Source organism: Legionella pneumophila subsp. fraseri, from assembly GCF_000586315.1.
Lineage (GTDB): Bacteria > Pseudomonadota > Gammaproteobacteria > Legionellales > Legionellaceae > Legionella > Legionella pneumophila_B.
In genome coordinates this window covers 1-57,671 of sequence record NZ_JFIM01000001.1, presented here as the reverse complement: position 1 = coordinate 57,671, position 57,671 = coordinate 1, and the positions used below count along the sequence as shown (strand labels likewise).

The window sequence follows — 57,671 nt, the reverse complement described above, 5'->3', positions numbered from 1 at the left end:
TTTACCGTCATTGTAATAAGTATATTCAGGAATTACTCGTTTTTGGAAATTACAAGCTATTTGATGAATATCATCTCTTGTTAACTCAACCTTTTGGGTCGGATCCAGATTAACGATCGCAATATCAGTATCAGAACTTAAGCCTAGGCCATTCTTACGTACTACAGCAAGTAATCCTGGTTTTGACTGGATTGGGATGACTTCACTCCAAAACCCCATATTGGAACTTGGCAATGAGCTTAATATGCTATTGATTTCAAACATAAATTTTCTCATATCATGCTGACCATTCCAACCATTTTGAGGTGTTCTGGGAGCGGGATTAAAATTTTCGTCTGAAAACCCAATCGTTATATTTTTTTGGGCTAGCCTTTCTTGAAATGCTTTACAAACAACTTCATCACCACAATTAATTTGATTTTGCAAAGTCTCCAGATAAGGAACTAATAATCGCCCTTGCGATTGTTTATCATGCTGTAAATTGTTATAGATGCTACCAGCTTTTTCTTTTTGGATATTCTCTATAGCCATCTCAGTTAATACTTCCATAGCCACCTTGTTGTCGGGATGTATTTTATCAAAGATTGTATGAGTACGTTGTGCATAATAGGTTTGCTCCAGAGCATGAACCCTTCTGAATACTGGTTTTGCCAGTAAATCACCCGTTTCATCGCCTGACAAGGCATACCACCCACCGCTTGATGTTAGAGCACAGAAAGCTATTTTTTCACGCATTTTTGTTTCTACTTCTTTGATTGTCGCTTCATTACCGCTTAGAATCTCGTTTTGAATGTCTTTCACAAAAGAATAGCGAAGGACTGACTCTAGGGCCTCGTCATAATCATAGCTTCTTTCATGTTTAAATTTTTCTTGCGCACCGTGCAAAGTATGATGTTTTGCCAAACGGTGTTCTGCCATTTCTTCCAATATCGTCATGGCTAGGGAGTTGTGATCGTGATTACCCGAGAAAGCAATACATCCTCCTTTGGCATTAGGATGTAATTTCTTTTGTTTATCCAGAAATACAACTTGAGCCTTAACTCCCTCCTCCTCCTTACACCATCCGGGCAAACCACCATAACCATCTCTTTGCGCATAATAAGTACCGCGAGTAATATGGGTTGGCCCTTTTTCTGGAAGCAACAAACCATCAACCACATCGGTAAGCTTCTGACTCCCACTGAAAAGAAGTTCATCCAATATAACGGGTTTAGGTTTATTAAACTGCTCCGCAAGATCATAAATATAAGCATAAATTTGTTTGCGTAATTCTGGATTTAAATAGCCTACAGCATCAATGCGAACACCCTCAAAGCCATAATCAATCATGTACTTATAAATATAAGGCTTCCAAAATTGTTCAATAATTTCATCTCGGATTTGAGGGTCACTGTAGTCAAACGCGATAGCATCCTTAAAATCAGGATGGACATCCTTTTGAAACCATTCAGGATGCTCTTTTCTGTGCCGTGAATCGGCGGCAACGTGATTTAAAACCAAATCAAACATTGGTACCAAACCATGATTGCGGGCTTCTGATGTGAACCTCTGCATTGCTTCCATGTCGAGCTGCTTTTTCAACTTAGGATCAACATTGGGAGGGAGCGGGTTAAAATAAGGACTTATCAGATCACAATCTGTCATAGCATATAGACTTCTTGTCACCTCATTATAAGCTCTGACACCAATTGTCTTATCACGCTTAAATAAACCCTGAACATCCCCTGCTGTTTGTATCGGGTTTATCCATACTGCATTAAATCCCATGGCCTGTAATTGAGGAAGATAGGCAATCATTTCCTCTATGCTTCCAAATTGAGTAGGAAACATGTTATAACAACGTAAAATCCCATTACCATCCAGGATTACACTTTCTTCACGTTCTGTTTTATTGACTATCTCTAATTTTGATTCTGCCATAATAATATGCCCATATAATTATCTTTTAGATAAAATATAGTACATATCTCAGGATTATGCCTCTTGAACTTAAAAAGCAAGCAAACATAGCTGTTGTATAATCAATAGGGAAATTTATCTTGTAATTTTTCTCATCTTTGAATGTTATTGAGCGGCTAAATTGATATTGACAGTTTTTAAATAAATCAAATTGTGTTAAAATATTACCGTATTTATAGCACCAATTATTAACAAATATTGGTGTCAAGACTTAGACTTTATTCTCTAACATGTCTTGAACTTAAAAATTTTGTGGAGGATTTATGGGTAGCTCCTATAATGATTGGCTGAAATCGTCATATAGCGAATTAAAGAAAATAAACATCATCGAAAATCTGATAAAGGAAAACAACCTTGCCAAAGCAAAAATGCTTTTAAATAATCTCGATCTCACTACCCTCATCAAATACACCGAATTAAGTAAAACAATTACAGATTTTTGCGAAGAACCAGAGCAAAATGATATTTGGCGGGCTCATCTGCAAAGTTTTAACGAAGATGATTTTTCATTTGAAGAATACCTACCTGTCACTTTATCCCAATTAGTTAAAGGCATCTATTTTTACGGACAAGCAGCTGAGTGCCGAGAAGTAGAAGGTAAAGCATTTGGAGATAATGAGCTGGAATTTCTTAGAAAGAGCGCTCATCACCATTGTTTTTATGCTTATAATTCTTTATCAACCTGGGCTTATGAAAAATACAAAATGGGTTTGAATGATTATTCCTTATTAACCTTGCACTATGCTCAAAAAGCCAGCCAATATCATTGGACTCCAGGATATTTATTATTTTATAAGACTTGTTTAAATTTAGCCATCTTATCACATTCCCCTTCTTTACCTTACCAGGAAGCATTAGAGGCGCTCTTGATTGCCCGCAAATTAGCTGAACATCCTTATTCTATAAGCGCTATCAATAATGCCTACTTTGGGAAAGGCCTGATTCATGGGAATAAGACACAATTTGAATCTTGGGATAAAGCAATATCAGAAACTATTGTCAAAGGCAAAATACCCTCTGCTCTAATTAATAAAATTTATGATAAAGCATCTGAAAAAGCCAAACAGATACTGGATGAATTCACACATGAAGTAAAAGATAAATCAGAAGAAGAGAAATTGGAAAATGAAGCAGCTCCTACTTTGTCTATTTGACGCTATAATAGCAAGCGATTCGACTGATAAAAGTGGAGTTATAACTGAACAATACTATTTTTTCTCAGTTTTGTAGTTTAATAATTTTCTATGGTGACAGATTTTATGGGATATCATTTTTTAATGGAAGGAAATGGCATTATTGCATGCTATGACATGTACCCGACTCAGTTCCACTCTATTAAGGATATGATTGATTATTTGCCTGTCTTAAAACAGATGGGGTTTAATGCCTTATGGATTAACCCCATGCAAATGCCTGGCGACATTAGCGGTTTTTTTAAAACGGATAAAAATAATGGTGTAAAAACAGGAAACGAGGTCACGAGAAGCTTGTATGCCATGAGTCATCCGCTGCTGTTCAATCCACTATTTAGTTTAGGATCCCCTGGCGACTCCATAGAGACAATCCAACGATTAAACGCAGAAGCTTTGCAGTTATTCACCCAAAACGCAAGGAACCTCGGAATAGTCCCGATGTTTGATCTGGTTTTAAATCATGTAGCCATTGACTCTCCCTTGTGTCAGGATAAGCCTCATTGGTTTAAAGGGGTTCATGAAGACTTTAAAGACGTACGTGGCTTCAATTACGATGATGAAAGCATAAGAAAAGAAATCATAACGGAATTTTGGCAACCTTATATCAAACGTTATATGCTCGAGTATGGTTTTGATGGGGTTCGTGTCGATGCTGTAGGTTATGTACACCCTGAGGTAAGGCGTGAAATATATGCCTATATCCACTCCCTTGCTGCAGAACACGGTAAACCAAAGCCGGTTATCCTTGATGAAGCTTTATTTAGTAAACGGCCGCTTGCAGATGAAGTAAACTATTTAAAACTTCCTGACATAGGCCCAACCCATATTACTACAGAAGCTTATAATGCTGAATTTGATCTTGCTAGTACTGGCTTGCCCTATGAAGTAACACTGGAAGAACAATTAAAAGCGAGTGTTGTCTTCCAACAAAAAGATGGCACAATGCGTGAAAACACGAAGGGAGGCTGCATTAATTTTTGTGGGAATCATGACTATCGCTCATTGGCTATGACTATTTTATTTCAAATGGCCAAAAAAAGACTGACATCTGATTCTGTCTATAATGACTTAATGTCTTCTTATCAAGAGTTGTACTTTAAATTTAATACCGAGCAAGAAAAAACACATGAACTCAAAGAGCCTTTGAAAACAACCTTGCTTTACTCTTATGTTGATCAAATCAAAAAGGATCTGGAAGATAATAAGGATGATACAGTACAAGAATTTAAAACCCTGGTATTGGAAAAACTGGCTTTATCCGCTCTTACAGGCAGTGGCGGATGGTTTTTATTATCTGGTGATGAAACATGCGATATCACGGCAAAAACAGTATTTCAGAGAAAAGGAGCTGTTGATAAATCTTATTATCCGCAACGTGAACATCGTATTTTTAGCGAGAAATCAGTTATTGCTCACAAAATATTAGAAAAAATGGCAGAAGATAATTTCTTCTTAGAAAACGCGGATAATAAGTGGATGTTGGAACTATACCGAAGTGCATCAAGTTTTCCTGAAATGCAAAAACGTCTTTTAGTATCTCACATTGATAATATTAAACACCAAATAAATGCCGGTATCGATCATGTGCAAGAAAAATTTGCCAGGCTGCTTGCCGTTGAAGAATTAAATATAAAGTTCACCCCTCAAGATTTTTTAGCGAAACCAAGAACCCATGAAAATGGATGGCATGGATTACAGAATAATTTTGTATTTATTAGGCAACTCAATGCGTTATTAAAAAACCTGCCCGCATCCCTTCCTGGATTTTCCAGTGAGTTGGTTCGACTCCCCGAGAAACCACATCTCATCATTGTAGTAAGAAAAAATGGTAATGAATTAAATGCACCAATTGATATAGTTGTTGTTAATATTAATCAGGATAAAAGAGAAACCTTAACCAAGGGAGATATTCAATTAATCGCCAAAAACTATTGTAGCCAATATTTTTCTAAAAATAATTCAGGTGTTTGCGATAATTTATGGGAAAAACTCTATTTATCTGTTTTAAAATCTGCTGCAAACAATAGAGTTCACACTGATACCAGCATTAAACTCGAAGGACCCCATTTGTTTGAGTTTAAAGAAACATCAATAAATACTTTTTTTACAATTGAAAAAGAAAAAACTCATCCACATAGAAATGATGAAAATACCGCTTTGAATAAAAACGTAATCTTGCGTTAGAGACCTTTCAAAGCAATCCGGTTAATTGCATCTACCAATGCTACTCCTTCCAACTGCTGAACCCTTGCTTTTAGCGTTTGAGGGGTATCTCCTTCTAAAATGGGACATTTTTTTTGCAAAATGATAGGACCAGCGTCTACTTCTTCTGTTACATAATGGATAGTGCATCCTGTTTCCATAAGACCGGAATCAAGAACAGCTTGATGTACGTCCATATCCATTTTTCCTGCAAACGCTGGCAATAAAGAGGGGTGAACATTGATCACACGATTATTCCATTTATTTACAAAATCAGCCGACAAAATTCTCATGTATCCAATCAAAACAACCAAATCTACCTGATGGCTGATTAGTATGTCACTTACTTTTTTATCAAAATCAATTCGGTTTAATCCCTCAGGATTAACAAATTGTGTATTCAAACCCAACAATTTGGCTCTTTCCAGAATAATAGCATCGGGTTTATTACTAATAACAACGTCTATCGTTGCCTTAAGAATTCCCTCATTAATTGCATCAACAAGTGCCAACATGTTTGTTCCACGAGTAGATCCTAATATTCCTAAACGAATCATAAAGCACGCAACCTACGCATTGCTTCAACGCGAGTATTAATTAAAGGTAATGTGCCAATATCTTTTCTGTGAAACAGAGGTCCTTTTATATTATTTATTTGTTGTTCAGCAATTTCCTCTGCCTCACTGATAGTATTCGCTATGCCGACATAGGCGGCTGTCCGCGAACCAGTAGCGTAGAGCTTGCTATCCTTAAGATCCACCGCAGCCAAATATAAAGTATCTTTAGGTTCGACTGCAGAAATATCGATTTCAACGTCGCGCAAAGGATTATCGGGATAACCATCAGGGACAGCGTATTTACAAACGGTGGCTTTATTCAAAAAACGAACGGATTCTTTTCGTAAATTGCCATTAGCCATCGCAACACATAAATTAACAAAATCAGATTCCAACAGGCTAAGCACATTAAGAGCTTCAGGATCTCCGAAGCGAGCATTAAACTCAATTACATACACCCCATGTGCAGTAGCCATAAATCCACCATACAGTATCCCTATGTATTTATCAGACATTTCCGTCATGAGTGCATTGATTACTGATTGATTAATTGCAAAAGCAGCACGAACATCTTGTGGAGACAAAAATGGTAAACTGTGATCTGCAGATGAATAACTCCCCATACCACCGGTATTAGGCCCCTCATCATGCTCATAAGCTCGTTTATGATCTTGCACAATAGGCATTGGAACTAATGAGATACCATCGGAAAAGCACATAAAAGAAAATTCTTGGCCTATTAATTTCTCTTCAATGACTAAAGACTGATGATGATCAAAAATTTCTCTACAATAGTCCAAAGCCTCTTCAAATGATAACAGATGTTCCCCACCAACCTTTACACCCTTGCCCGCCATTAATCCATTCGCCTTAACCACATAATTATTTTCACCTAATTCAGATAAAAATTCTCTTATACCTTCTAAACAGGTAAATACTTTGTACTTAGGCAAACCTGGAATTTGGTATTTTTCCATCAACTCTCTGGCGAATGATTTACTGGTTTCAATTTGCGCCAGGTTTTTCCTGGGTCCTATAACAGGAACTCCACAATCCCACAAAGAATCAGCAACAGCATGCTCCAAAGGAGCTTCTGGGCCAATAATAGCCAAATCAATTCCCCATTCCCTTGCTTTCTGGTTCACTTGTTCAGAGACAGTAATATCACCTACCCAATAATCTGAAGTGAGATTTTGGATACCAGGATTTCGTGTTGTTCCAAAACAATAAATCTTTGGCTTATTCTCTGATTTACTCAACGCTGTAGCTATTGCATGTTCACGCGCACCGGAACCAACAATAAGAATATTGATCAAGACATCTCTCCTATCTCTGTTTCTTGGTCATTTTCAGTTAATCTTTTTTTCTCCAATAATTTAATTTTGTCTTCAGTAATTTGTCCACAAATGTATTTGCCATCCATACAAGCCATACAAGGCTTACTCATATCATACTGTCCCCTGCGAGACACCGCCTCTATAAGGCTTTCTTGAGTTTGGTATAATAATTTATCCACCCCCAGAAATTGACGGATTTCTTCTTCTGTTTTATGAGCTGCAATCAATTTTTTACGTGATGGGATATCAATACCATAGAAACAAGGATTTTTAATCGGTGGGCAAGTTGATACAAAGTATATTTCTGATGCGCCATATTCTCGTATCATTCTGACTATTTCACGGGATGTAGTTCCTCTTACGATACTGTCATCAACAATCAATACCTTTTTTTTATTAATTTCAGTTTTTTGAGGAGTTAACTTATAACGAACCTGCCTTGCTCGCGACTCCTGGTTAGGCATGATAAACGTACGCCCAATAAAAGGGTTTTTATATAAACCTTCGGAGTATCGTATTCCCAGTTCATTTGCAAAAGCTAATGCTGCAGTATTGGCTGTTGAGGGAGCTGGGATCACCACATCAGGGAGGGTATCAGGAAACCTCTCTTTCCAACTTTTAGCCAAGTTTTGACCCATACGTAATCTGGCTCGATAAACGCTTACATCGTCTAATGTGGCATCTGGCCTGGCGAAGTACACGTATTCAAATATGCATGGAGTAAATTCTTTTGCTGAAAGCACTTTTCTGTACAATTGACCTTGACTATTCACATAAGCAACTTCACCTGGCAGCAAATCACCTTTAGGCTCAAAACCTAGAGCATAAAAAGGAGTGGTTTCTGAAGCAAAAATGTAATCTTTACTACCGTCTTCATGTATTCGCTCACCCCAAACTAAAGGGCGGATACCATGTGGATCCCTAAATGCCACCAAACCTTTACCAATGACTAAACTAACAACAGAATAGGAACCTTGAACTCGTTGATGTATTTCGTGAACTGCCGAACATAGCAACTGAAAGAATTGTTCTTCATCATGATCAGAATAAGACCCCTTGGCTAAATAGTCTGCCAGAAGTAATAAAAGAGCCTCAGAATCAAGAGTAGAGTTTAAATGCCTATGCTGTTTCCCGCATAAATCATCAACCAACTCTCCATAATTCACTAAATTTCCATTATGAGCCAGAGCTATCCCGCGAGGGCTTCCTATCCAAAGAGGCTGAACATCCGCTTCACTATAACCTCCTGCTGTGGGATAACGTACATGAGCAATACCGATATTTCCCTTCAGTTTAAGAATATCTTCAGAAAAAATAGACTCTCTGACCAATCCAAGTCCATGTTTGAAGTAAAAGCGATCATCTCCTGTTAAAATACCGGAGGCATCTTGTCCTCGATGTTGTAAATGAATCAAGCTATCATAAAGCTCAGCAGCGACGGGTTCATGACTGTAAATTCCTACAATACCACACATAAGTCTTTCCCCCGGCTAAAATTTATCCTAACCAACGTTGTATATTATGCAAAATCCTGTCATTGACTGGCCCAGGCTTACTGTCATACACAAACGATTCACCTGTAATCATTTCATATAACTGAATATATCTTGATGCTAAAGTAACAATTAACTCCTGTGGTGCTTGAGGTAATACTTTATCCTTATAAGGATCACAGTGATCAACAAACCACAAACGTAAAAATTCTTTATCTATATTCTCAGGTTCCTTACCCGCCTCAAATCGCTCTTGATAACTGTTAAATAACCAATAACGACTGGAATCTGGAGTATGAATTTCATCTACTAAAATAATTCTTCCTTCCGCATCACGGCCAAATTCATATTTGGTATCCACCAAAATCAAACCATGCCGCTGTGCTACTTCCATTCCATGCTGAAATAACTTTAAAGCATAACTGCTGGCTTCATCCCAGTCTTCCCGGGTCATCCAGCCTTCTGCAACGATTTCATGTGGACTAATCGGCCTGTCATGGACAGTCTCTTTAGTAGTAGGGGTTATCACTGGGCTCTCAAGTTTTTGATTTTTTCTTAATCCATCAGGAAACGTTATACCACAGTAATCACGAATTCCTTTTTGGTATTGCGTCCATAAAGAAGTGCTTGTACTCCCCGAGATATATCCACGAACAACAAATTCAATAGGAAATATTTTGCATTTTTTGACTATCGCCACATTGGGATCAGGTACAGCAATTAAATGGTTAGGTACGATCGCTTGGGTGTTTTTAAACCACCAAACTGAAGTCAAATTCAATACTTGTCCTTTATAAGGTACAGCAGCAAGACATCGATCAAAGGCACTTTGTCTATCTGTAGTGACCAAAATCAACTGATCGCCAAGATCGTAGGTATCCCTTACTTTCCCCTTGTACTTCTTGCCGAAAGGTAAAGAGGTTTCGGTTAAGCAAAAAGGCAAGGCAGCAAGAAGAGCCTCTTGACTAGGGACATTGGTATTCATAGCAGACATGAGCATTAGGGTTAAAGATAATATTAGTAGCTAAAATGGATTCTGCCATTTCATGTATTTTAACATTTTCGCTGCTAAATATCCACAAAACACCATGGTGTATGGCATCAACACCATCAATTGAGAAATGATCCCGAAGCATTTGTAGCTTCTGTTGCCCTATCATGTCGTCTTTTGATTTAACCAAAAAAGCTTTGGCTGGTGATGAAAATATTTGCTCAGGAGCTACCAAATATTCTTTGCGGTCATTATATAAAACCCCTGTTTGCTTTATTTTTTCAATTATTTCAGGAGAATTTGCATCGATATGCCAATACATCATACGATTAACTGTGACCGGTATACCTAACTGTCTTAGCGTATTTTGTACTGTTAAAGCAGCATTATCGGTAATAATTAATTTGACAATCAACTCATGGGCATTGTCTTTTTTGTCATAAGGAATTATTTTAACTGGCTCTGGTTGATAAGATAATGTTTGCTGCTTGAATGGTTTTTTCTCCTTAATATATTCCTTCATTGAATGGAATATAGGATCTCCCGCAAATGCACGTTCAGGGTGAGGCATTATGGCCATGACATTACCCGCTTTATTAATAATAGCAGCAATATTCCGTAGAGAGCCATTAGGATTAATGGGGAAATTATCATCTCTGTTTCCCTGCGCATCACAATATTGAAACGCATTTAAACCTTCTTCTTCAATTTCTTGCAATAATTTCCCAGGCATCACAAAACGCCCTTCAGCATGGGCAGCAGGAATTGATAATACAGAATCCTTTGATAAATAGCGGGTGAATGCATTTTTCCTTACTCGGTCACCAGTTCGCATATGAATCCAACTGTTATAAAATCCTGTTCCTAAAATTTTTCCATCCTGAATTCGCTTATTCTCAGTCAGAGCCATACCAATTTGATAGTTTTTTAAACCAGGCACGAGGCCTGTTTCAACAAGGATCTGTGCTCCATTGCAAATACCAAGAACAGGTTTTCCCAATTCACTCTGTAATTTTATTTCTTTCATGACCGGATCAAGGGCTGCAATAATTCCTGCTCTTGATCTATCCTCATATGAAAAACCACCAATAATAATATAACCATCCATTTCCCGCAGTTTTTGTGATGAATCATTCCACAGAAACTCAACTGGAGTCATACCTGCTCGTTGCACCGCAAGAATTGTCTCACGTTCGCAATTGGAGCCTGGAAACTGAACAACTGCAATCTTCATCACAATAATCTCACTTCTGGTTTTCCTGCTACAATTTGTCCTACTTCATAAACAGGGAAATTAGGGAAGTCTTTTAACGCTGAATGAATTTCAGAAACAACGCCAGGCGAAGCTATCATTACCAGCCCTATTCCCATATTAAAAGTACGATACATTTCCTGATCATCCAGTTTCCCCAATGCTTTTAGCACATTAAAGATCGGCAACACCGGACATGAATTTTTATTGATTTCAACGGAACAATGATTAGGTAATACTCGCGGGATGTTTTCCAGTACCCCTCCGCCAGTAATATGAGCCATTCCCTTGATAGGGATTTTATTATTCAACAGGTGTAGAACAGGATTTGTATAATTGATATGAGGTACCAGTAAAGCCTCACCAACTGTAGCATCCAACTCGTCAAGCTGGGATTCTACAGTATATCCACCCAGTTCAAACAAAAGTTTTCTGGCGAGTGAGTATCCATTGGTATGTAAGCCACTGGAAGGAAACGCCAAAACCGAATCGCCTGGAGTTATATCTTTTCCTAGTATAGCTTCATCCTTTTCCACTACACCAGTGATGATACCTACCAAATCATGCTCTCCTTTCAGATAGGTGTCGGGCATTTCAGCTGTCTCCCCACCAACCAGGGAAATATTATTTTCGAGACAAGCTTGCGTCATGCCAATAATAATTTCTTCAATATATTCAGGCTTCAAGCGATCAGTTGCTATATAATCCAAAAGTGTTAATGGCCTTGCGCCCAACACAATAATATCGTTGGTGGTCGCGCTGACCAAATCGATTCCGATTGTATCAAATTTTTGCATCATCCTAGCAACTATGGTCTTCGTACCTACGCCATCAATGCTTTGAACCATGACAGGGTGTTTGAATTTTTCCATAAAAGGCTTCAAATCATACATTGCACCAAAACTACCGATTCCTGTCAGGACTTGAGGCGAAAATGTTTTTTCAACATTACGTTTAATGCGTGCGACAGCTTCATTTCCTGCCTCGATATCGACACCAGCTGATTTGTAATTGACAGTAGACATTATAATAGCCTCTCTCTTAAGCCATTTTCCCAAGCCTGTTTTGCTTCTTTGACAGGCAAGTTGATAACCGAATTCATCTGTAAAACTGGCTGTTCTGTAGTATGTCCGATAACCATGTAAGGGACTTGATATTGAGTAACCAGTTTATCAAAAGCGGCTTTATTTTGTTTATCGATTTCAAGAATAAAACCGCCTGTCTCTCCAAATAAAAGTTTGTCAGCAGATAATTCTCCATTAATCTGTACAGCGACCCCCATGGAGTTCTTAAAACTCATCTCAGCAAGAGCAACAGCAACCCCTCCCTCTGAGATATCATGGGCGGCGTTAATCAACCCATGCTGAATTGCCGCTGAAACAGCATGGATTTCTCTATTCAACAAACTTAAATCCGGTTTTGGAACATGAGAGCCCAATTCATTATGCAGCTGGTAATAAACACTACCACCACATTCGTCTTTACGCTCTCCAATCAATATCAATAAACTATCACTTTTCTTAAAATCAAAGGTAATAGCAAAATCAATATCTGGAAGTGTTCCCAAGCAACTAATCATAGGGCTGGGAGGAATAGCTCCTTTCACTGATTCATTATACAATGAAACATTGCCGGCAATGACAGGCAAAGTTGATTGGGGATGATCTTTGAGATGAATAGCAGCACAGGCATCAACAATGCCTCGCACAGAGTCAACAAACTCGCGCATTTGTTCTGGCTTCTCTGGATTACCAAAACACAAACAATCTGTTATTGCTACTGGAGTAGCTCCAACCGCAGTGATATTCCGTACCGATTCGACAACCGCGTTAACAGCTCCCCAATAGGCATCAATTTTGTTATAGCGGGGATTTTGATCTAAAGACAAGGCAATGCCCGTTTTACGAATTTCCTCAGGATACTTTGTTTCATTAAATGGTTGTAATACTCCAGCGTCAGCCCATCCTGCTTGTATGAAGGTACGACCCTGCACTTGCTTGTCATACATTTCAAAAATAGGTTCCCTACTCGCCACATTCTCATGAGCCAATAACTGCAATAAAATTTGATTATAATCATCTGGTTGGGGAAAAGAAGGTTCTGTCATTTGCTTCTGCGAAGAGGAATATGGCCTGTTATAAACAATGCCTTTCGTAACATCAGGGACTTTAGCCCTCACAAGTTCACGCCCCTGGTAATTCACTACGTATAATCCATCGGAACGAATTTTGCCGATTACTGCAGCGCAGGCTCCTTCAGAAACCTGTGGTAACGCGAAGGTTTCATTATAATGTTTCAGGATAGTATCTATTAAATCAGGAGGAACAACCCACATAAAGCGTTCCTGAGTTTCAGAGCACAAAATGACTGAAGGCATTAATCCTGGCATTCCCGTGGGCACCTTGTCCAAATCAATTTCGGCACCATAAGAGCCACCGGCTTCAGCCAACTCAATACTTGCGCAAGCCACACCACCTGCTCCTAAATCTTTAAAGCCTACCCTGTCAATTAAATTCTTTTCTCTGAGTAATTGAAATAATGAATAATTGGCTTTAAGGAGATGTCTCTGTAAAAAAGCATTGGGTTCTTGAACGGCTCCTTTATTCTTTTCCTGCGAATCTTCTTCTAATACTGTCGAGGCAAAACTGGCACCGCCAAACCCACTATTATCAGTTGGCTTACCAACTAAAATAAAAACATAATTCTCAGCTTCGGGTGGAGCATAAGAATGAATAATATGATCCTCTCTTACTATCCCGAGCGTGACTACAGTAACCAAACAATTTTCATTGTAGGCCGGATCATAGTACACATCACCAGCTATATTCGGTATTCCCAAAGGATTGCCATACCCGGCGATACCTGAAACCACACCTTCCTGTATCCAGTGAGTCCGTGCGCGAGCGATATCTCCGAAACGCAAACTGTCTGCTACTGCAATAACTTCTCCACCCATACAACAAACATCACGGACATTACCACCAACTCCGGTAGCTGCGCCTTCATAAGGAACAATTTGAGATGGGTGATTATGTGATTCATGACTGACAATAACGCCATATCTATAACCATTTTTATCTTGGGCTACAGACACAATACCTGCATCCTCCTTGGCGCCCAGTATCACATGAGGGCCGGAGGTATTGAATTGCTTTAGATGAATACGGCTGCTTTTATAAGAGCAATGTTCCGACCCTTGAATAGACCAAAGTACGCACTCCGAAATGGTTGGGGGTCTTTTGAGGAATTCATTCTGTATAGTCAATGCCTCATCTACAGAAAGACTTAAATTATAATCGCGCAGTAATTTTTCAATTTCTTCGCGATTCAAAGAAGAAAAATCAAGGGTTTCAGTAAGATTTCGCATGAATTTCTATACCAGATAGAATTAATCTCTGATTGATCAGTAAAGGACTAATCTCTCCCCAAAGCAGTAGATATTGTATATTTTTACACGGGGTATAAGCAATGAAAAACCAATAATTAAGATAAATTAAGTTGTGGTTCTAATTTTGGAATTTAACTTATTACCCACTCAATCTGCTTTTTCAAATCAATATTTATCTCAGAAAGCTCTTCCAGCTCATGGTTAGTGTACGGGTTATCATTTGGGCTATTCAGTTGGTGAAGCTCAATACGTCTATCTCGTTCCTGGTGCAGCCAGGCAATTTGGGGAGCAAACAAATGGAGCATGCCTTCCACCCACTGATCTAATACTTGCCAATAAGGATCGTCTATTAATGTCATCTTGTAAGATTTCAGGAAATATGGAATATGCTCAGCACCATACCAAATTTCTGATGTCACCCAACGGTTGACAGTAAATAATCGTATCGGTTGTCCAAACTGATTCATGCCAATTGCGACAAGGTGAGTCATGGGATTATCTATGTATTTGTCCCAATCCTCTAAAGGAGCAGGTTTAATACGCTTGGGGATATGTTTATATCGCAAAAAACAATGAAAATGACCATGCTCATTACTTTCAAAATTTTCTCTATGGCAATGATAAAAATATTGCGATCCAGTACTGCGATCAATCCTGTCTCCCTTCGGATAGTGACTCATACGTTCATGCTTTCGCTTTTTTCTAAGCGTATAGTGCAGAATATTTTTACCTTTACTGGATATCATTTTCTGTTGGGCTTCAAGAACTTGTGAAGCATAACCAAGAAATTTCTTTTTATACCAGCTGGACAATATGGGTAAGTTAAAATCTGATTGACTAGTCATAATTACTTAAAAAATAAAACGTAATAAAAAGAGGCAGTTAGCACTACCTCTTTATAGAAAATATTACTTATTAATCACCACTGCAACCACCGCAGCCACCACAACCGCCACAGCCTTTGCAACCGTTGCAGCCCTTGCAACCTTTACAACCTGTACAGCCAGAAGTTGTTGTAGTTGAAGTATCATCAGCATAAGCTACGGAAACCATAGGTGCTGTTGATAAAGCAGCTAACAGAGTGGCTACTGCCATTGTTGATTTTTTCATAGTATTACTTCCTTGATAGTTAATGGATTTTTTATTTACCCATTAAGATATTAGCAAACAAATCAAAAATTTTCTTCTTTTTTCACAAAAATAAATTGATTATTTTTTAATAAATCTGGTTTTTTATGTATCTAAAAAGCGGGGTTGATAAATTATTGTTAATACAAGCAACTCTAAGAGCAATGAACCAAATTCATTGTTTATAGTATTTTGGGTACGGTTCAAATTTGATTTATTCATCAGATTCTAACCATACCCTAATTGTTAAGAGCAAAATTCCGTATCAATTTGTCTATTATTTCAAGTCAAATGGTGTGCTTGCTCAAGCAATTGAAGCATTTTTGATAGCGAAATCAAACCAACCGAAGTCATTTGCGTGATTGGCTCTCCCGATGTATTAAAAAATATCATCGTTGGCGTTCCATAAATACCAAACGCCTTTTTTATAGCATCAACCTCTGCATTCTTGGTACTGATATCCACTTTAATGCTAATCCAATCAGACATGGCCTTTTGAATTTCTGGTTGATTGAATACTTTACTATCCATTTCCTGACAATCACTGCACCAATCCGCTGAAAAATCAAGGAATACTGCTTTTTTAGCATTTTTAGCCTGTTCCAATTGCAGTTGAAGAGCGCTTAAGGTATTAATCTTGATAAATGGATTATTTTCTAAAGATCCTTGTTTTACTTTTACTGAGGGTATTGTTGTGTTGTACAAAATAATACCTCCTGAAATCAAAGCAACAAGACCCAATCCTTGAATCAGATAACCACGCCAATTGTTTTGAGATTTTAAAGCGCCTAAACTGATACTGGCGACAATAAGTAATCCAGCCCATAAAATGTGCGTAATGGTCTGATTGAGAATCCGGGATAGCATCCATATGGCAATTCCCAGCATGATAAAACCAAACAATTGTTTTATTTTAAGCATCCAGGAACCTGCTTTTGGGAGTAAGGTACCGTAACCCGCACCAACAATCAGCAGAGGAACCCCCATCCCCAATGCCATAACAAATAAAATCAATCCGCCCATTATGACCTGGCCATTTTGACCAATATAACTTAAAACGCCAATTAAAGGAGCGGTAACACAAGGTGAAACAATTAAAGTGGATAAAACTCCCATTATTCCAACAGAAAGATAACTTCTCTGCTTCTCTAATTGCTTGTTTTTATTTAACCGATTCCCAAGGCTTGCAGGAAGTTTCAATTCAAAAAAGCCGAACATTGAAAGTGCCATGGCTACAAACACAACACTGAATAAAGTGATTACTACTGGACGTTGCATTATAGTTTGGATTGTACTTCCCATATACCCGGCAAGCATACCTGCTCCTGCATAGGTGATAGCCATTCCAGTCACATAACTCAGTGATAATTTAAAGGCTTTTCCTGTAGAAATAGAATTTTGCCCTACAATAATTCCCGATAAAATAGGAACCATCGGTAGAACACAGGGCGTAAAAGCCAACAAAATACCTAATCCGAAAAAAGCACTCAAATAAACAAAAGCACTATTTCCTGTAATAAAATGCATCACAGTATCCGGGTTAGAACTTTCAAAGCCAGGGGTATATGACCACGCCGCCTGAGTAAAAAATATCAGTAATAAAATCATGAACGAATCAATTAATTTTCTCATTTTAATGTCCCAATAAGTAATAAATAACAACGGTAGATACTTGTATCAGAGTACAAGTAATCTACACTGGACCTCTTGCACAGCCACGACTGACAAGAAGCCTACTGAGAAAGTTGACAAATTTACTCTAGTGGGCAATCGGTGGTTTAAAAATTGGGGATACAGGCGATTTGTATTTTGATTGAATAACTAAAAAATAAAGGATAAATGTCAGCAAGGATAAGACATTACCGAGAGATAATTCCTCTTCAGAAATAATATAATAGGCACTGGACGAGCAATAATTCATCAATGCTGTCCTCTGAGGACATTCCGTTATAGAATGTATATATTGTGTATTACTCTGAGTCTGCTGATTATTGTTATGAAACACTGGTGGTTTTATCATTAACAAAACCACGCTGCATAGTATCAGGTAATGAATTACTCTGTATTTAAGTTTCATAATAGCTATAGTATCTTTTTAAGAGAGGTCTGTACAGTAGTTGCTAACTGTCAACACCAACTTATGACTATTTTATAATATTACCAATAAGTTGCTTTAACCTAGCTCCTTCCTGGATAAAAATAAAATAAACCTATCTAATAAACGGGTAGTAAAAAATCGTTTTAAACCAATTAAAAAATAAGCTGGGAAAGTTACAGGGTACTTGGGTTTTGGTTTCCTTGACTCCACGGCATGAACCAGTTTTTTTATCACTGCATCAGTATTCCGGGTGAAAAACGAGTCTGCCTTCTTCTGTTTAAAATTGCTCAGCATATTTCTGTATTGATTCTTGAAATAACTTTTTTCCATTGGTATTTGTTGTAAAGATAAGTCCACCGCATTATCACGAAATCGACTATTTATAGGACCAGGCTCTATTGTTATGACATTAATACCCGAACCAGACAATTCCAGTCGAAGTGTGTCACTCAGTCCCTCCAATGCATACTTGGAAGCATTATAAGCACCTCGAAATGGCATGCTAACTACTCCAAGTATAGAACTGATATTGATTATACGCCCCTGACCTTGTTCCCTCATAACAGGAATAACCAAATTGGTCAAATCTTGCAAACCAAATACATTCGTTTCAAATTGTTGGCGAAGAATATCCCGAGAAATGTCCTCAAGAGCGCCTACCTGGCCGTATCCTGCATTATTAATCAATACATCCAGGTGACCCGATGTCATAATTAACAACTGCGCGAATGCACTTTGGATTGAAATAGGGTTACTGACATCCAGCAAAAGAGCCTCAACTCCTTTGTTTAGTAATTTTTGGACATCCTCTGTTTTCCTGCAGGAAGCAATCACTCTATGCCCTCTTTTTTTCAAAGCAAAAACCGCATCAAAACCTATCCCACTGGAGCATCCTGTGATCAAAATCACTTTTGTATTCATCGCCATGACCTATGCCTAATTTTTAACTATCGTACTAAGCTCTTTATCCAATTACTACCACTATAAAAACTTATTTGGTAGCAATATTAATTAAAAAAGAATGTTTATAGTAATAATAGGAACCGATTGATTCATTATTCATCTATAATTTTAATGTCATTTGCGATAAAAGGAATTTATCATGAAAATGGTATACGCTTATGTCTCGAGATCATTCGCTATTATTAACTTAACTTTTCTATTGTTCATTACTATATCATTTAGCAATGTAGCAAGCGCCAGCAACACTAATGCTGATCAATATCTTTCCGGAAATACTCAACTTGCTTACTTCATTGGGATTCATAGCTACCCTGGTAACTACTACTGGCGTGGTCCTATATATTATAAAAACTCCTACTGGACAAAATGGAGATATATTGGCTATGGTTGCCAGAAAAGCTGCCTAATAGATCGATGGAGTGGTCGAGTCATTCGCTGTGCCAAACGTTGTTTTTAATTATCTATTGTTTAAACAACTTGGTGTGAATACCTCTTCCCAGTAGCTGGAGGGAGATTTTCCAAGTCTATTCCAAAAATGAGGAAGCAGTTTATTTTTATACAAACATGAAGAACTCGGGGTTTTCTCTGTTGTTGGCTCTAGAGGATTGGGTAGTTTGACTGTGGCAATAGACTGCTTATTGAATCTGTGCTGGATAATATTATGGTTTTTTTCGAGATAGTCTGGTATCGTTCTTGGCGTTGTTTTTTGCTCTTTGATTATTAATCCTACCAAATTAGCACGTTGCTCAAGCTGTTCTTGCACATTAATTTGTATTTGTTTTAATTGTTTTCCAACACAGCCAACCTCTTCCAACAGCTGTATCAGATGTCCTCTACGTTCCATCATTTCTTTCGGTATTTGTTGCTTGTTTTTCAAAAACTCATAAATGATATCAATCACTTCTGGAGTGACCTCTCTTCTTAAATGATTAAGTTTTTTATTTAGATGTTTTAATTGTTTTTTTAAAAGAACTTCTTTGTCTTTTAAAGATTCAAGTGATTCATCCAAAGCTCCAATGGCATGATAGGTAAAAAATAAAGGAGTAAAATCGCCTTCACTTTGATGTGCGTTCATAAAATGGCGCAAGGCACCATGATTTCCTGTTGGTGAACTTAGTTGACATAACTGATTATAATTATTTCTTACATTTGCAGGCAAACCATCGATTAACTGCTTGTCTGCAATTAATTGCAAATTAACAAATACCAAGAGAAAGCCTTCGTAACAATGACGCCTTAATAGTAAATCCGATATATTTACCCAGCGCCTGAAAGCATTTAATCGAGAGTCGGGACAAGATTTATGCTGTTGAATGTCATTTTTAAGAAAAAATTCCAGTTGTTGTCTTATCTTGAAATAACTTTGTTGCCTCAAATTCGATTTTTCTTTTCGTTCAAATCCAGAAATATCGCTAAAATCATCCAAAGTAAACTGCTTCAATTGCTCTCTTAATTTAGTATCAATCAATAATGCGTAATCTGAGGCAATTTTAGACTCTATAAAACTATACATTAATTGATTTTTCCTGCTGTGAGCTATTGATTTTTGAAATTTTCTATCAGCAATCAGCTTGTCAAATCGTTCTGAGGCCAAAGGTTTTTGCCAAAAAAGCTTATTGTCCTTTGTCGTCAAGCAGGAACGAAAATAATTATGGGACACTGTCGTAAACTCCTTTCCAACAATTGATTTGTTAAACTAAGCAAAGTAGTCGACCAGACCTTTGGGTAGATGCCTAGTTAATGAGATGATTTTATTGTTATCTTCAGCTGATTGGACAAGATCTATATCAACATTATGATTTTGCCGAGAATATTGGCGGGGATTTGTGTCAGTTCCAATATGGACTTCAGATAAATTTATGCCTTGTTGAGCCATCATCTCTCTTAATCTGGGAAGCGCTTGATCAACAATTTCTTTTACATAAACACTGTGAGTAGATATGTTAACAGAGGCATTATCCTTTACAACGTTGACATTAATTTCCAAAGGCCCTAATTCCTCGGGATGAATTTTAATCAAGGCACTTTTTATTTCCTGATGCCCAAGCCAAACAATATGTTCGGATAATTGATTTGACCACTGCGAGTGATTTACATGAATTGGAATTGTAAAATTTTTAGGCGCATAATAGTTGGAAGCCACTGGAGGTTGAATATCTGAACCAGCTTTGGGGTTCATTTGAAAGGAACTACCAGGTATTTCAGAACCCACTTTACTTACCTCTATTCCCGATCTTGTTACTTCAGATCCAGGTTCGGTATTCATTTTAATCTCTTCTAATGTTGGGAAAGAATCCCCCTCTTTAACTAATTGATGATTCTTCAACAAATCACGCTGCAATAGATTTGTTGCCTCCTTTTGATAAGGGTTAATATTATTCTCTTCATAATCTGCTTTTGGAAAATCCAGTTTCAGTTTGCCAGATTCAATGGATGCTATTTCTGAGTCCCAAATCTTGTAAGTTTCATCTGTCTGGCTTTCAGGTTTCATTATTGGTGGTTGGAAATTTTCAGAATTAATCCATGTCAGAGCCACATTTTTCTCTATTGTCGATTCAAATTGCCCTGCATATTGATTACCTGTTATTTCATTAACATCAGGTAATTCAGTACCGTGCCACAATTGATTATCTGGTGATTTCAACTGCTCATTGTGTTCTTGAATGTGTTCGTCCGCCTTTATCTCGTTAAATTGCAAATTTTGCAAAACTTTATTACCTTCTGAATTTTGATGTTCACATTCGTATGTTGTATCTGTACTGTTTGTTGATAAAACTTCAGCCATTAGCAATATAAAAGATTCAGGAGTTAATAAATCACCGTCGCCGTCAGAATCCTCATGAATATCAATCAATTGCTCAGATTTCAGTTCATTTTGAACCGTTGAAGAAGTATCCGGTAAAATGGATGAAGTGAGTATAAAGTTTTTCAGATCAAGCATGTCACACTCCCTGTGTTATGATTAACATATAGCAAAACTCATACCATCTGCAAGCTTGCTGAAAAAATAATTAAGGGATAGTTAAAAAATATTGCATGCATGTAAAACCTCTTAACACTCACTATAACCCATAAAAAAATAATGCTAGTTTTTGACATGCTTTACAGGAAGAGAAATTTATTATGTATCACTATTTATTCAGCCACCATAAATCTAAGGAATCTATAGATGGCTTGATTGAACAAGCAAAAAAATTGTTAAATCATGTGGAAATGAAACAAAAGGCGTATTTTTTGAATTTATTGACTCTCCGTGTTAGCGAATTTCAAAACGAGCTTGAATCAGAAGCCTCAAGTACCTTTAATACACAACAGATACTTATCCAGTATGAAAAATTTGCGAAAACCTTGCTCATTTGTATAAAGCAACCTGAACGAACATCCTCTGCAATACATAATTACCAAAAAGGATTTTACTATCCTGTTGCTGTTCATGATAAAATTAAACCAGATCCCACCATAGAAAATGTAGCTAAAGCAACTGTGGGCATCGGCCTTACGTTGCTTTTTGGTTCAATACCAACATTTATTTTTAACCCCCTCCTTGGTGTTATTATGGTATCACTCGCTGTGACACTGCTGTTACCAAGTGGGTTTTGCCTGCTAATCCCAGATTCTCCAGATACAACAAGAAAAAAAGAAGAAGAAAAAAGGATTTTTGTAGAAGGTGCAAAACTCATTAATCCTGATGCTCCATTTGAAGAGTTTGATGAAAAAACATACCTCTCCGCATCATTAATTAAAACATGATTTTATTGATACTGAATGAAAACTTCCTGAAATTGAGCTATTATTTCTAGAGATTAAATAATAATGATTTTGGGAGTTCTTTATGAAAGTGGGTCAAGACAGTCTATCAACAAAATCAAGGTTAACAGTTGATGGAAAAACCTATAATTACTACAGTTTAAAAGAAGCTGAAAATAAACATTTTAAAGGAATTAATCGCCTGCCTTACTCCCTGAAAGTATTGCTTGAGAATTTATTACGCTTCGAGGATGGCAATACAGTAACGACCAAAGACATCAAAGCAATTGCTGACTGGCTCCATAATAAAACATCTCAGCATGAAATAGCGTTTAGACCAACAAGAGTGTTAATGCAAGACTTCACTGGTGTTCCCGCAGTGGTAGATTTGGCCGCCATGCGTACTGCCATAGTAAAAATGGGAGGTAATGCAGATAAAATTTCTCCCCTTTCACCTGTCGATTTAGTGATAGACCATTCGGTTATGGTTGATAAATTCGCTTCAGCTGATTCCCTTGAAGTGAATACCAAAATCGAGATAGAAAGAAACAAAGAGCGCTATGAGTTTTTACGCTGGGGACAAAAAGCTTTTTCTAACTTTCAGGTTGTCCCGCCCGGAACGGGCATTTGTCATCAGGTCAACCTGGAGTATTTAGGAAAAACTGTGTGGAATAGTGAAAATGATGGTCAATTGTATGCTTATCCGGATACTTTAGTTGGCACAGACTCTCACACCACTATGATTAATGGATTAGGTGTACTGGGTTGGGGAGTCGGTGGTATAGAGGCCGAAGCAGCGATGCTGGGACAACCAGTATCGATGCTAATCCCCGAAGTAATCGGCTTTAAACTATCAGGCAAACTTAAAGAAGGAATTACCGCGACTGATTTGGTTCTTACCGTCACTCAAATGCTACGAAAAAAAGGAGTTGTTGGTAAATTTGTCGAATTTTATGGTCCTGGACTTAATGATTTACCTTTGGCAGATAGAGCTACAATCTCCAATATGGCTCCTGAGTACGGCGCAACATGCGGCTTCTTTCCAGTAGACAAGGAAACAATAAAATATTTGGAATTGACTGGTCGTGATAAGCATACCATTGCCCTTGTTGAAGCTTATGCAAAAGCGCAGGGTCTATGGTATGACAAAGATAATGAAGAACCTGTGTTTACTGACTCTTTACATCTGGATTTAGGTAGCGTTGAACCCTCTCTGGCTGGCCCTAAGCGACCCCAGGATAAAGTGAATCTAAGTTCATTACCTGTTGAATTTAACAATTTTTTAATTGAAGTTGGAAAAGAAAAAGAGAAAGAAAAAACCTTTGCCGTTAAAAACAAAGATTTTCAAATGAAACATGGCCATGTAGTCATAGCGGCAATAACCAGCTGCACTAATACCTCGAATCCAAGTGTGCTGATGGCAGCAGGACTGGTAGCAAAAAAAGCGATCGAAAAAGGATTACAACGCAAACCATGGGTTAAGTCTTCTTTAGCACCTGGTTCTAAAGTAGTTACAGATTATTTAAAGCATGCTGGCCTGCAAACCTATCTGGATCAATTAGGTTTTAATTTGGTTGGTTACGGTTGTACCACTTGTATAGGTAATTCGGGTCCTTTGCCTGATGATATTTCCCACTGTGTTTCAGAGCATGATCTTGTTGTTTCATCCGTTCTATCTGGTAATAGAAATTTTGAAGGACGTGTTCATCCTCAGGTCAGAGCCAACTGGCTCGCTTCTCCCCCGTTAGTAGTTGCTTATGCTTTATGCGGAACAACTTGCAGTGACTTAAGCAAAGACCCAATTGGGCAAGACAAAGATGGAAATGATGTTTATCTCAAAGACATCTGGCCATCTAATAAAGAAATTGCTGCTGAAGTAGCTAAAGTAAGCGGTACCATGTTCCGTAAAGAATATGCCGAAGTCTTTAAAGGTGATGCTCATTGGCAAGCTATTCAAACAAGCTCAGGACAAACTTATGAATGGAATCCTGATTCTACCTACATTCAACATCCTCCATTTTTTGAAAATTTAAGTCTGAAGCCAGAGCCTATCAAACCCATTAAGCAGGCTTATATTTTAGCTTTATTCGGTGATTCAATTACAACGGATCATATTTCACCTGCCGGCTCAATCAAAGCCAGCTCTCCAGCAGGGTTATATTTAAAATCCAAAGGAGTAGATGAGAAAGATTTTAACTCCTATGGCTCACGCCGCGGTAACCACGAAGTAATGATGCGAGGCACTTTTGCCAATATACGCATTCGTAATGAAATGACACCTGGACAAGAAGGTGGTGTCACTCGTTATGTTCCTACCGGAGAAACCATGTCGATTTATGATGCCGCAATGCGTTATCAGGAAAATCATCAAGATTTGGTTATCATCGCTGGTAAAGAATATGGAACAGGCTCTTCTCGCGATTGGGCAGCAAAAGGCACTAATTTGCTAGGCGTTAAAGCAGTGATTACGGAAAGTTTTGAGCGAATCCACCGTTCCAATTTAATTGGCATGGGTATATTGCCATTACAATTTAAAGATGGCATTACACGTAAAACATTAAAGTTGGATGGTAGCGAGCGCATCAGTATTGAAATTTCTGATAAATTAACCCCGGGCGCAATAGTACCTATAAGCATACAAAGGCAAGACGGGCACATTGAAAAGATAGAAACTCTTTGTAGAATTGATACTGCTGACGAGCTTGAATATTATAAAAATGGCGGGATACTTCAGTATGTATTACGCAAAATAAGTTCTTGATCGTTGGGCACATTGCTGCCTTTCTGCATTAGAATGTTGGGTTTCACAACAAGAGAAACCCAACAACATATAAAACTTCAGCAGTAATTAAACTATGCAGCCAAACTTTTCTTTACTCTGTTAACTTATCATAATACCATTTATACCCCATTCAATACCCGAGTTTATTGCACTCATAAAGGATAAATAATGAATCATTCAAAAAAGGTTCTGAACGTTTTTTCTTTAGTTATGATCAACGTCATTGCTGTAGATAGTTTACGGACCTTGCCTATCAGCGCAAAACTTGGATTTTCCCTGGTCTTTTATTATATTTTTGCAGCTCTTACCTTTTTTATTCCAGTAGCATTGGTTGCTGCAGAGCTCGCTACCGCCTACCCTAATACCGGAGGAATTTATGTCTGGGTTAGAGAGGCATTCGGGAGACGAGCAGGATTTATCACCATTTGGCTGCAATGGATCTATAATGTCGTGTGGTATCCAACCATGTTAGCTTTTATCGCCGCCACTTTATCCTATTTAATCGCCCCTCATTTAGGAAATAACAAATTTTATTTATTGGGCACAGCACTTACTTTGTTTTGGGTGTTTACTTTTTTAAATTGTTTTGGCATGAAACTATCCAGCATAGTAAGTATCATCGGTGCCTCCATAGGCACATTATTGCCTATGATAGTGATTATTATTCTGGGTACTGTTTGGATATTTCAAGATAGGCCTGTAGCAGTCAATTACCCCACAACATGGCTACCTGATTTTAGTTCTTTAGGAAATCTGTCTTTATTTTCAGCGGTTTTATTTGGCCTTATAGGAATGGAAATGTCTGCTGTTCATGCTGAAGAAGTAAAAAACCCACAAAGGGATTATCCCAAAGCCCTTTTTTATTCAGCTATTTTAGTTATATCCACCTTATCATTAGGCTCTTTGGCAATTGTTATTGTAGTACCAAACGATAGCTTAAGCGTTGTTTCAGGCCTTGTTGATGCCTATGCTGTATTTTTTAATTCCTATAATATGCCGTGGATGACATCAGTGATTGCGGTATTAATTATTTTAGGAGGCCTCAGTGGTGTTTCAGCCTGGATAATAGGCCCAACTAAAGGATTACTTGTGTCCGCGCGTGATGGTTCCTTACCTGCGCTGTTTTCCCGTGTCAATAAATACGGCTCGCCGGTAGCAATACTGCTCACTCAAGGCGTTATATTTACTGTATTAAGCACAGTCTTTATTTTACTCGATTCAATTAATGCTGCGTACTGGGTATTAAGCGATTTAAGTGCTCAAATGGCATTGTTGGTATATATCATGATGTTTGCCGCAGCAATTAAATTGCGATACAGCAAGCCTGAACAGCCTCGCGGCTATACTATTCCTGGTGGAAATCTGGTGATGTCACTTATCTCTGGAATAGGAATTATCTGCTGCATAGCTGCTATGATTGTTGGATTTATACCCCCTTCACAAATCCCTATAAAGAATGTTTTTCTCTTTGAGTGTTTTCTAATTGGCGGTCTCATTCTATTTGTTTTCATTCCCTGGTTATTTGCTAAAAAACATGATGAGCAATTATGTAGTGAAGAGTAGTTGAGTAAGAAATTAAAAGCCCACAAAAATTTTGTTGGGCTTTTCAAAATTGTTCTTAAGAGTAATTAATAATACTAACCTTCTTCCGGGATAGACATTAAACTGGCATTACCTCCTGCAGCAGTTGTATCAACTGTATAGGTACGCTCATGGCAAAGTCGAATCAAATAGTTAGGGCCTCCAGCCTTCGGGCCTGTGCCAGATAACCCTTCACCACCAAACGGTTGAAGACCTACTACTGCTCCAATCATATTACGGTTTACATAACAGTTCCCTGCATGAACCCTTTGCCTAATATATTCAACTGTTTCATTAATTCGGCTGTGTATTCCCAGTGTTAAACCATAGCCAGTTTGATTGATTTGATTAATTACTTTATCCAGATCTTTTCTCTTAAACTGAATCACATGCAAAATTGGCCCAAATACTTCTTTTTCCAAAGCGCTGATATTATCAATTGCAATGGCTGTTGGTGGCATGAAGTATCCTGATGAAACGTCATCACTAACGGAGCATTGATATAATATTTCATGATGTTTTTTCATGTTTTCGACATGATTTTTCAATATAGATAATGCTTCCTTGTCTATAACAGGGCCAACATCGGTTGATAACCATTGAGGATCCCCTACGACTAGCTCAGCCATGGCACCTTTTAATAGCTCTACAGTTCTTGGATACACTTCCTCTTGCACATACAATACTCTAAGTGCCGAACATCGCTGTCCTGCACTGCCAAAAGCAGAGGTGACAGCATCAACCACCACTTGCTCCAATAATGCTGAAGAATCGACAATCATTGCATTTTGACCGCCTGTTTCTGCAATTAAAGGGATAATTTCACCACCTCGAGTAGCTAATGTCCGATTAATCAAATTCGCCGTGTCAGTCGAGCCTGTAAACAGAACTGCTTTAATTCGTTTATCTGCGACTAAAGCAGCCCCTATGGTCTCGCCAGCGCCTGGAATTAATTGAATTGCTCCTTCAGGAATACCAGCTTGATGCATTAATTTCACAGCGTAGGCTGCAATTAATGGAGTTTGTTCAGCTGGTTTAGCAATCACACAATTGCCTGTAACTAGTCCAGCTACGACTTGTCCCGTAAATATAGCCAAGGGAAAATTCCAGGGACTAATACACAATATTGTCCCGCGAGGATGTAAACTTAATTCATTTAATTCCCCCGTGTATCCATTAAAGCGTTGAGGACTACCCATAAGCTCTTGGGCTTTCCTGGCATAGTATCGACAAAAATCAATAGCCTCTCTTACTTCAGCAATTCCGTCACCCCAGGTTTTACCAGCTTCCCGACAAGTTAATACCATGAGTTCTGCCATATTGGCCTGTAGTAAATCTGCAAATCGGTTTAGACAAGAAGCACGTTCTTCTACCGATTTCTTACTCCATGGTTCAAAAGCCAATTTTGCTTGATTTAATGCCGCCTCAACATCATCAAGAGTTGCTTGCTGCACAGATCCAAGAGCATATGCCGGCTGCTGGGGAGACATAGCCGTTTGCAGTAAGTCCCTGGATAATTTCCGACCGGAAATTATAGGACTTGCCTGCCATTCTTTTGTTTGAATTTTTGCCAGTTCCTGCTGCAATAAAGCGCGTTCAAGTCGATTTGTAAAGTCAAAACCTTTAGAGTTTTTCCGTACAGGTAAAAAGATATCCTCTGGCAATGGTATATTTTTGTTTATTTTATTAAATAACGATTTTGCTTTAGTCACTGGATCTTCTACCAACTCGCTAATAGGTGCCTTATCATCCACTATGCGATTGACAAAAGAAGAGTTTGCTCCATTTTCCAGTAATCGTCGAACTAAATACGGTAATAAATCCTCATGGCTACCAACTGGTGCATAAATACGGCATGGAATACCATAACAATTAGCAGGAACAATCTGCTCATAAAGCTCATTCCCCATGCCATGCAGACATTGAAATTCAAAATCTCTATAATCCCCTACCACATTCAGAATCATTGCCACAGAATAAGCATTATGAGTTGCAAATTGTGGATAAATAGCATCGGTCATAGTCAGGATTTTTTTTGCGCAAGCCTGAAATGACACATCAGTAAATACTTTACGGGTAAAAACCGGGTATTCAGAAAAACCTTGCATTTGCGTTTTTTTGATTTCGCTATCCCAATAGGCTCCTTTGATCAATCTGACCATAATACGCCGCTGCTTACTTCTTGCCAGAGCAGCAACCCAATCCAGGACATAAAACGCTCTTTTTTGATAGGATTGAACGGCCAAACCAAACCCATTCCATCCCTGTAAACTCTCATCATTAAACACTTTCTCTATCACATCAAGCGAAAGATCCAAACGCTCTGACTCTTCAGCATCAATTGTTAAAGCAATGCCATAGTCCTTTGCTAAACGCGACAAGGCCAATAGTTTGGGAGGTAATTCTGCCATGACACGCTCATGCTGAAATTCACTATATCGTGGGTGTAAGGCAGAAAGTTTGATGGAAATACCAGGGCGTCTGTATACATCTGAATGTTTATCCGCTTTCTCTCCAATTGAAATGATTGCTTCCTTATAGGCTTCAAAATATCTTGCGGCATCTGCAGATGTTAAGGCAGCCTCACCCAGCATATCGTAAGAATATCTGTATCCCCTATCTTCCTTTTTCTTCGCTCGAGCTAAGGCTTCATTAATGGTACGTCCCATCACAAATTGCTTGCTCATAATTCGCATGGCTTTATCAACGGCTTTTCTGACAACAGCCTCACTACTTCGATTAACCAATTTTAGTAACGCTTTGGTTAGTGTATTTTCAGCTTTTTCAGGAGTTAAAACTTTACCAGTTAACATTAATGCCCAAGTAGTGGCATTTACAAAAAAAGATTCACTCTGTCCACGATGGGCTCCCCAATCACCGCCAGCCAATTTATCTTTAATCAAATTATCTATGGTGGCATTATCGGGAACGCGCAATAACGCTTCCGCCAGACACATTAAGGCAATTCCCTCATCGCTTGATAAGGCATACTCTGTTAAAAAAGAATCTATTCCGGTGCTTTTCCTTCTCTCGCTGCGAACTGATTCAACCAATTTTGTAGCACTGGTTTTAATCGCAATCATTTGCTGAGGTTCAAGCGCTGCTTTTTCACTCAGTTCTGTAATTAAAGAAAGCTCATCCATACGATAAGCTTTATTAATAGCAGCTCTTAATCCTTCCGGTAAATGAATGGACTGCTTTTCCAGCATAATGTTCTCCAAAACTAAAGTGATAATTGTAAAAAATCGGTATTAAATTTTTACCATATACGACAAAAATTAAATTCATTATTCTCACGATGAAGAAATCCAATCATGATATCTTACACCAGCTTATTTGCCATGCCCCATCTCTACGAAAAAGCAATATTTTGGATAAAATCATAGTATCGAGTAATGAGTTGGGCTATACAAAACCAATGCATCAGCACCCATTTTGTGGCATATTATATGACGACAATCCTATTCGATAAAGTAAAAACGCGCTTTTTAATCCATAAAAACTGAATTAATTTTATTTATTTAGATCTAATTTTAATCAAAAAGAACAATATTTAACTACAACAATTGTTCTAATTTTAGCCTTAATTGACATTATTTAACCAAATATCTTTTCCAACCAACAGTTAACCTCATGATATGATTAATATTTTCACCTAATGGACAACTTGAGCTCTTATAAATTTACAATTAACTTATTTGTTAATATAATCACCATCTTTTGTAATAACCAATAATGGTGATTTAACAAGAAGAAAGGAGCAGTATGAATACATTATTTACTCTAATCTCAACTGTATTACTAACAAGCAACATCACATCCAGCACCCCATTATTTGCCAAGCCTGGAACAGACATTAACACCCAGGTGCAACATCTTAGCCACAAGGCCCCTCAATTAAACAAAAAAGTTTTAAAACTAGCCTTGACGGCCTATAAAAATGCGAGTAAGAGAGGAGCAGTTAAAAAACCCGTTCTTACCGTGATTGATTATTCCTTACCTTCCAATAAACAACGTATGTGGGTATTCGACCTTCGTAACGAACGCCTATTATACAATACTTACGTAGCCCATGGTAAAAATTCTGGAGTCAATGTTGCCAGGAGTTTTTCGAATAGAGAATCCAGCAAACAATCCAGCTTAGGTACCTATATCACCAAAAACACCTACATCGGACACAAAGGCTACTCCTTGAATCTCCAGGGTTTGGATAGAGGGTTTAATGATAATGCATACAATAGGCGTGTTGTGATACATGGCGCGTGGTATGTTGAACCTGACTTTATCAAAAAAGCTGGCCGTGCTGGTTTATCTTGGGGCTGTCCAGCTATAGCACAGACCTTAGCAAAACCCGTGATCAATACCATTAAAAATGGTTCGGTTGTTTTTGCTTATTACCCCGATAAAAAGTTTTTATCTCATTCAGGATATCTGGTAGCATAAATAAGTAAGCCAGGGACTCAGCCCTGGCTTTTCGCAGTCATCCGTATAAGAACTTACGTTCTTATTGTCATCCTGACAAATCAGATCCCTCTGATAGCAAATCCATTTGCACGACTCATATCCTTATAAGTCTTGATTAAAATTTAGCAACTGAAAGAGAGAAGTGCAAGGCGTTAAATCACCCTTTTACCCAATACTATTTTCAATGTATGAATGGTATTTTTTTATTATTGCAATAAAAATCAATAACTTAATCATTTAAGCAATAATTATTTACAGGCAAATACAATAATTTCTTCTATGGAATTGAGAAATTTCTTACATCAATTACAGCTTAAATAACGCCGTTTTCTCATTATAAAGAAATATGCTGCTTGATTATGTCATAAGATGTGGTAGTTTATTTACGAAGAAATGTAGCAGGGTATGATTATGAACCAACAACTAAATGCAACCAAGAAAGATAAGCTTCAAGTAATCGATTGGCTTATTGAAAATTTTCCTAATGCATTTTTTAAAAAAGGGAACCAGGTCAAACCGCTCAAAATTGGAATATTTGATGATCTGATTGATTTTTATGAGCGACTGGATACTCCACCTTTTAGTAAAAAATCATTAAGAGAAGCATTAAGTTATTACAGTGCTTCCCCAGCTTATTTAAGCTGTCAAAAACCTAATACAGCACGCGTAGATATTTATGGTAATGAAATCGATGTGGTTACCCCAGAGCAAGCCAAGTATGCTTATCAGCGTTATCAGGAGCGCTATGGTAATAAGAAAAGCCAAGAATTAAAATAGCACCAAAAATAGATAAAGTACAATTAGCTCAGGTACAGAAAAGCTACCTTTGTTTACTTTTTTGTAGAACCATAATGTAATTAATGCTTACATCAGAAACCAGAGTAGCCTTCCTAAGGAAGGGATTATAACATAGGCCTTTCATATCAATGATATTTAAATCGAACAAGCGTGCCATTTTGGCTAATTCACTGGGTTTGATGAATTTATCATAGTCATGTGTTTGTCTGGGTAACAAATTAAGCACATATTCCGCAGCAATAATAGCGCCAAGATAAGCCTTTAATGTTCTGCTAATAGTTGATAAAAATAATAGACCGTTTGGTTTTAATAAACGCCTGCAATGTCGTAATATCAATTCAGGGTTTTGTACATGTTCCAATAGTTCCATACAAGTTATTACATCAAATTTTTGATCCTCGTACTCTTCTATAGGGCTGCAATAATAATCAATCCGCAACTGATTTTTATGAGCATGTTCTTTGGCAGCATGAATGGCCTCTGGTTCTGCATCTAATCCACTCACATAAGCTCCTGCCTTGGCCATAGACTCACAGAGTATCCCCCCACCGCAACCGACATCCAATATTCTCAACTCCTTCAGATTGACATGTTCTGAAATAAATTCAAAGCGAGCGCCATTGATATCATGCAAAGTTCTGAGAGGACCATTAGTATCCCACCAATCATTTGCAAGTTGGGCAAATTTATGTACTTCTTCAAAAGCAATACTCGATTCAATTTGATTCATAAGACAATAAATCCATTGGTTTAAAGAATTCAATGACGCGTTGATTAGTAATAAAGCTTACATTATATGGGTGTTCTGAAACCAGTCCTATTAATAATTTATTTGGGGGTATTTTCTCAGCAATTTTACCAAATAAGATTAACTGCACATCAGGCTTCCTGATAGCCAATTGCTCAAATAAATTTTGCATAAAGGGCTTCCAATGACGCGCATGATACGGAACCTTACCTTTGCTATAAATCAAGGAAGCATTTAATAATAAAATTCCCTTTTTCATCATTCCCTTAAAAAAGTCTTCTGCAGTTTGTACTAAACAGGATTTATCTATCCTGGCAATCGCTTCTTGCGAAGTATTTTCGTGTAAATCGCCCCGAGCGATCAATAACGTTTTAATCCAGTTACGCAGTGAGGTTGCTCGATTCACTTCCTTACTCAACCCTGTGGAGCTCCATAATAACCCCACAGAATTATCCCAAAAAGCATACCCATTAGCAGAAATCTTGCGTGGATATGGAGATTCCCCCAAAAGAATATATTGCGTTTGACTCAAAGGCAGACTAAAAGCAGAAAATAACTGATTTAGTCCAGGTAACCAATGACTATCCTCTTGTATTTGTTTTAAGTAACAACTATCCATTGTATTCAATGCTTTCATCAGAATTTCTTTCCATTCCTCATGGCATCCAACCAATAAATTCTCATACATCTTAATTTTACCTTTGCGTCATCATAATTAAATTTTCAAATTGGGATATTTTGATAATTGCCTATGTTTTTAAAACAAGATTTCAACAACTTTAACATTATTCTTAAACCATGAGAAATTATCTTAATTTTAACATCAAGATACAAACCCGCTTCCTCCACTGAATTTGAATAAAGCCCAGGATGGCTGCTTATATGTTGATTCTGTGTTGCCTGAAAATTCAAATTACTCTAACATCATTTAAAAATGATAATCTGGAGTGATTATGTTTTTGGCCAACTGCAATATAGAGGAAGTAGTTACAGAACATATAAAACAATTTCTAGCGGATGAAGAATTGTCCTTCTCTGGCTTAAAAGATTTAATTCTGAGTAAAGCCCCAATTCCCTGGATTCATTCCTCTGTAACAGCCACTCTGCTTAAATCCAGAGACTCCGATAAAACAGAAGTAAAAAAAAACCTTGAACAGCAAGCTTATAAAGCTCAACTGGCCGAGGACAAAATTCAAAAAGAGCAGGATGATGCCGAAGCATTAAAAGATAAAAAATTAAAAGAAATTTTAACTCGTGAATTAAACCACATCCCAACCCAAATCAGCGAACAGCAAACGGAACTCAGATTACTTCATTATAAACTCGAGCGACTCTTCGAAAGCCAAGCTAAAGTCGATGTGATTCAGCATCCTGATTCTCCTTTGAAAAAGACAAAATCGTCTTCCAGCCATTCCGCATCGATTGAGCGTCTGCAAAGATCTATTAATGAACGTGAGATTAAAATTCAATCACTTTTTGAACAGGAAATTAACAACAAGATAAAATTAAACGAAATTGAAAAGCGTGCCAGCGTACGCTCACAACATCACACTAAAAGGGTTAAACGCGCTCAGGCAAGAATTGGATACAATAGTACTGGAGAGGATATTCTCAGTACATTATCAGGAAAAAATCAATCCATTTTGTTGCGTAGTATTCAAAAACAACATCATGCTCTTGAAAAAAAATGCAGTGATCTCATTCAGGAAGCTGATCAGATTAATTATCCATTATTTCTTGAGGAACTTCAGAGGTTTTTAAATAAAAAAAATCGTAATTTATCTTCTCAAGAAATCGAAGCGTTAAAGTCTGTTATAAAATTTATAAAGCAACACTTGGAGTTTGAGCATGAGGCAATCAATACGCAATCCAGTCTCCATATTAAAAAGCAATCCATCAGTTCCCAGATTGTAAAATTACGAGAACTACAAAATAAACTAAAAACCTTAAAAAACAATAACCCCCATTTGACAGCAGTAAATGAAGAATTGATTTCACGTAATTTGGAATTATCGGCTATGAAGGAGCATCACGCTAACTTACGCCATCGCTTAGGCACTCCCGCTTTGCTTTTATTTGGATTAACGTTTCTGTTTTCAATTCCTCTTATTTTAACCATAAGCGGAGTAATTCCCTTTTTCATTGCGCCCGCGCTGCTTTATATTTTGGTCTCAGCACCTCCAACCATCCTCCTGCTATCCACTATTGGTGTTGGTATAGCAGCTATCGTTTTCAGCTTTAAAATGCATTCCAATGAATCAGCTATTAAATCCAATTTGCAAGCGATCGAAACAAACTCCAATCAAATGAGTCGAAATTCTCAAAATTTAAAATCATTGGAAACGCTTACCATTCCCACTCTGGATATGCAAATCAAAAAAGATGAAAATTTAAGAGATCAATTAATGCTTTCTTTGCAAAAACTGCAACGTCAAGCTGCTCAAGCTTTCCAGAAAGCAAAAGAGGTAGAGTGTCTATCCTATGCCAACTCTTCACTTTTAAATTCCAGCAATACTCAATCGAATGACGCATCATTATCCTCGCATTCGGAAGAGCTCGAAGAAGCACTAAATGACTCTAATGACTCCCTGGAAGAAGTAAAAGAAGAAACCGTTAATGGGATAGTGTAAATTGACTTTCTATCAATAAAATTTCCATGGAGCAAGACTGAGTATTAACTCCCGGCCATAAAACTACTAGTCCAAATATTGATAAATTAATCTTTATGATCTAAAATGCGACAACTTGATTATTGGGAGTAATCTATGTCTCTTGCTACTTATGATGTAAAACAGGAACTCGTCAAGCTTACCCAGAATTTCTTCTCTATTGATCATCAATTTTCTGAATTAAAAAACTTATTAACCGATAAAAAAACCATTCCATGGATTCATAATCAAATAGTTGATCAGTTATCTCAAATTAAAAAATCAGACGAAATAGCCATGATTGCGCGGTTAGAAAAAAGCGCTTACGAACAACAAATGAAAGAAGATGACGATGAAAAAAATCGTGATGTTGAAGAGTTACGCCAAGATCTTCTCCAAAGGAATCATTTGACAAGGCAACTCGAAATCTTGCGAGTCCGCAAAGAGCAATATGAAAGAGAGTTGCTCATCCGCAATACAGTACCCAATGTCCATACTCATCCGGACACTCCGGTAGTTCATCAACATCCTTCTCAACCAATATCTGCACCCTTGCTAAACCCTAATACTCATGTACACACTCATCTTGAAGCTACTTTAAATAGCCAGGATATTGGGCTAAGTATTCAGAAGATTAACAGAAGAATTTCAGAGATAACTAAAGAATTGGAAATTCTCGACTCCAGAAATAATGCAAAAGAAATTCGCAGAGGCGATAGAGAAAAACGCCTTCAAGCACGCCTTAATTATGTTCAAAAAACAGCAGGAGTTATCAACACTCTATCACCTGACAATCAGAAAAAACTGTTATCCAATATTGAGAAAGAAAAAAAATCACTCACACAACAACATTCCTCCTTGCTTCTGAAAGCAGATCAATTAAATTACTCCATCTTTCTTGAGCAATTTGAATTGTCTTTGCAAATTATGCAAGGTACTTTTCAAGAAGTAGACGCATTGCAAACGATTGTAAAAAGAATGAAAGGGCATTTGAATTACAAGGAAAAAGCGGCATCGATTCAATCCCGATTAGATAATACGGTGCTTATTATTGGTGAAAATTTAAGAAGATTAACGCGACTTAATTCTCAATTGAGTTCCTTACAGCTTGCTAATCCTGATTTAACAAGGAGGAATGAGCGTCTGGAAGAGCAAAACAGAGAACTCCTTGAATCGTATAATAGCCATATAAAAACACGAAATAAACTGTTTTTCCCGACTCTCGTTTTATCTGGATTGTCCTTGATCTTTTCTATTCCATTGATATTAACTCTAGCTGGAATCATCCCTTATGCTATTGCACCAGCTGTATTGTTAACTTTGGTTATTGCTCCCCCTGCATTGTTATTGCTTGCTGGACTTGGTGTCGGTATTGCCACAATCACTTATGCTGTGAAAGCTTACTTCAATAATTCAACGATTGAATCCAACAAGGAAACAATAGAGAGTAATAGGCGGCAAATGGGAGCAAACCAAAAGGAAATTTACACTCTGGAAAATCAAACAATTCCTAATCTTAAAAAAGAGCTGTTACAAAATGAAGGAATTCAAAATCGCCTAACTGATGAATTACAGTATTTTGAAAGCTTGGCCGAGCAAGCATTAAAGCAGGCGAAAGAAGTAGAGCCACATACCTACCCATATAGGCCATTTTTTAACTCCGAAGTTGCTGTTCATCAACATCCTTCTGTAGACAATGGTATAGTAACTCCTAGCGCTCCCCCGCTCGATCCCCTCTATCCTACCGTTCGACATTAATTTCCAGCCTGGGTTATTAAGCCAGGCTGTCATCCGGGATGACTGAAGTTGATTTCCCGGATGACATTGTAGCTATCAGTTTCTCTTTAAATAATTACCACAGGCAATTCAGACCAGGAAGTGGTATAACAGGGAGAACGTGACTGTGCCCGCATAACCCAAGGCTTCACATACCCTTCTGCTGCCAAATGTAAGGTATGACGGCCATACTTCGTATTGATTTCATCTAATACTGACATCAATCGCTCTGTCTGATTCAATTCTTTCTCTGAAACCTGGTTAAACAAATCTAACTGCAAACAGTTTTTTTCAATTAAATCTCCTAAATAAACACCTACCTTTTGGTAATGAAATCCAGAGCGAAATATTTTACGCAGGCACAATTTGGCACAACGAATCAAATGCCGAAGATCATCAGTTGGATTAATCAATTTAAACCCTATGGATTGCTGATATTGCGGTAAATCCAAACGGAATCGATTGGTTTTAATAAATATGGAAAGATGGCATGCCATCAATTTTTGATGACGTAATTTTTCCCAAGCTCTGGCACAATGACTGCTGATGGCCTGAGCAAGAGCTGAGTACTCTGTTTGCATAGAACCAAAAGATTTGGAAGATAGGATGCTTTTTCTTGACTCAAAATCCTGTAAACTGCCGCATGAAACGCCACGCAACTCAAGCACTGTTCGTTGCAATACAACACTAAATAATTTTTTAATCAATTGCAAATCCATACCAGCCAAATCATGAGCGGTATAAATCCCTTGTTGTACTAACTTTTTACCCCATTGCCGTCCTATCCCCCATACCTCGCCAACAACTATTTTAGCTAACCAATGATATTGATTTTCAATGTTAAACACAGGGATCCTTAACTCTTTTTTAGCAATATGGTTTGCCAATTTAGCCAGGGTTTTAGTTGCTCCTATGCCTATGGATACGGGGATACCGGTATAGCGCAAAATAGTTTTTTGTAACTTGCGACAAAATTCATCATGTTCAGACTGAGGCAAAGTATTTAAATCAAGAAAAGCTTCATCAATGGAGTAAACCTCTATTGCTGGCCAATTGTCTTCGATAACTGACATAACCCGACGTGATATATCAGCATACAATGTGTAATTGGATGAAAACACATGCACTTTATACTGCTTACATAAGGCCTTGACTGCAAAATAAGGCACGCCCATTTGAACACCCAAAGCCTTGACTTCATTAGAGCGCGCAATCACACAACCATCATTATTAGACAAAACCAAAATAGGTTTATTTGCTAACGCTGGTTGAAACAACCGCTCACAGGAGACATAAAAATTATTACAATCGATCAAAGCAAACATCACGATACCGTATGAATGACATAAGTAACGACCCCCCAAATCACCACATCGTATTCCTCTGTGATATCTATGGGAGGAAAATCTGGATTTTCAGCCAGCAGTTTAACTTGTCCATATTGACGGGATAACCGTTTTACTGTCAATTCGCCATTCAGGGCAACGATTACAATTTTTCCATGAGTAGCCTCTATACTACGATCAACGATTAAAATATCACCGGAATAAATGCCGGCATTTATCATGGATTCTCCAGAAGCTCGTACAAAAAATGTGGATGCCGGATGCTTGATCAAGTACTCGTTCAAATCCAGCATGGATTCAATATAGTCATCACCTGGAGAAGGAAAACCGGCCCTTACAGAACTGGAATATAAAGGAATCGCTGGAAATTCCTTTTCTCCTTGAAGATATTTCATCACATCCTGTATGCGAGATTCAGGTATACGAACTGATCTGGTTGCTTCTCCATATTTACCTTGCCCTCGAGGACGTCCAGCACCTGCTCGTGCACCACCATGAGACATATACTCCCCAAACTTGAATTTTGAATCGAAATTCAAGTTTAGTTTTAAAGTAGTAAATTGTAAAGCTCAGACAATAATGAGAGTTCCATATGACGACTATACTGAATTGACGCCAATACTCAAATTACGCTATTGTTGGGGATTTAGTGTAAGACTAAAGAGCCATGGTTAAATTATATAAGGAAATAATCAATTCAATAGATAATCATCAGACAACGATGGTGGAGCAACTCCATCAATTTTGTGAAATCAATTCTGGAACAACTAACTTGACAGGATTGGCCATCATGGCTGAGACATTGTGTTCAGCATTCAAACCAATCGCTGATACCACAGAATTAATAAAATTACCGCCTTTGTCTGTAATTGACATGACCGGAAGCACAGTTACGCAATCCTGTGGAGATGTATTGTTCATTAGCAAACGCCCTCACTTAAAACGCCGAATTCTGCTCAGTGGGCATATGGATACGGTTTATTCCGCCAGCAACCCTTTTCAAAAATTAAGCTACCTCAATGCTAATCAAATCAATGGTCCTGGTGTTGCAGATATGAAAGGGGGACTAATCGTCATCTTGCATGCATTAGCAGCCTTTGAAAACACCAGATTTGCGGAAGAAATGGGTTGGGATGTGTTAATTAATTCAGATGAGGAAATTGGTTCGCCTGCATCAGGTTCATTATTCAAAGAATTGGCACATCGCTATCAAGCCGCCCTGGTTTATGAACCAGCAATGACACCTAAGGGTACTTTGGCAAAAAACCGCAAAGGCAGTGGAAAATTAACACTGGTAGCAACAGGAAGGGCTGCTCATGCTGGCCGTGCATTTGATGAAGGAAGAAACGCTATATGCTATCTTGCTGAAGCAGTTACTGCTGTTCATGCCTTAAATGGACAAAGAAATGGGGTAACAATCAATGTAGGTAAAATCGCTGGCGGGGAGGCGCTGAATGTTGTTCCTGATAAGGCAGTAGCACAACTGGATATCCGAATTAGTCTGCCAGAAGATGAAATTTGGGTAAGGAATGAATTGAATAAAATTATCAGACAGCTAGAGCGACCTGATTATTCTCTAAGTGTGCATGGCACTTTTGGACGGCCTGTGAAGCGTATCTGCGCAGGGACAGAACGGCTTTTTCATCGGATTCAAAAAATTGGAGAGGCGCTTGGTTTAACTATTGACTGGAAAGACAGTGGAGGTTGCTGCGACGGTAATAATTTAGCTCATTATGGCTTGGCTGTTCTGGATACCTTAGGTGTTCGGGGAGGCAATATACATAGTTCAGATGAATATATATTGCTTGATAGCTTATCAGAACGCGCTGCTCTTAGCGCAATTCTCCTGACAGATTTGGCACAGGGTGGTTTAGAGGATCTAATAAAATGATGTTATTTCGTAGTGCTCGCGACTCTGACTTGGATGCGATCCATCAACTGGCAGAAATCAGTGGTGTTGGGATGACGACTCTCCCTAAAGATAAAGAATTACTAAAAAAACGCTTGGAATGGTCTTGCGAATCCTATCAAAAAAATGTCACCAACCCTGGTTGTGAATATTATTTTTTTGTACTTGAAGAACAAAAAAATAAAAAAATTGTCGGCACCTCCGCTATAGAAGCACGAACAGGTTATGAAATACCCTTTTATTCTTATAAAATTTCTAAAAGAACCAGAGTCTGTCATACACTCAACATACGCAGTGATTATGAGGTATTAAGTCTGGTCAATGACAATCAAGGTCGCACAGAAATATGTACTCTATTTCTTCATCCTGACTATAGAAAAAATAATAATGGCCTATTGCTTTCGAAAGGACGTTTTTTATTTATGGCACAATATCCTCAACGTTTTGCCCCGATTGTCATTGCCGAAATGCGTGGGATCTCTGATGATAAAGGCAACTCGCCATTCTGGGATAATGTCGGAGCTAATTTTTTCCATATGCCTTTTGTAGAAGCGGATCGTCTGACACTAGCCACGAACAAACAATTTATCGCCGATTTAATGCCTCGCAACCCTATCTATGTCAAACTACTCTCGCCAGAAGCACAAGCAGTCATTGGCAAACCACACCAATCGACTATCCCGGCTATGAATATTCTCTTGAAAGAAGGCTTTCGTTATAACAACTACGTTGATATTTTTGACGCCGGACCTACTATCGAATCACCATTATTAGAAATTAAAACGATTGCTTCAAGTCGGATCATGGTTATTAAAAACATCAGTGATGAAGCGAGCAGCAGCAATCGCTATTTACTCGCCAATACCCAAATTGATTTTCGAGCAACAATTAGTCACGCTGTTTTTAATGAACGGGAAAATACCTGCATTATTAGCAAAGAAACAGCAAAATTACTTGATGTAAAACAAGGAGATAGCCTGCGTATATCACCCATACGTACAGAAGATACTCCACCATTGTAACAAAGGAAGAATGATGTCTAAATTACAAATCATACAGAGTAAAGGTCAGTATATAAATGGAGAATGGACAAAGGGGAATGGGATTATTCTGGAATCAACAAACCCCGCCTCCGGAACTTTGCTTTGGCAAGGAAATAATGCAACAGATGATGAAATTTCAAATGCCTGTTTCGTTGCACATCGTGCACTGAAATCCTGGGCTAATACAAGTTTTGAGGAAAGGGTTCGTTATACTAAAGTATTTGCGGAACAGGTAGAAAAAAATCGTGAGCAACTGGCACGTCTTATTTCATTGGAAACAGGAAAGCCATTATGGGAGTCTCAAACTGAAGTCAGCTCAGTAATTGGCAAGGTAAATTTGTCAATTCAGGCTTATCAAGAAAGAACCTGGCCAAAACAAACCGAAGCTGCAGAAGCCAATGCCTGCCTGCGCTTTAAACCACATGGTGTTGTTGTAGTATTAGGTGCGTTTAATTTCCCCGCTCATTTAAGCAACGGACACATTGTCCCTGCCCTGCTTGCAGGGAACACTGTATTGTATAAACCAAGTGAACATACTCCAGCAGTAGCAGAACTGATCATCCAATGTTGGCACGATAGTGGCTTACCTCCCGGGGTTATCAATTGCTTGCAAGGTAACGCAAATTGTGGAAATACCCTTTTGTCTCAGGACATTCAAGGCGTGTATTTTACCGGGAGTTATGCAACAGGGCTTCGTATACACCAACAATTCTGTGATAAACCCGAAGTGATTTTAGCTTTGGAAATGGGTGGAAACAACCCTTTGGTCATTGATGAAGTGAAAAACATTGATGCAGCGGTCTACCATACATTGCTTTCAACCATGATCACTGCAGGACAACGCTGCACATGTGCAAGACGAATTATAATTCCTGATTCCCAGGCAGGCGATCTGTTTTTAGAACGTTTTGCCAAGGCTTGTAAATTAATGAGAATTGGCCCCTTTGATAGTCAACCAGAGCCTTTTATTGGGCCTGTCATCAGCCATGTTCAAGCATTAAAACATCTTCATGCGCAGAAGCAACTTGTAGAAATGGGGGGTGAGATCATTCTGCCGATGTCACTTCTTGTTGAATACACAGGACTCCTTTCTCCTGGCATTATTGATATGACTCGCGTTAAAAACCCGCCAGATGAGGAGATTTTTGCACCATTTGCACAAATTTATCGTTATAATCACTTTGATGAGGCGATTCAATTAGCGAACCAGACACGTTATGGTTTGTCATCAGGCTTACTAAGCGATAATAAAGACCACTATCAACAGTTTTATCAAAATATTCGTGCCGGACTGATCAACTGGAATAGACCAACCACAGGTGCCGCCAGCACCCTTCCATTTGGCGGTGTCGGATGTAGTGGAAATCATAGGCCAAGCGCCTATTTTGCTGCTGATTATTGTGCTTATCCTGTAGCAAGCATGGAGCAGCCCCTATTAATAACTCCAGCGCAACAATTACCAGGTCTAGTATTGGAATAATTATTATGAATGTTTATGAATTGAACATGGATGGGCTTGTTGGGCAAACTCATCATTATGCAGGACTTTCAGCGGGTAATATAGCCTCTACAAATAATGCTTTATCTATTTCCAATCCTCAATCTGCAGCAAGGCAAGGTTTGGAAAAGATGCGTCAACTTTATAACATGGGGCTAAAGCAAGGTCTATTACCCCCGCATCAACGACCTAATTTGAATTTACTCTATCAACTGGGATTTAAAGGCACTCCCAGTGAACAAATAAACAAAGCTTATAAAACAGCACCCGAATTGCTTAGTGCCTGTTACTCTGCATCAAGTATGTGGACAGCTAATGCAGCAACCGTTTCTGCAAGCGTGGATACTGAAGACAATAAAGTGCATTTCACTGCTGCAAATTTAATCAGCAACTTGCATCGCCACCAGGAGGCCAATTTTTCAAAAAAATTATTGGAATTTATATTTTCCAACTCTGATTATTTTAATCATCATCCCATATTGCCCAAATCAATGGGCACAAGCGATGAGGGAGCAGCAAATCATAATCGCCTATGCCAAAGTCACGCGTACTCAGGAATTCATTTCTTTGTATATGGTAGAAAAGTGCTGGGAGATCATCAATTTGAACAAGGCCCAATAAAATACCCTGCTCGGCAAACTAAAGAAGCATCAGAAGCCATCGCTCGCAACCATTTATTAAAATCTGAGCGAGTGATTTTTGCGTGTCAAAATCCATTGGCAATAGATCAAGGGGTATTTCATAATGATGTCATCTCAGTTGCTAATGAACATGTGTTTCTGGTTCATGAAGAAGCTTTTTATAATCAAGCCTATGTTTTGGATCAACTAAGATCAAAAGCTGATTTTCCATTAACAATAATTGAGATCTCAAAAGAACAAATCAGCGTTAGTGAAGCAGTAGATACCTATCTTTTCAATTCTCAATTGATTACCTTACCTGATCAGAAAAATATGATTTTAATAGCTCCTGGTGAATGTCAGACAAACCTTAAAGTAAAAACTTGTATTGATGAATTAGTCTCTGATCCTCAAAACCCTATTAACTCAGTCTATTACCTGGATCTGAAACAAAGCATGCGTAATGGCGGTGGACCAGCCTGTTTACGCTTACGAGTTCCTCTGAATGACTACGAACTTAAAGCAATGCACCAAGGTATTCTAATTGATAATGATTTGTTAGATATTTTAGATAAATGGGTTTTAAAATATTACCGAACTGAACTGAAAATATCCGATTTAGCTGATCCGCAACTATTATATGAATGTCTGGATGCATTGGATGAATTAACTCAGATCTTGAAATTAGGCTCAATATATCCCTTTCAATCTTGAGTATCCGAGTCATGTGGAAAACAAAATTCGGCAAATGTATTTATATTTCACCGTCAGGATATAAAGTCTATCAAAATTTGTTGTACCGTTGGCTTACTTTAGGTAGCGAAGCATGGCAAACTGTAATTAACCGTTATATACCTCGCAGGCCTGGTTTACATTATCTGCAAATGCTGACACTTATGGCACGACAATTTCCTAATAATTGTTGTTTATTAGGCCTTGGAGGAGCAGGAATCGCTCACCTGTTGAGCGCACAAAAAAACATGCACTCTATCGTTGCTGTAGAAAATAGTGAAGAAGTAATCCACATTGCAAAACAATTTTTCATGACGGATTTAATCCCTAATTTCACCATTATTCACCAAAGCGCTCAAGATTTTGTTCGTGAAAACAAAAAAACTTTTAAGCATTTGCTTCTTGATTTATATGACGCAACACATTTTCCCGATGAATGTCATTCTATAGATTTCTTCATTGATTGCAGAAAGCAATTAGCTGATGATGGGTTTTTAGGAGTTAATTTGGCAAACGCTAGAGAACAATGGGAGCTGGTTCAATTAATCAAGAAACAATTTCCATCCAATATCATTATCCCAATAAAAAAATGTGCCAATATAGTTGTCATTGCATCCAAAAATGACAATAAAGACTTTTTTATTAAGCAAGTAACGAATACTAGTGAGATAAAAAAAATTGCATGGGTAAAAGATTGGGGTTATGTTGCTGAATATTAATGTTAATTAATAGCAAACAATAGTCTTATTATAAATGAAATCCAGCCAAAAGCTAATAGCATTTAAATATTTTATCTTATTTTCTCATGTAATTAATCGCTGCAATTAATGCCTCATCAGAACAATCGGTATTAGGAACATCTGCCTCTTTGCATAAACCACCATGGTGCATCAACCCTTTACCTATCTTAACATTGTACAGCAGATAATCCATTGGGGTTTCAAATTGTGAGGGATTATTTTTTGCTTCTATTTTTGCTTGTTTAAATCGCAGCTTCCATGCCTTTTTATCAAAAGCTGGAGGAGCTTTTATAGCCTTAGCTAAATCAGGGGCATGACAACTTTTGCAAGCAATTTCGTAAGTATATTTTCCTAAATTATCAGCAAAAGCCAGATTACTTGTTAAATAGATTAACATTATAATCAATGCATTCCTTTTCATCACATCCCCAAATTATCATCATTGCTAAAGCAATCTTAGAATTATATGAGATATTTTGCCAATTGAAATAGTTTTTTATTTTTTTAATTAAAGCGTATATATCATTATCTGGATACATGGTTATAGAAATATCGTAACCAATTTATTAGTACTGAAGAATATTTGCAAAAAATGAAATAAATATACTAAAAGTAAGATTTATAGCCTTATTATAAAAAAAGGAGTAATCTCTACTCCTTAAATTTCCATTAAATCTTTTTCTTTCTCGGCCAATACCGCATCAACTTCAGAAATATATCTATCCGTCAGCTTTTGGATCGCTTCTGCGGCACGTCGCTCATCGTCCTCGGAGATTGCTTTCTCTTTAACAAGTTCCTTTAGCTGATTATTGGCATCCCTTCTGATGTTTCGAATTGAAACTCTTCCTTGCTCTCCTTCATGACGAACAACTTTAATCAATTCCTTTCTGCGCTCCTCTGTTAAAGGTGGCATAGGAACCCGAATAGCTGTTCCAGCAGTTGCAGGATTCAAACCCAAATCAGAGTTTAATATAGCCTTTTCTATAGCTGCGACCATAGACTTTTCCCAAGGCGTAACTAAAATAGTTCGGGAGTCACTGGTAGTGATATTGGCAACCTGGCTTAAAGGTGTAGGACTTCCATAATAATCAACCATTACATGATCTAATAGACTGGCATTCGCCCTGCCGGTACGGATTTTTGACATATCCGTGTGCAAAGCTTCAATAGTCTTTTTCATACGTTTTTCTGAATCTTGCTTAATCTCATTGATCATGATTAGCTCCGACTATAGTTCCGACTCGCTCTCCAGATACAATTCGTTTCAATGCTTGAGGAGCAGCCATGTCAAATACCTGTAAGGGCATTCCTTGATCTTGGCACAAACAAATTGCTGTGGAGTCCATCACTTCCAAACCTTTGGTTAACACTTCTTTGTAGGTCAAATAATCATAACGCTTTGCGTCAGGATTTTTAAGTGGGTCAGCAGAATAAACACCATCTACCTTTGTTGCTTTTAAAACGATGTCTGCACCTACTTCAATTGCCCTCAAGCAAGCAGCGGTATCTGTTGTAAAAAAAGGATTTCCTGTTCCAGCCGCAAAAATCACTACCTGACCATTGCGCAAGTGAGTGATAGCCTTTCGTCTATGGTAAGGATCAACTACTCCAAGCATTGGAATAGCTGACATAATACGAGCAGGCAAATCAATTCGTTCTAAAGCATCACGGAGTGCCAATGCATTCATAAGAGTCGCCAGCATCCCCATATGGTCTCCTGTAACTCGTCCAACACCCGCCTGAGAAAGCGCTTTTCCTCTGAATAGATTACCACCACCTAAAACCAAACCAACTTCCACACCCATATGAATCAATTCTGCAATATCTCGAGCTAATGAATCGAGAACTGAGGGATCAATCCCAAACTGAGATTTCCCCATCAGCGCTTCGCCACTAAACTTAAGCAGAATGCGTTTGTATTTTAATTTAGGTTGACTTTCATTCATCATGTACGAACCTGAGCCATCACTTCTTCAACAAAATTGTCCTCTTTTTTCTCTATCCCTTCACCTACTTCATAACGAACGAAGGATAGTACTTCGGCATTTTTCTCTTTTAAAAGTTGACCCACTTTAATGTTAGGATCTTTTACATAAGGCTGACCCAACAAGCTTACCTCATCAATAAATTTATTGATTCGTCCATCAATCATCTTATCAATGATCTCTTGCGGCTTACCACTCTCTTTCGCTTGAGCGGTGAATATTTCTCTTTCATTTTCAATTGCTTCAGCTGGTACCTGCTCACGACTAACTACCATCGGTTTACTCGCAGCAACATGCATGGCAATATCTTTAGCTAATGCTTCACTTCCATTTTTTAATGCGACCATAACCCCAATACGGGAACCGTGTAAATAATATCCAATTACGCCGTCGCAATGCACTTTTTCCAATCGGCGCAATTTAATATTTTCACCAATTTTTGCAACCAGTTCTTGTCTTGCTTGCTCCACAGTAATACCAGAAGGTAATGCTTGATTGGACAAATCTTCTATATTCTTTGGAAGATTTGTTAATGCGACATCGGCAACAGCATTGGCAAAATTAGTAAAATTCTCATCTCGTGCAACAAAGTCTGTTTCACTGTTAATCTCAAGCATCACTGCTGTACGTTCATCAGAAGAACGCGCAATAACGATTATACCTTCCGCTGCGACTCTATCTGCCTTTTTATCTGCTTTTGCCTGGCCAGCTTTACGCATTTCAATAATTGCTTGCTCGATATCACCGTTAGTCGCTATTAGAAATTTTTTACATTCCATCATACCTGCGCCTGTGCGCTCACGCAATTGCATTACTAATGCAGCACTAATTGTTGACATTTTGATTTCTCCACATAGCAAAAAGGGGGCTTATTAAATTAACGCCCCCTTTATTCAAATAGTAATTATTCTCCGGATTTTTCTTCTTCTTTAGAATTTGAAGTGACCTCAACAAACTCTGAATCAGATGATACCCTTCCTACAGTGTTGCTATTTTTACCGTCTAAAATAGCATCAGCGACACAGCGAACATAAATGTCCACAGCACGCATTGAATCATCATTGCCTGGTATAACATAATCAATGTTATCAGGGCTATTATTGGTATCTACAACACCAATTACCGGGATTCTTAACCGACGAGCTTCTTCAACAGCAATATGTTCAAAACCAACATCAACCACAAATAACGCATCAGGCAAACCACCCATGTTCTCAATTCCACCAAGACTACGCTCCAATTTTTCAAGCTCTCTTGTCAGCATTAAGGCTTCTTTCTTAATCATGTCATTAAACAGTCCTTTTTCCTTCATTTCTTTTAATTCCTTTAAACGGAATATTGATTGACGGACTGTTTTATAGTTGGTCAACATACCACCTAACCATCTGTGATCAACATAAGGCATACCGCATCGTCTTGCATGTTCTCGAATGCTATCTTGAGCTGCTCTTTTGGTGCCTACAAAAAGAATTTTTGCTTTGTTCGCTGCCAACCGACCAACGTAATTCATTACGTCATTCAGCATAGGTAGTGTTTTTTCAAGGTTAATGATATGGATTTTATTTCTTGAGCCAAAAATATATTCACTCATCTTTGGATTCCAGAAACGTGTTCTGTGTCCAAAATGAGCGCCTGCTTCCAGCAATTCACGCATACTTACATTGTTCATATTATATCTCCAGGGTTAAGCCTCCACGCTTCCCATACGAAACCCGCCAAGGGACCCTATCGCATGTGACGAAACGTGTGTGTATTTAAAGCGCGGTATTTATAACATATTCGTGCCAATTCAGCAATGAAATTAACATTGTAATCTCTGTGCATAACAAAAAAATCCGTTATATACAAAACATTATGTAGGATACCAGTAATTGACTAAAACCAATTTGGAAATAACCCTATATTAATTTGTACATTTTGATTTATACTTCATTGCGCATGGAAGTTTTAAAAATGTTGTACTCAGGAGAATCCTATTAACATTAAATTTTAAGAGGAAACGATTATGAGTAAAAAATCTATCTGTTTAGCTGCTCTTGCTTTGGCATTTACTTTTGGACAGCCTGTTTTTGCCAATACAATCAATACTACTCAATCAAAGCCTTGTCATTGCCATGATCACAAAAAAACACTTAACCAACTTAATTTAACTCAAGAGCAAAAGAACAAAATCAAAACCATCAAAATACAAGCTCAAAAATCAATCAAAGAAAATTATAAACAACTTAAAGCAATCAAAGAACAAATCAATGCGCTCATTGCCAATGAGAAGCTCGATGAAGCTAAACTGGATAATTTAATCAGTCAAAGGAATAAAATAGCAGGAACTATGCTAAAAAATCGTGTAATGATGAAAAATCAAATTTACAATCAGCTAACGAACGAACAAAAATCACAATACAAAAAGAATATGTAAAACTTGATTGGTACCGATAATAAAAAATTCGGTACCAATCTATCCCAACTCTTCAGATATAATCATTGCTGTAATTATGCTCTTTCTCACTGTTGCTTCCTGAACAATATTTTCTGAACGCAAAAAAATGGGCAAACTTTCTCTCTACCATTAAAAAAACTGATGATATTTCGCTCAGTATGCTAACCCATAGCATGCTGCAGCAGCTGCACTGGCAATGATGCAAAGTGCAAATATTATAGTTCTCGCCATATTCTTCTTTGTTTTGGGTTTCATAACAAATCCTGTAATGACGGTTATCCTGATTGATATTTCATTTAAATTATAGTTCAAATTTTATGCACATCCAGACCCATATATTGATTGCCCTTACACAGAGTAGCATGGAGCTTTACTACAAATTCATTGCAAAACACTTGCTGCAATTATTGACTTATGACCCAATTTAGAACAACCTATATCGGCGATGAGCAATATTGTTGTTGCAGAATAAAAATGAAACCCAATTATGAGAGGACATATGATTTTTTTAAGTATTCCTAAAGGGATGGAATTTAAGCAAATTACAGAAAAAGACAATACGAACGACTATTTTGTTGATCCGAATGGAAAGTTACCACGAATTAATATTCAGGCTTTAGTTAAAGACGCTCTGCAGTATAACAAAGGTAGAAAAAAAGAAATCTCCCTGCCTGATTTCACTATTTATAGGCACAAACCACCTTATAGAGATGAACTCTTCCTTCAGTACAATCCAGATCATAATGGTAAATACTTTACAAAAGAATCTGTAAATTTGGTGAATGGTAAAGAATTTATTAAATATAAAACTCCTGCTACTTCATACGGTACTTTTTGGTTTCAAAAAGTACAACTATCCGAAAACAGAATGGATGAAGTCCTTGCCAAGCGAAGTGAACAACGAGAAAATCGCAGGCATACAGGGGATAGCCCAAACCCAACATAATCAAACAAGAATAGTGAAAAAGGCATGTACTAGCATGCCTTTTTTCAAAAAGAACAAAATGAAATTAAATGGCCAATGCAGTAGAAGCTTTGGTGTCTAATTTTGGAACCAACTGACTTTGCATGCACAAATATGCGCCTACAACTTTATAAGACTCTTGTGAATGGAAATTTTTTGTTGAGTATTCTTTAGGATAAGTGAGGCTTTCCAGCCGATTATTTGCTGCGGTTATCACTTTGTCCAAATTACTCAAGATGGTAGAGTAATTATCACCACTGTCCGTTATCGTTTTCATTTCTTCAAGAGCTTCCCTTACAACAGTCAGAATTTTATTAAAGTTTGGACCAGCACTGGTGCAACCTCGATAGATAGTAATCAGACGGTCGACAAGAGAAAAAAAGTTAATCATCTTTTGCAAATTTAATTCAAGAATACGCATGCATGTTATCATTTCTGTTGTACTGAGTTGGGGATACTTGTCCATCAATCCATTCATCACCTCGACAACCTTTTTCACAAACCCATCAACAGCCTTAACGGAATAACTATTTTTCTTAAATACTTCGAAAATAGAATGGGCATTTCTCATCGGATCCTTTAAAACATTCACACTTTTAATAAACGCATTAATCTGCTCCCAAATACGGCTACCAGCCATCTTGTTTTCTATAGCTTTTTGATAGTTTGTGATTAACATTTCCGCAGTAAAAGCATATTGAGACAGGAAAAAGCGATCGCTTTTTTCGGCCATTATAGCCTGCAAAGTAAAAATTGGATTGTTCCATTGCCCTTCATTACACGGAACATTCCATTGCTGAGCTTTCGCTCTGATTAAAAAGGTTTTTTGTTCGTTTGACAACGCAGTGATAACGTTAATTTTTGTTTTATACAATTCAAATGCATCCAGCTTTATTTTCTCTATAGCTTGTTCATGAGCTTTAATTAACTCAGCGGGAGAATCAAAATTATTAGCAAACTTCATTTGTTGCCGTTTATTGGCTTCAAATTCAAAATTACAATTGTATTTCGCCTGACGAACTCCTACTGCATTAATTTCTTTGCCATCTATGTCATAAACATCTCTGGCATTCTCAATCGCTTTATCACCAAATGCTTTGATCGTTTTAACATAGTCAGGATTAGTAAAGCCCTTTCCCTGAACAGGAGTTTTATAATTATCCATGATATGGACATTTTCACGGTTACAGGCGTATTTAACCAAATGCATCTTAACATTAGATGGAATAAGCTCGGGATTTACTGAGAAAAATTGATATAACCCTTCAAGAATGTCTTCTCGATCATCATAAAAGAAATAATCGACCTGCTCTCTCGCTTCCAAAGATGAAGCTCTTTGCATATGAGCATACACAAGTGTAGTTTTCGATTTATCATGTAACCAGCCGTTTTGAATTTTTTCGTCATTTGCAGGATCGGTTGCCTCACGGAGACTGGTTCCAGCAGGCACCAAGTTGTATGCATCAGCTAATAAAAACGGATCAAACTCCATGCCTAAGTCGGTGCAAAATTTTCGAATCTGGACAAAACAAGAACCATTGCCATTGGAGCGAGCATTACGCTTATCATCGCGGTCACTTTGACGATTCGAAGCAATTAACGTGACTTCTTTGGTATAGTGGTTTGAAGTGTCTCGAATTCTTTGGACAAGCTTTGGATTTTGCGCAACGATATTTATTAGATTGGTAACACCGACGCAACCATCATAATCAAAACCCGAATAACGAACTGGCATTTTATTTTCCTCTCAAAAAGATTACATAACCACTGTCACTTTAATTAAAGAGGAGATTTCAAACTTGGAAGTCGGAACATCGCCTTGAGTAAAGTGAAACTTTCTTCATAGCGACGCACCCGTTTCCTCATGAAACTAGAAATAACCAGTCCTCTAGGTAATCCATATAGAGAAGACACATCGAAATTTTGCTAAAGAATATTAAGCAAAGTGCATAATATTAACATTATGTAAATATATGTGTCAATTACTTGTTTATAGCAATAATAAATAAAGTCTGTTCTAGCCATAGTTTAAGTACACCCAATAAGGTTCAATTTGGAGTGCATAAGCTCTCATCTGACACGAGTTGATAGAGAGCTCAGAGTTTCATGTTAGCAGGAAATATCAAATCAAAAGTACTTTCTTTGACTTGTGACACTTTCATTCATAATTCCTAATTGCGTTAACAACGCTTCAGGCAAATGCAACCCGCTCTCCTCTAACTGAATTAATAAAATATCAAGCTCATTGGAATTAAAATCTTTTATCGCTTTTCTAAAAGCATTAATATTAAATTGATTATGACCTTCATTATTACTCATATAATTTCTTTTAAAATAATCCGGATAAAAGGCCAATAAAACAAGCGCTTTATCAAATAACTTATTATTATAGCAATGCATGACGATATCAAAATCACTCTCATCGATGTATGTAAAATATTCATTGATATCAATAGGATTTTGTTCCATTAAAAATTTCACAACAGATTGAAAATCATGGTTATTCAGGATTAATGCGGCATTATGTAAAAAAGTCTTGTCTGATCGGTCATGCACCAAAAGATTAACCTGATTTTTGATCAATAGCTGAATGATATCGATGTATTTTTTGGTATCCTTTGCTAAAGAATATCCTTTCAATGTCAAACTCAAAGGACAATGGCCAGAATGACTCTGCTGTTGATCGATATTAGCGCCATGTTCAATAAGCCATTTTACATTTTCAACTTGTCCAAGATAACAAGCAGCCATCAAAGGGGTGAATGTATCCGCTTCATCAAAATCTAATATTTTTTCGTCAGGCCCAACTTTTAAAAATGGCAAATCGATATCTGAGGCATTTAATTCTTGTTCTTTTTCAAGGGAAAAGTTAGCGAAAATTATCCTTCCTATTTGAGTCATTAACACTCTATCCCCTACTTTAAGATCAAATCCTTCCAAATTATAAGGCATTTGTTCTAATCGGTATTGAGATTGGTGAGTTTGATAAAATTCCTGTGCAGATAGCCAACCATCGCCAGGATTAAGAAAGTAATAATACCTGGAAGCTTGCTCTTCGTAAGTATTGTAGTTGATTAATAGTTGTTGCCCTGCCTTGATGTTTTTGGTGGTTATTACTTTTACAACTTTCTTGCGATTCAATGTACCTTCAACAAATTCTGCGTTATCCTGACTATCGGAAAAATTGATATAACGAGTCAAATTACCTTTTCTTGCCGCATCGACTACCCGGCCCCCGACATACATCGCATAACTTTTATCAGAACCAACGTGTTCCATTAGATATTGTTCAAATTCTTGTTCAGAATACACTTCTCCTGTGTAAATACCAATGCACGTTCCCTTTGGAATGTCTTCTCTGGCAAATAAACCTCGTCCACCGGTTTTTCTGAGTAAATGGACAGGTTGAACAATAACGAGATCGGTTCTGTCTATAGCAGACGGAATGTAATCATTGCCAGACATGTTATCAATATGTAAATCAACCATAATCTTGCTCGTGGCAATCAATTCATGATTACTTTCCGGTCCATTGACAGGAGTAAACAGTGTGTAAATATTACCTGGGAGGTGTGACATCCCAGGTCCTTTTTTCTTTGCCTTTCTTTGGGAAAATTTAAATTTAGATTTGTGCTCTTTACTACCATGATTCAATTGCTGTTCTTTAAACTTTGACTGAAGGGCACTTTTCTTTTTAAGTTTGCTATCATTCTTGCTTCTTGGCATAACACTGCTCTCTTGTAAAAAATCATATAAAATAATCATTAAGGAGCCATTATACTCTATTAGATTATTTTTTGCTCTATTTTGCATGTGATTTTCATTGAAAATCTATTATTTTGCTGATTGAAGAGTATTGTTGCTCCTCTTACCCATGTGCTAACATTTATGATTTTGGATAAACCATAATGGGCGTTACAATTAAAACTCCTGATGAAATTGAAAAAATGCGTGTCGCTGGCAGACTGGCAGCCGAAGTACTTGAGATGATTGGTCCTTATGTTCAAGTTGGCATTACAACTGATGAATTAAACACTATTTGCCACGATTATATTGTTAATGTACAAAAGGCTATTCCCGCCCCTTTAAATTATAACGGTTTTCCCAAGTCAATTTGCACCTCAATTAATCATGTGGTATGTCATGGAATACCAGGAAAAAAAACATTAAAAGATGGAGACATCATTAATATTGATGTCACTGTTATAAAAAATGAATACCATGGTGATACCAGTAAAATGTTTATTGTAGGTACTCCTTCCGTCAAGGCCAAGCATGTAGTGCAAATAGCTCATGAGTGCTTATATATCGGGATTGATATGGTTAAACCCGGTGTTCAGTTAGGCGATATAGGTCATGCCATACAGCAACATGCAGAAAAAAATCGTTGCTCAGTAGTGCGTGATTACTGCGGACATGGAATTGGTCGTGTATTTCATGAGGATCCACAAGTGCTTCACTATGGAGTTCCCGGAACAGGGATGAGGTTAGAACCAGGTATGACTTTTACCATAGAACCTATGGTCAACATAGGAAAACACCATACTCGATTATTGCCGGATCATTGGACTGTCGTTACCAAAGATCATAGTCTTTCAGCTCAATGGGAGCATACGCTGTTGGTAACTGACACAGGTGTTGAAATTCTGACTTTACGTAATGAAGAACGATAATCGCATCATAAAGAATACGATCAAACAGTTCAAAGAAAAACTGTGCAGGGACTTTAGCCAAAAAGCCAATATCACCTCCATCACACGCAAGCTTGCAGTTTTTATTGATACTATTTTAATTCAATTATTTATTAAAAATAAATTACACTTGGGAGACAATTTTTGTCTCCTGGCTCTCGGAAGCTACGGGCGTAGAGAACTTCAACTCCACTCGGATATCGACTTATTATTATTGCATACTGAAAAAATAAGCAAAATTCAACTGCAACGCGCACAAAAATTTATCCAGGATTGTTGGGATGTGGGGCTGGAGGTAAGCCATCAAATTACCACTGTTTCTTCATGTGCCAATTTGGCCAGTCAGGATTTGAGCGTAATTTCTACCATTATGGATATGTTCTTACTGTGTGGGCATGGTGCCTTAATGGAGGAATTAATATACCAAACACACACCTTGCACATGTGGCCTAGCCATCAATACTTCTTTGCCAAACTTCAGGAACAGCAAAGTCGTTATGCAAAGTATGGAGAAACAGCCTACAACCTTGAACCTAATATTAAAAATGGTCCAGGTGGATTAAGAGACCTGCAAATTTTGCTAAGCATTAGCAAACGCCATTTTAAAATTAAAAAATTAGCCGAGGGAATCGGCTACGGCTTTATTACTGATAAAGAGTATGAAGAATTAAAATACTGCCAGAACTTTCTTTGGCGCGTTCGATTTGCCTTGCATATGTTAGCAGGAAAGCCTGAGGAGCGCTTGTCATTTGATTATCAGGTTAAATTAGCTCAATTTTTTGGATATCAAGATCAGTCTCATATCTTGGCCATAGAGCAATTTATGAAAGACTACTTTAAAGTCATCAAACGCAATAGAGAGCTGAATGAAATGCTCTTGCAATGGTTCAATGAAACCATAGTCTATCATCAAAAGCAAAAAATTATTCGTCTGGATGATGAATTTCAACTGTCAAACCGATTCATTGAAGTACGCAATAACCGTGTATTTAAACAAAATCCGCAATCTATATTGAAACTATTCTATTGGCTTGTTAAACGCCCTGACATCGAAGGAGTTAGAGCAAGCACAATAAGATTAATTAGAGAATCATTATTTTTAATGGGCAAACGTTTTAGAGAATCAAAAGAGACTGCTAATATATTTATCAACATTTTCAGAACTGGTAATGATCCCTACGATGCATTACAAAGAATGAATAGATATGGGGTTTTAGCACACTATCTTGATTGTTTTGCTACAGTTACGGGACAAATGCAGTATGATTTATTCCACGCCTATACCGTTGATCAGCATACCCTGTTTGTGATCCGTAATATATCTCGCTTTAAAAAGAGCGAATATGCAAAGCAATTTCCTTTATGCGCCAAAATCATTGCTACTTTGGAAAAACCTGAAATTTTATATCTTGGTGCCTTGTTCCATGATATTGCCAAAGGTCGAGGAGGAGATCATTCTGAATTAGGAGCAATTGAAGCACAGCAATTTACACAACGTCACTTTATGGACGCAGAAGATAGCAAATTGGTTATTTGGCTTGTTCGCTACCATTTGCTCATGTCACAAACTGCTCAACGTAAAGATATTTATGACCCTAAAACCATCGAACAATTTTGCCAACTTCTACCTCATGCAAAGTATTTGGATTATCTTTATTTGCTTACAGTAGCAGATATTTGTGGTACAAATCCTACTCTTTGGAATGCCTGGAAAGACTCATTACTTAAAGAATTATACCATGCAGCAAAAACCAGACTTCATAAACAACAAGTGTTGGTTGATGAAGCCGCTCTAATATCCCTCCGTAAACAATACGCTATGGATATATTAATTTCAGATGGGATATCCTCCAGAGTAATACAGAATCTATGGGATCAATTTAAGGGAAAATATTTTCTTCATGAATCTCCTGAAGTGATAGCCAGGCACACCAAGGCAATTCTGGGCAGCAAGCGATTTCCGGTAGTAATAATCATGCCACATCATAGTCAGGGTGGGACTGAAGTATTTATTTACATGCCCCATAGAGACGAACGATTTACTATCACGACTTCAGTGTTAAGTAATCATCACGTTACTATACAGGAAGCGGCAATTATTACTTGTGATAATCAATTTGATTTAGATACTTATATCATTTTGGATGAAAACAATCAGGCTTTTTTGAATGAACAACGCGCTGAAGACATCCAAAAAAGTCTCTGCGAACATCTGGCCAATACAGGACGACTTCCTGCTATTTCTCGCAGAAGATTATCCAGAGCATTGACTCATTTTAATGTCAAAACACAAATTAATTTTATTGATGACAATACGAATCATCAAACCCAACTATTTCTCATTACCAATGACAGGCCAGGTCTTTTGGCGACCATAAGCCGGGTATTTCTTGCTCTCAACATTCATTTACATAATGCGAAAATTGCTACTGCTGGGGAGAGGGTAGAGGATATGTTTTATATATCCAACCAAACAGGTTATCCCTTGAGTCATGATGAAAAAACAATTTTAAGAGAAAAATTAATTCTGGAACTTTCTAAAAATAAGTATTAAATACTAGGGCGTGTTGACAATTGCTCCCCGCCTACGTGCCTTGGCTT

45 protein-coding genes (1 of these 45 running past the window's edge) are annotated in these 57,671 nt (G+C 37.7%); 19 read left to right on the top strand and 26 right to left on the bottom strand.

Features of this window, described 5'->3' with window-relative positions; translation table 11 throughout:
- On the bottom strand, positions 1-1,920 hold the 5' portion of the coding sequence (locus CC34_RS0100240; RefSeq protein WP_028378147.1) for an alpha-amylase family protein. The gene continues 306 nt to the left of window position 1, outside the view; only the first 1,920 of its 2,226 coding nucleotides appear in the window; the start codon lies at positions 1,918-1,920; the stop codon falls past the left edge of the window.
- Positions 1,921-2,222: 302 nt separating this feature from the next.
- On the opposite strand from CC34_RS0100240, the gene CC34_RS0100235 reads away from it, so the two are divergent.
- Both CC34_RS0100235 and CC34_RS0100230 read left to right on the top strand, forming a co-directional pair.
- A complete protein-coding gene (locus tag CC34_RS0100235; RefSeq protein WP_027227164.1) occupies positions 2,223-3,113 on the top strand; it encodes a DUF5630 domain-containing protein in 891 nt (296 codons plus the stop codon).
- Between the two features lie 105 nt (positions 3,114-3,218).
- On the top strand, positions 3,219-5,336 hold the full coding sequence (locus tag CC34_RS0100230; RefSeq protein WP_028378149.1) for an alpha-amylase family protein: 2,118 nt from the start codon (positions 3,219-3,221) through the stop codon (positions 5,334-5,336).
- On the opposite strand, the gene purN is transcribed toward CC34_RS0100230, so the two are convergent.
- The 11 genes from purN to CC34_RS0100170 form a co-directional block, all read right to left on the bottom strand.
- Positions 5,333-5,911, bottom strand: coding sequence for a phosphoribosylglycinamide formyltransferase (gene purN / locus CC34_RS0100225; RefSeq protein WP_027227166.1), 579 nt, complete (start codon positions 5,909-5,911; stop codon positions 5,333-5,335). The two genes, CC34_RS0100230 and purN, sit on opposite strands and share 4 nt — an antisense overlap.
- Positions 5,908-7,227, bottom strand: a complete 1,320-nt coding sequence (gene purD / locus CC34_RS0100220; protein ID WP_027227167.1) for a phosphoribosylamine--glycine ligase — start codon at positions 7,225-7,227, stop codon at positions 5,908-5,910. Before purD ends, purN begins: the two co-directional genes overlap by 4 nt.
- A complete protein-coding gene (gene purF, locus CC34_RS0100215; protein WP_027227168.1) occupies positions 7,224-8,723 on the bottom strand; it encodes an amidophosphoribosyltransferase in 1,500 nt (499 codons plus the stop codon). The genes purD and purF overlap by 4 nt, the downstream gene beginning before the upstream one ends.
- 22 nt (positions 8,724-8,745) lie before the next feature.
- Positions 8,746-9,726, bottom strand: coding sequence for a phosphoribosylaminoimidazolesuccinocarboxamide synthase (locus tag CC34_RS0100210; protein ID WP_028378151.1), 981 nt, complete (start codon positions 9,724-9,726; stop codon positions 8,746-8,748).
- Positions 9,707-10,966, bottom strand: coding sequence for a phosphoribosylformylglycinamidine synthase I (gene purQ, locus CC34_RS0100205; RefSeq protein ID WP_027227170.1), 1,260 nt, complete (start codon positions 10,964-10,966; stop codon positions 9,707-9,709). The genes CC34_RS0100210 and purQ overlap by 20 nt, the downstream gene beginning before the upstream one ends.
- Positions 10,966-12,009, bottom strand: coding sequence for a phosphoribosylformylglycinamidine cyclo-ligase (gene purM, locus CC34_RS0100200; protein ID WP_027227171.1), 1,044 nt, complete (start codon positions 12,007-12,009; stop codon positions 10,966-10,968). Before purM ends, purQ begins: the two co-directional genes overlap by 1 nt.
- Positions 12,009-14,351, bottom strand: a complete 2,343-nt coding sequence (gene purL, locus CC34_RS0100195; protein WP_027227172.1) for a phosphoribosylformylglycinamidine synthase subunit PurL — start codon at positions 14,349-14,351, stop codon at positions 12,009-12,011. The genes purM and purL overlap by 1 nt, the downstream gene beginning before the upstream one ends.
- 152 nt (positions 14,352-14,503) lie before the next feature.
- The gene (locus CC34_RS0100190; RefSeq protein ID WP_027227173.1) at positions 14,504-15,217 is read right to left on the bottom strand and encodes a DUF6969 family protein; all 714 of its coding nucleotides are present in this window, start codon (positions 15,215-15,217) and stop codon (positions 14,504-14,506) included.
- Positions 15,218-15,287: 70 nt separating this feature from the next.
- Positions 15,288-15,482 carry a hypothetical protein gene (locus tag CC34_RS0100185; RefSeq protein WP_027227174.1) on the bottom strand — a complete coding sequence of 65 codons (195 nt, stop codon included), beginning with the start codon at positions 15,480-15,482 and terminating at the stop codon, positions 15,288-15,290.
- 300 nt (positions 15,483-15,782) lie between these two features.
- Entirely contained in the window at positions 15,783-17,132 is a 1,350-nt protein-coding gene (gene dsbD / locus CC34_RS0100180; RefSeq protein WP_027227175.1) for a protein-disulfide reductase DsbD, read from the bottom strand.
- Positions 17,133-17,673: 541 nt separating this feature from the next.
- On the bottom strand, positions 17,674-18,525 hold the full coding sequence (locus CC34_RS0100170) for an SDR family NAD(P)-dependent oxidoreductase (protein WP_027227177.1): 852 nt from the start codon (positions 18,523-18,525) through the stop codon (positions 17,674-17,676).
- Between the two features lie 284 nt (positions 18,526-18,809).
- Here CC34_RS0100170 and CC34_RS1000000117265 point away from each other — a divergent pair, with 284 nt between their 5' ends.
- Positions 18,810-18,968, top strand: a complete 159-nt coding sequence (locus tag CC34_RS1000000117265) for a hypothetical protein (protein ID WP_161513070.1) — start codon at positions 18,810-18,812, stop codon at positions 18,966-18,968.
- A gap of 50 nt (positions 18,969-19,018) precedes the next feature.
- Here CC34_RS1000000117265 and CC34_RS0100160 read toward each other — a convergent pair whose 3' ends face one another.
- Positions 19,019-20,221 (bottom strand): hypothetical protein, encoded by a 1,203-nt coding sequence (locus CC34_RS0100160; RefSeq protein ID WP_028379042.1) that lies wholly within the window; start codon positions 20,219-20,221, stop codon positions 19,019-19,021.
- A 36-nt stretch (positions 20,222-20,257) separates the two neighbouring features.
- Complete coding sequence (locus CC34_RS0100155; RefSeq protein WP_028379041.1) at positions 20,258-21,502, bottom strand: flagellar hook-length control protein FliK; 1,245 nt, start codon at positions 21,500-21,502, stop codon at positions 20,258-20,260.
- Positions 21,503-21,684: 182 nt separating this feature from the next.
- On the opposite strand from CC34_RS0100155, the gene CC34_RS0100150 reads away from it, so the two are divergent.
- From CC34_RS0100150 to CC34_RS0100140, 3 genes are all read left to right on the top strand, one after another.
- Complete coding sequence (locus CC34_RS0100150) at positions 21,685-22,311, top strand: lpg1689 family Dot/Icm T4SS effector (protein WP_027227181.1); 627 nt, start codon at positions 21,685-21,687, stop codon at positions 22,309-22,311.
- Between the two features lie 82 nt (positions 22,312-22,393).
- Positions 22,394-25,069 (top strand): aconitate hydratase AcnA, encoded by a 2,676-nt coding sequence (gene acnA / locus CC34_RS0100145; protein ID WP_027227182.1) that lies wholly within the window; start codon positions 22,394-22,396, stop codon positions 25,067-25,069.
- 189 nt (positions 25,070-25,258) lie between these two features.
- Entirely contained in the window at positions 25,259-26,653 is a 1,395-nt protein-coding gene (locus CC34_RS0100140) for an APC family permease (protein ID WP_027227183.1), read from the top strand.
- A 74-nt stretch (positions 26,654-26,727) separates the two neighbouring features.
- Here CC34_RS0100140 and putA read toward each other — a convergent pair whose 3' ends face one another.
- Entirely contained in the window at positions 26,728-29,880 is a 3,153-nt protein-coding gene (gene putA, locus CC34_RS0100135; RefSeq protein WP_028379040.1) for a bifunctional proline dehydrogenase/L-glutamate gamma-semialdehyde dehydrogenase PutA, read from the bottom strand.
- Between the two features lie 556 nt (positions 29,881-30,436).
- On the opposite strand from putA, the gene CC34_RS0100130 reads away from it, so the two are divergent.
- Positions 30,437-31,114 carry a murein L,D-transpeptidase catalytic domain family protein gene (locus tag CC34_RS0100130; protein WP_027227185.1) on the top strand — a complete coding sequence of 226 codons (678 nt, stop codon included), beginning with the start codon at positions 30,437-30,439 and terminating at the stop codon, positions 31,112-31,114.
- 426 nt (positions 31,115-31,540) lie between these two features.
- Positions 31,541-31,912 (top strand): ProQ/FINO family protein, encoded by a 372-nt coding sequence (locus CC34_RS0100125; protein ID WP_050598177.1) that lies wholly within the window; start codon positions 31,541-31,543, stop codon positions 31,910-31,912.
- Positions 31,913-31,955: 43 nt separating this feature from the next.
- Here CC34_RS0100125 and ubiG read toward each other — a convergent pair whose 3' ends face one another.
- Positions 31,956-32,663 (bottom strand): bifunctional 2-polyprenyl-6-hydroxyphenol methylase/3-demethylubiquinol 3-O-methyltransferase UbiG, encoded by a 708-nt coding sequence (gene ubiG / locus CC34_RS0100120; RefSeq protein WP_027227186.1) that lies wholly within the window; start codon positions 32,661-32,663, stop codon positions 31,956-31,958.
- Positions 32,650-33,369, bottom strand: a complete 720-nt coding sequence (locus CC34_RS0100115) for a uracil-DNA glycosylase family protein (RefSeq protein ID WP_028378167.1) — start codon at positions 33,367-33,369, stop codon at positions 32,650-32,652. Before CC34_RS0100115 ends, ubiG begins: the two co-directional genes overlap by 14 nt.
- Positions 33,370-33,628: 259 nt before the next feature.
- Here CC34_RS0100115 and legC3 (CC34_RS0100105) point away from each other — a divergent pair, with 259 nt between their 5' ends.
- Positions 33,629-35,311: a Dot/Icm T4SS effector LegC3/PpeA gene (legC3, locus tag CC34_RS0100105; protein ID WP_080274028.1), complete on the top strand. Its 1,683-nt coding sequence runs from the start codon at positions 33,629-33,631 to the stop codon at positions 35,309-35,311.
- A gap of 135 nt (positions 35,312-35,446) precedes the next feature.
- Entirely contained in the window at positions 35,447-37,087 is a 1,641-nt protein-coding gene (legC3, locus tag CC34_RS0100100) for a Dot/Icm T4SS effector LegC3/PpeA (RefSeq protein WP_028379038.1), read from the top strand.
- Positions 37,088-37,173: 86 nt separating this feature from the next.
- Here the strand turns inward: legC3 (CC34_RS0100100) and CC34_RS0100095 are convergent, their stop codons facing one another.
- Together CC34_RS0100095 and CC34_RS0100090 are read right to left on the bottom strand one after the other, a co-directional pair.
- A complete protein-coding gene (locus CC34_RS0100095; protein WP_027227191.1) occupies positions 37,174-38,430 on the bottom strand; it encodes a Y-family DNA polymerase in 1,257 nt (418 codons plus the stop codon).
- On the bottom strand, positions 38,430-38,954 hold the full coding sequence (locus CC34_RS0100090) for a LexA family protein (protein WP_027227192.1): 525 nt from the start codon (positions 38,952-38,954) through the stop codon (positions 38,430-38,432). The genes CC34_RS0100095 and CC34_RS0100090 overlap by 1 nt, the downstream gene beginning before the upstream one ends.
- Positions 38,955-39,118: 164 nt before the next feature.
- Here CC34_RS0100090 and CC34_RS0100085 point away from each other — a divergent pair, with 164 nt between their 5' ends.
- The 5 genes from CC34_RS0100085 to CC34_RS0100065 are packed head-to-tail and all read left to right on the top strand — an operon-like array spanning position 39,119 to position 44,972.
- Positions 39,119-40,342, top strand: a complete 1,224-nt coding sequence (locus CC34_RS0100085) for a hydrolase (protein WP_028379037.1) — start codon at positions 39,119-39,121, stop codon at positions 40,340-40,342.
- Positions 40,339-41,382, top strand: coding sequence for an arginine N-succinyltransferase (gene astA, locus CC34_RS0100080; RefSeq protein ID WP_028379036.1), 1,044 nt, complete (start codon positions 40,339-40,341; stop codon positions 41,380-41,382). The genes CC34_RS0100085 and astA overlap by 4 nt, the downstream gene beginning before the upstream one ends.
- Before the next feature lie 13 nt (positions 41,383-41,395).
- Positions 41,396-42,883, top strand: coding sequence for a succinylglutamate-semialdehyde dehydrogenase (gene astD, locus CC34_RS0100075; RefSeq protein WP_028379035.1), 1,488 nt, complete (start codon positions 41,396-41,398; stop codon positions 42,881-42,883).
- 5 nt (positions 42,884-42,888) lie between these two features.
- Entirely contained in the window at positions 42,889-44,235 is a 1,347-nt protein-coding gene (gene astB, locus CC34_RS0100070; RefSeq protein ID WP_028379034.1) for an N-succinylarginine dihydrolase, read from the top strand.
- An 11-nt stretch (positions 44,236-44,246) separates the two neighbouring features.
- Entirely contained in the window at positions 44,247-44,972 is a 726-nt protein-coding gene (locus CC34_RS0100065; RefSeq protein ID WP_027227197.1) for a spermidine synthase, read from the top strand.
- A 76-nt stretch (positions 44,973-45,048) separates the two neighbouring features.
- Here the strand turns inward: CC34_RS0100065 and CC34_RS0100060 are convergent, their stop codons facing one another.
- From CC34_RS0100060 to rpsB, 5 genes are all read right to left on the bottom strand, one after another.
- Positions 45,049-45,414 carry a c-type cytochrome gene (locus CC34_RS0100060; protein ID WP_027227198.1) on the bottom strand — a complete coding sequence of 122 codons (366 nt, stop codon included), beginning with the start codon at positions 45,412-45,414 and terminating at the stop codon, positions 45,049-45,051.
- Positions 45,415-45,651: 237 nt separating this feature from the next.
- Positions 45,652-46,209, bottom strand: coding sequence for a ribosome recycling factor (frr, locus tag CC34_RS0100055; protein WP_010947438.1), 558 nt, complete (start codon positions 46,207-46,209; stop codon positions 45,652-45,654).
- Entirely contained in the window at positions 46,199-46,942 is a 744-nt protein-coding gene (gene pyrH, locus CC34_RS0100050) for a UMP kinase (RefSeq protein WP_027227199.1), read from the bottom strand. The genes frr and pyrH overlap by 11 nt, the downstream gene beginning before the upstream one ends.
- On the bottom strand, positions 46,939-47,817 hold the full coding sequence (gene tsf / locus CC34_RS0100045) for a translation elongation factor Ts (protein ID WP_027227200.1): 879 nt from the start codon (positions 47,815-47,817) through the stop codon (positions 46,939-46,941). Before tsf ends, pyrH begins: the two co-directional genes overlap by 4 nt.
- Positions 47,818-47,882: 65 nt before the next feature.
- Positions 47,883-48,647 (bottom strand): 30S ribosomal protein S2, encoded by a 765-nt coding sequence (gene rpsB, locus CC34_RS0100040; protein WP_027221898.1) that lies wholly within the window; start codon positions 48,645-48,647, stop codon positions 47,883-47,885.
- Positions 48,648-48,983: 336 nt separating this feature from the next.
- Between rpsB and CC34_RS0100035 the strand changes: the two genes are divergently transcribed.
- Together CC34_RS0100035 and CC34_RS0100025 are read left to right on the top strand one after the other, a co-directional pair.
- Positions 48,984-49,394, top strand: a complete 411-nt coding sequence (locus tag CC34_RS0100035) for a Spy/CpxP family protein refolding chaperone (protein WP_027227201.1) — start codon at positions 48,984-48,986, stop codon at positions 49,392-49,394.
- Positions 49,395-49,902: 508 nt separating this feature from the next.
- A complete protein-coding gene (locus CC34_RS0100025) occupies positions 49,903-50,361 on the top strand; it encodes a lpg1716 family Dot/Icm T4SS effector (RefSeq protein WP_031285498.1) in 459 nt (152 codons plus the stop codon).
- Between the two features lie 64 nt (positions 50,362-50,425).
- On the opposite strand, the gene CC34_RS0100020 is transcribed toward CC34_RS0100025, so the two are convergent.
- Both CC34_RS0100020 and ankI read right to left on the bottom strand, forming a co-directional pair.
- Positions 50,426-52,114, bottom strand: a complete 1,689-nt coding sequence (locus tag CC34_RS0100020) for a hypothetical protein (RefSeq protein ID WP_028379033.1) — start codon at positions 52,112-52,114, stop codon at positions 50,426-50,428.
- 392 nt (positions 52,115-52,506) lie between these two features.
- Positions 52,507-54,144, bottom strand: coding sequence for a Dot/Icm T4SS effector AnkI/LegAS4 (ankI, locus tag CC34_RS0100015; protein ID WP_080274065.1), 1,638 nt, complete (start codon positions 54,142-54,144; stop codon positions 52,507-52,509).
- Positions 54,145-54,287: 143 nt separating this feature from the next.
- Between ankI and map the strand changes: the two genes are divergently transcribed.
- Both map and glnD read left to right on the top strand, forming a co-directional pair.
- Entirely contained in the window at positions 54,288-55,052 is a 765-nt protein-coding gene (map, locus tag CC34_RS0100010; protein WP_011215701.1) for a type I methionyl aminopeptidase, read from the top strand.
- On the top strand, positions 55,039-57,624 hold the full coding sequence (gene glnD, locus CC34_RS0100005; RefSeq protein ID WP_028379031.1) for a [protein-PII] uridylyltransferase: 2,586 nt from the start codon (positions 55,039-55,041) through the stop codon (positions 57,622-57,624). Before map ends, glnD begins: the two co-directional genes overlap by 14 nt.
- Positions 57,625-57,671: the final 47 nt, after the last annotated feature.

Bases quoted from the DNA above. Each gene is read 5' to 3' on its own strand.
- CC34_RS0100235 (WP_027227164.1), top strand. From the start codon at position 2,223: ATGGGTAGCTCCTATAATGATTGGCTGAAATCGTCATATAGCGAATTA.
- CC34_RS0100230 (WP_028378149.1), top strand. From the start codon at position 3,219: ATGGGATATCATTTTTTAATGGAAGGAAATGGCATTATTGCATGCTAT.
- purN (WP_027227166.1), bottom strand. From the start codon at position 5,911: ATGATTCGTTTAGGAATATTAGGATCTACTCGTGGAACAAACATGTTG.
- purF (WP_027227168.1), bottom strand. From the start codon at position 8,723: ATGTGTGGTATTGTAGGAATTTACAGTCATGAACCCGTCGCTGCTGAG.
- CC34_RS0100210 (WP_028378151.1), bottom strand. From the start codon at position 9,726: ATGAATACCAATGTCCCTAGTCAAGAGGCTCTTCTTGCTGCCTTGCCT.
- purQ (WP_027227170.1), bottom strand. From the start codon at position 10,966: ATGAAGATTGCAGTTGTTCAGTTTCCAGGCTCCAATTGCGAACGTGAG.
- purM (WP_027227171.1), bottom strand. From the start codon at position 12,009: ATGTCTACTGTCAATTACAAATCAGCTGGTGTCGATATCGAGGCAGGA.
- purL (WP_027227172.1), bottom strand. From the start codon at position 14,351: ATGCGAAATCTTACTGAAACCCTTGATTTTTCTTCTTTGAATCGCGAA.
- CC34_RS0100190 (WP_027227173.1), bottom strand. From the start codon at position 15,217: ATGACTAGTCAATCAGATTTTAACTTACCCATATTGTCCAGCTGGTAT.
- CC34_RS0100185 (WP_027227174.1), bottom strand. From the start codon at position 15,482: ATGAAAAAATCAACAATGGCAGTAGCCACTCTGTTAGCTGCTTTATCA.
- dsbD (WP_027227175.1), bottom strand. From the start codon at position 17,132: ATGAGAAAATTAATTGATTCGTTCATGATTTTATTACTGATATTTTTT.
- CC34_RS0100170 (WP_027227177.1), bottom strand. From the start codon at position 18,525: ATGGCGATGAATACAAAAGTGATTTTGATCACAGGATGCTCCAGTGGG.
- CC34_RS1000000117265 (WP_161513070.1), top strand. From the start codon at position 18,810: ATGCTGATCAATATCTTTCCGGAAATACTCAACTTGCTTACTTCATTG.
- CC34_RS0100155 (WP_028379041.1), bottom strand. From the start codon at position 21,502: ATGCTTGATCTGAAAAACTTTATACTCACTTCATCCATTTTACCGGAT.
- CC34_RS0100150 (WP_027227181.1), top strand. From the start codon at position 21,685: ATGTATCACTATTTATTCAGCCACCATAAATCTAAGGAATCTATAGAT.
- acnA (WP_027227182.1), top strand. From the start codon at position 22,394: ATGAAAGTGGGTCAAGACAGTCTATCAACAAAATCAAGGTTAACAGTT.
- CC34_RS0100140 (WP_027227183.1), top strand. From the start codon at position 25,259: ATGAATCATTCAAAAAAGGTTCTGAACGTTTTTTCTTTAGTTATGATC.
- putA (WP_028379040.1), bottom strand. From the start codon at position 29,880: ATGCTGGAAAAGCAGTCCATTCATTTACCGGAAGGATTAAGAGCTGCT.
- CC34_RS0100130 (WP_027227185.1), top strand. From the start codon at position 30,437: ATGAATACATTATTTACTCTAATCTCAACTGTATTACTAACAAGCAAC.
- CC34_RS0100125 (WP_050598177.1), top strand. From the start codon at position 31,541: ATGATTATGAACCAACAACTAAATGCAACCAAGAAAGATAAGCTTCAA.
- ubiG (WP_027227186.1), bottom strand. From the start codon at position 32,663: ATGAATCAAATTGAATCGAGTATTGCTTTTGAAGAAGTACATAAATTT.
- CC34_RS0100115 (WP_028378167.1), bottom strand. From the start codon at position 33,369: ATGTATGAGAATTTATTGGTTGGATGCCATGAGGAATGGAAAGAAATT.
- legC3 (WP_028379038.1), top strand. From the start codon at position 35,447: ATGTCTCTTGCTACTTATGATGTAAAACAGGAACTCGTCAAGCTTACC.
- CC34_RS0100095 (WP_027227191.1), bottom strand. From the start codon at position 38,430: ATGTTTGCTTTGATCGATTGTAATAATTTTTATGTCTCCTGTGAGCGG.
- CC34_RS0100090 (WP_027227192.1), bottom strand. From the start codon at position 38,954: ATGTCTCATGGTGGTGCACGAGCAGGTGCTGGACGTCCTCGAGGGCAA.
- CC34_RS0100085 (WP_028379037.1), top strand. From the start codon at position 39,119: ATGGTTAAATTATATAAGGAAATAATCAATTCAATAGATAATCATCAG.
- astA (WP_028379036.1), top strand. From the start codon at position 40,339: ATGATGTTATTTCGTAGTGCTCGCGACTCTGACTTGGATGCGATCCAT.
- astD (WP_028379035.1), top strand. From the start codon at position 41,396: ATGTCTAAATTACAAATCATACAGAGTAAAGGTCAGTATATAAATGGA.
- astB (WP_028379034.1), top strand. From the start codon at position 42,889: ATGAATGTTTATGAATTGAACATGGATGGGCTTGTTGGGCAAACTCAT.
- CC34_RS0100065 (WP_027227197.1), top strand. From the start codon at position 44,247: ATGTGGAAAACAAAATTCGGCAAATGTATTTATATTTCACCGTCAGGA.
- CC34_RS0100060 (WP_027227198.1), bottom strand. From the start codon at position 45,414: ATGAAAAGGAATGCATTGATTATAATGTTAATCTATTTAACAAGTAAT.
- frr (WP_010947438.1), bottom strand. From the start codon at position 46,209: ATGATCAATGAGATTAAGCAAGATTCAGAAAAACGTATGAAAAAGACT.
- pyrH (WP_027227199.1), bottom strand. From the start codon at position 46,942: ATGATGAATGAAAGTCAACCTAAATTAAAATACAAACGCATTCTGCTT.
- tsf (WP_027227200.1), bottom strand. From the start codon at position 47,817: ATGTCAACAATTAGTGCTGCATTAGTAATGCAATTGCGTGAGCGCACA.
- rpsB (WP_027221898.1), bottom strand. From the start codon at position 48,647: ATGAACAATGTAAGTATGCGTGAATTGCTGGAAGCAGGCGCTCATTTT.
- CC34_RS0100035 (WP_027227201.1), top strand. From the start codon at position 48,984: ATGAGTAAAAAATCTATCTGTTTAGCTGCTCTTGCTTTGGCATTTACT.
- CC34_RS0100025 (WP_031285498.1), top strand. From the start codon at position 49,903: ATGAGAGGACATATGATTTTTTTAAGTATTCCTAAAGGGATGGAATTT.
- CC34_RS0100020 (WP_028379033.1), bottom strand. From the start codon at position 52,114: ATGCCAGTTCGTTATTCGGGTTTTGATTATGATGGTTGCGTCGGTGTT.
- ankI (WP_080274065.1), bottom strand. From the start codon at position 54,144: ATGATTATTTTATATGATTTTTTACAAGAGAGCAGTGTTATGCCAAGA.
- map (WP_011215701.1), top strand. From the start codon at position 54,288: ATGGGCGTTACAATTAAAACTCCTGATGAAATTGAAAAAATGCGTGTC.
- glnD (WP_028379031.1), top strand. From the start codon at position 55,039: ATGAAGAACGATAATCGCATCATAAAGAATACGATCAAACAGTTCAAA.